General features: G+C 37.9%; 55 protein-coding genes (2 of these 55 running past the window's edge). 25 read left to right on the top strand and 30 right to left on the bottom strand.

Annotated features, from left to right (window positions below):
- Both ASG31_RS03520 and ASG31_RS03515 read left to right on the top strand, forming a co-directional pair.
- Window positions 1-654 carry the 3' portion of an ion channel gene (locus ASG31_RS03520; RefSeq protein WP_056027919.1) on the top strand. The gene continues 321 nt to the left of window position 1, outside the view, so 654 of the gene's 975 nt are visible here — the last part of the coding sequence; its start codon lies beyond the left edge, outside the window; the stop codon is at window positions 652-654.
- Window positions 651-1139, top strand: coding sequence for a YkgJ family cysteine cluster protein (locus ASG31_RS03515; protein ID WP_056027917.1), 489 nt, complete (start codon window positions 651-653; stop codon window positions 1137-1139). The genes ASG31_RS03520 and ASG31_RS03515 overlap by 4 nt, the downstream gene beginning before the upstream one ends.
- 128 nt (window positions 1140-1267) lie before the next feature.
- Here ASG31_RS03515 and ASG31_RS03510 read toward each other — a convergent pair whose 3' ends face one another.
- Window positions 1268-1633, bottom strand: coding sequence for an iron chaperone (locus tag ASG31_RS03510; RefSeq protein ID WP_056027915.1), 366 nt, complete (start codon window positions 1631-1633; stop codon window positions 1268-1270).
- A gap of 133 nt (window positions 1634-1766) precedes the next feature.
- On the opposite strand from ASG31_RS03510, the gene ASG31_RS03505 reads away from it, so the two are divergent.
- Complete coding sequence (locus tag ASG31_RS03505; RefSeq protein ID WP_056027912.1) at window positions 1767-2222, top strand: hypothetical protein; 456 nt, start codon at window positions 1767-1769, stop codon at window positions 2220-2222.
- Window positions 2223-2355: 133 nt separating this feature from the next.
- On the opposite strand, the gene gdhA is transcribed toward ASG31_RS03505, so the two are convergent.
- The 3 genes from gdhA to ASG31_RS03490 form a co-directional block, all read right to left on the bottom strand.
- Window positions 2356-3714: an NADP-specific glutamate dehydrogenase gene (gene gdhA, locus ASG31_RS03500; protein ID WP_056027910.1), complete on the bottom strand. Its 1359-nt coding sequence runs from the start codon at window positions 3712-3714 to the stop codon at window positions 2356-2358.
- 189 nt (window positions 3715-3903) lie between these two features.
- The gene (dprA, locus tag ASG31_RS03495) at window positions 3904-5013 is read right to left on the bottom strand and encodes a DNA-processing protein DprA (RefSeq protein ID WP_056027908.1); all 1110 of its coding nucleotides are present in this window, start codon (window positions 5011-5013) and stop codon (window positions 3904-3906) included.
- Window positions 5014-5043: 30 nt separating this feature from the next.
- Complete coding sequence (locus ASG31_RS03490; protein ID WP_056028100.1) at window positions 5044-5817, bottom strand: rhomboid family intramembrane serine protease; 774 nt, start codon at window positions 5815-5817, stop codon at window positions 5044-5046.
- A gap of 225 nt (window positions 5818-6042) precedes the next feature.
- On the opposite strand from ASG31_RS03490, the gene ASG31_RS03485 reads away from it, so the two are divergent.
- Window positions 6043-6981 (top strand): DUF3078 domain-containing protein, encoded by a 939-nt coding sequence (locus tag ASG31_RS03485; protein WP_056027906.1) that lies wholly within the window; start codon window positions 6043-6045, stop codon window positions 6979-6981.
- 68 nt (window positions 6982-7049) lie between these two features.
- On the opposite strand, the gene sufD is transcribed toward ASG31_RS03485, so the two are convergent.
- From sufD to ASG31_RS03460, 4 genes are all read right to left on the bottom strand, one after another.
- Window positions 7050-8354 (bottom strand): Fe-S cluster assembly protein SufD, encoded by a 1305-nt coding sequence (sufD, locus tag ASG31_RS03480; protein ID WP_082504431.1) that lies wholly within the window; start codon window positions 8352-8354, stop codon window positions 7050-7052.
- Between the two features lie 227 nt (window positions 8355-8581).
- On the bottom strand, window positions 8582-9325 hold the full coding sequence (gene sufC / locus ASG31_RS03470) for a Fe-S cluster assembly ATPase SufC (protein ID WP_056027902.1): 744 nt from the start codon (window positions 9323-9325) through the stop codon (window positions 8582-8584).
- Between the two features lie 67 nt (window positions 9326-9392).
- A complete protein-coding gene (gene sufB, locus ASG31_RS03465; protein ID WP_056027900.1) occupies window positions 9393-10841 on the bottom strand; it encodes a Fe-S cluster assembly protein SufB in 1449 nt (482 codons plus the stop codon).
- A 191-nt stretch (window positions 10842-11032) separates the two neighbouring features.
- A complete protein-coding gene (locus ASG31_RS03460) occupies window positions 11033-11362 on the bottom strand; it encodes a HesB/IscA family protein (RefSeq protein WP_056027898.1) in 330 nt (109 codons plus the stop codon).
- Between the two features lie 145 nt (window positions 11363-11507).
- Here ASG31_RS03460 and ASG31_RS03455 point away from each other — a divergent pair, with 145 nt between their 5' ends.
- The 4 genes from ASG31_RS03455 (at window position 11508) to ASG31_RS03440 (ending at window position 14201) form a co-directional block, all read left to right on the top strand.
- Window positions 11508-12359 (top strand): GLPGLI family protein, encoded by an 852-nt coding sequence (locus ASG31_RS03455; protein WP_056027896.1) that lies wholly within the window; start codon window positions 11508-11510, stop codon window positions 12357-12359.
- 109 nt (window positions 12360-12468) lie between these two features.
- Window positions 12469-13089, top strand: coding sequence for an energy transducer TonB (locus ASG31_RS03450; protein ID WP_231433698.1), 621 nt, complete (start codon window positions 12469-12471; stop codon window positions 13087-13089).
- A gap of 58 nt (window positions 13090-13147) precedes the next feature.
- The gene (locus tag ASG31_RS03445) at window positions 13148-13714 is read left to right on the top strand and encodes a DUF3575 domain-containing protein (RefSeq protein ID WP_056027893.1); all 567 of its coding nucleotides are present in this window, start codon (window positions 13148-13150) and stop codon (window positions 13712-13714) included.
- 55 nt (window positions 13715-13769) lie between these two features.
- Complete coding sequence (locus ASG31_RS03440; RefSeq protein WP_056027891.1) at window positions 13770-14201, top strand: nucleoside deaminase; 432 nt, start codon at window positions 13770-13772, stop codon at window positions 14199-14201.
- A 41-nt stretch (window positions 14202-14242) separates the two neighbouring features.
- On the opposite strand, the gene ASG31_RS03435 is transcribed toward ASG31_RS03440, so the two are convergent.
- Window positions 14243-15001 carry a type III pantothenate kinase gene (locus ASG31_RS03435; protein ID WP_056027889.1) on the bottom strand — a complete coding sequence of 253 codons (759 nt, stop codon included), beginning with the start codon at window positions 14999-15001 and terminating at the stop codon, window positions 14243-14245.
- Between the two features lie 114 nt (window positions 15002-15115).
- Between ASG31_RS03435 and ASG31_RS03430 the strand changes: the two genes are divergently transcribed.
- Together ASG31_RS03430 and ASG31_RS03425 are read left to right on the top strand one after the other, a co-directional pair.
- The gene (locus ASG31_RS03430; RefSeq protein WP_056027887.1) at window positions 15116-15949 is read left to right on the top strand and encodes a M23 family metallopeptidase; all 834 of its coding nucleotides are present in this window, start codon (window positions 15116-15118) and stop codon (window positions 15947-15949) included.
- Between the two features lie 18 nt (window positions 15950-15967).
- Window positions 15968-16612: a hypothetical protein gene (locus ASG31_RS03425; RefSeq protein ID WP_131725489.1), complete on the top strand. Its 645-nt coding sequence runs from the start codon at window positions 15968-15970 to the stop codon at window positions 16610-16612.
- 154 nt (window positions 16613-16766) lie between these two features.
- Here ASG31_RS03425 and ASG31_RS03420 read toward each other — a convergent pair whose 3' ends face one another.
- Complete coding sequence (locus ASG31_RS03420; protein ID WP_056028091.1) at window positions 16767-18608, bottom strand: M1 family metallopeptidase; 1842 nt, start codon at window positions 18606-18608, stop codon at window positions 16767-16769.
- Between the two features lie 34 nt (window positions 18609-18642).
- On the opposite strand from ASG31_RS03420, the gene ASG31_RS03415 reads away from it, so the two are divergent.
- Together ASG31_RS03415 and ASG31_RS03410 are read left to right on the top strand one after the other, a co-directional pair.
- Window positions 18643-19026 carry a GldM family protein gene (locus ASG31_RS03415; protein WP_056027884.1) on the top strand — a complete coding sequence of 128 codons (384 nt, stop codon included), beginning with the start codon at window positions 18643-18645 and terminating at the stop codon, window positions 19024-19026.
- A gap of 17 nt (window positions 19027-19043) precedes the next feature.
- Window positions 19044-19316, top strand: coding sequence for a hypothetical protein (locus tag ASG31_RS03410; protein WP_056027882.1), 273 nt, complete (start codon window positions 19044-19046; stop codon window positions 19314-19316).
- 77 nt (window positions 19317-19393) lie between these two features.
- On the opposite strand, the gene ASG31_RS03405 is transcribed toward ASG31_RS03410, so the two are convergent.
- Window positions 19394-19888 (bottom strand): hypothetical protein, encoded by a 495-nt coding sequence (locus tag ASG31_RS03405; protein WP_056027880.1) that lies wholly within the window; start codon window positions 19886-19888, stop codon window positions 19394-19396.
- 157 nt (window positions 19889-20045) lie between these two features.
- Window positions 20046-21737 carry a DUF6909 family protein gene (locus ASG31_RS03400; protein ID WP_056027878.1) on the bottom strand — a complete coding sequence of 564 codons (1692 nt, stop codon included), beginning with the start codon at window positions 21735-21737 and terminating at the stop codon, window positions 20046-20048.
- 383 nt (window positions 21738-22120) lie between these two features.
- Here ASG31_RS03400 and ASG31_RS03395 point away from each other — a divergent pair, with 383 nt between their 5' ends.
- Window positions 22121-24316: a glutamine synthetase III gene (locus ASG31_RS03395; RefSeq protein WP_056027876.1), complete on the top strand. Its 2196-nt coding sequence runs from the start codon at window positions 22121-22123 to the stop codon at window positions 24314-24316.
- 153 nt (window positions 24317-24469) lie between these two features.
- Here ASG31_RS03395 and ASG31_RS03390 read toward each other — a convergent pair whose 3' ends face one another.
- The 5 genes from ASG31_RS03390 to ASG31_RS03370 all read right to left on the bottom strand — a co-directional run bounded on the left by ASG31_RS03390 (window position 24470) and on the right by ASG31_RS03370 (window position 30249).
- Window positions 24470-25690, bottom strand: coding sequence for an aminotransferase class V-fold PLP-dependent enzyme (locus tag ASG31_RS03390; RefSeq protein ID WP_056027874.1), 1221 nt, complete (start codon window positions 25688-25690; stop codon window positions 24470-24472).
- 158 nt (window positions 25691-25848) lie between these two features.
- Complete coding sequence (locus tag ASG31_RS03385; protein WP_056027872.1) at window positions 25849-26484, bottom strand: 50S ribosomal protein L25/general stress protein Ctc; 636 nt, start codon at window positions 26482-26484, stop codon at window positions 25849-25851.
- A gap of 55 nt (window positions 26485-26539) precedes the next feature.
- Window positions 26540-27478, bottom strand: a complete 939-nt coding sequence (locus ASG31_RS03380; protein WP_056027870.1) for a ribose-phosphate pyrophosphokinase — start codon at window positions 27476-27478, stop codon at window positions 26540-26542.
- An 83-nt stretch (window positions 27479-27561) separates the two neighbouring features.
- On the bottom strand, window positions 27562-29001 hold the full coding sequence (locus ASG31_RS03375) for a G-D-S-L family lipolytic protein (RefSeq protein WP_056027868.1): 1440 nt from the start codon (window positions 28999-29001) through the stop codon (window positions 27562-27564).
- Window positions 29002-29010: 9 nt separating this feature from the next.
- Complete coding sequence (locus ASG31_RS03370; RefSeq protein WP_056027866.1) at window positions 29011-30249, bottom strand: OmpP1/FadL family transporter; 1239 nt, start codon at window positions 30247-30249, stop codon at window positions 29011-29013.
- A 283-nt stretch (window positions 30250-30532) separates the two neighbouring features.
- Here ASG31_RS03370 and ASG31_RS03365 point away from each other — a divergent pair, with 283 nt between their 5' ends.
- The 4 genes from ASG31_RS03365 (at window position 30533) to ASG31_RS03350 (ending at window position 36555) form a co-directional block, all read left to right on the top strand.
- Entirely contained in the window at window positions 30533-32032 is a 1500-nt protein-coding gene (locus tag ASG31_RS03365) for a stage 0 sporulation family protein (protein ID WP_056027864.1), read from the top strand.
- Entirely contained in the window at window positions 32025-32486 is a 462-nt protein-coding gene (locus ASG31_RS03360) for a gliding motility lipoprotein GldH (RefSeq protein ID WP_056027863.1), read from the top strand. Before ASG31_RS03365 ends, ASG31_RS03360 begins: the two co-directional genes overlap by 8 nt.
- Window positions 32487-32492: 6 nt before the next feature.
- Window positions 32493-34868, top strand: a complete 2376-nt coding sequence (locus ASG31_RS03355; RefSeq protein ID WP_056027861.1) for a penicillin-binding protein 1A — start codon at window positions 32493-32495, stop codon at window positions 34866-34868.
- Window positions 34869-35040: 172 nt separating this feature from the next.
- Window positions 35041-36555, top strand: a complete 1515-nt coding sequence (locus ASG31_RS03350; protein ID WP_056027859.1) for a GH3 auxin-responsive promoter family protein — start codon at window positions 35041-35043, stop codon at window positions 36553-36555.
- Between the two features lie 44 nt (window positions 36556-36599).
- On the opposite strand, the gene ASG31_RS03345 is transcribed toward ASG31_RS03350, so the two are convergent.
- The 10 genes from ASG31_RS03345 to ASG31_RS03300 form a co-directional block, all read right to left on the bottom strand.
- A complete protein-coding gene (locus ASG31_RS03345) occupies window positions 36600-36971 on the bottom strand; it encodes a hypothetical protein (protein WP_056028088.1) in 372 nt (123 codons plus the stop codon).
- A 10-nt stretch (window positions 36972-36981) separates the two neighbouring features.
- Window positions 36982-37332 (bottom strand): hypothetical protein, encoded by a 351-nt coding sequence (locus ASG31_RS03340; RefSeq protein WP_056027857.1) that lies wholly within the window; start codon window positions 37330-37332, stop codon window positions 36982-36984.
- Window positions 37333-37376: 44 nt separating this feature from the next.
- Entirely contained in the window at window positions 37377-38369 is a 993-nt protein-coding gene (locus ASG31_RS03335; RefSeq protein WP_056027855.1) for an endonuclease/exonuclease/phosphatase family protein, read from the bottom strand.
- 5 nt (window positions 38370-38374) lie between these two features.
- Entirely contained in the window at window positions 38375-39097 is a 723-nt protein-coding gene (locus tag ASG31_RS03330) for a rhomboid family intramembrane serine protease (protein WP_056027853.1), read from the bottom strand.
- Between the two features lie 4 nt (window positions 39098-39101).
- Window positions 39102-40877, bottom strand: coding sequence for a DNA mismatch repair endonuclease MutL (mutL, locus tag ASG31_RS03325; RefSeq protein WP_056027851.1), 1776 nt, complete (start codon window positions 40875-40877; stop codon window positions 39102-39104).
- 275 nt (window positions 40878-41152) lie between these two features.
- A complete protein-coding gene (locus tag ASG31_RS03320) occupies window positions 41153-42001 on the bottom strand; it encodes a YoaK family protein (RefSeq protein WP_056027849.1) in 849 nt (282 codons plus the stop codon).
- Window positions 42002-42032: 31 nt separating this feature from the next.
- Window positions 42033-42530: a hypothetical protein gene (locus ASG31_RS03315; RefSeq protein ID WP_056027847.1), complete on the bottom strand. Its 498-nt coding sequence runs from the start codon at window positions 42528-42530 to the stop codon at window positions 42033-42035.
- A gap of 132 nt (window positions 42531-42662) precedes the next feature.
- Window positions 42663-44075, bottom strand: a complete 1413-nt coding sequence (locus ASG31_RS03310) for a sensor histidine kinase (RefSeq protein ID WP_056027845.1) — start codon at window positions 44073-44075, stop codon at window positions 42663-42665.
- 3 nt (window positions 44076-44078) lie between these two features.
- Complete coding sequence (locus ASG31_RS03305; RefSeq protein WP_056027843.1) at window positions 44079-44786, bottom strand: response regulator transcription factor; 708 nt, start codon at window positions 44784-44786, stop codon at window positions 44079-44081.
- A gap of 103 nt (window positions 44787-44889) precedes the next feature.
- Entirely contained in the window at window positions 44890-47424 is a 2535-nt protein-coding gene (locus ASG31_RS03300; RefSeq protein ID WP_056027841.1) for an ATP-dependent Clp protease ATP-binding subunit, read from the bottom strand.
- A gap of 151 nt (window positions 47425-47575) precedes the next feature.
- Here ASG31_RS03300 and ASG31_RS03295 point away from each other — a divergent pair, with 151 nt between their 5' ends.
- The 5 genes from ASG31_RS03295 to ASG31_RS03275 are packed head-to-tail and all read left to right on the top strand — an operon-like array spanning window position 47576 to window position 51227.
- Window positions 47576-47800 (top strand): hypothetical protein, encoded by a 225-nt coding sequence (locus ASG31_RS03295; protein ID WP_056027839.1) that lies wholly within the window; start codon window positions 47576-47578, stop codon window positions 47798-47800.
- 1 nt (window position 47801) lies between these two features.
- Window positions 47802-48899, top strand: coding sequence for a glycosyltransferase (locus ASG31_RS03290; RefSeq protein WP_056027837.1), 1098 nt, complete (start codon window positions 47802-47804; stop codon window positions 48897-48899).
- A gap of 32 nt (window positions 48900-48931) precedes the next feature.
- Window positions 48932-49351, top strand: a complete 420-nt coding sequence (locus ASG31_RS03285) for a SufE family protein (RefSeq protein ID WP_056027835.1) — start codon at window positions 48932-48934, stop codon at window positions 49349-49351.
- 2 nt (window positions 49352-49353) lie between these two features.
- Window positions 49354-50325 carry a glycosyltransferase family 9 protein gene (locus ASG31_RS03280; RefSeq protein ID WP_231433700.1) on the top strand — a complete coding sequence of 324 codons (972 nt, stop codon included), beginning with the start codon at window positions 49354-49356 and terminating at the stop codon, window positions 50323-50325.
- Window positions 50322-51227, top strand: coding sequence for a glycosyltransferase family 2 protein (locus tag ASG31_RS03275; RefSeq protein ID WP_231433701.1), 906 nt, complete (start codon window positions 50322-50324; stop codon window positions 51225-51227). The genes ASG31_RS03280 and ASG31_RS03275 overlap by 4 nt, the downstream gene beginning before the upstream one ends.
- Before the next feature lie 4 nt (window positions 51228-51231).
- Here ASG31_RS03275 and ASG31_RS03270 read toward each other — a convergent pair whose 3' ends face one another.
- Window positions 51232-54297, bottom strand: a complete 3066-nt coding sequence (locus ASG31_RS03270; protein WP_056027834.1) for a DNA polymerase III subunit alpha — start codon at window positions 54295-54297, stop codon at window positions 51232-51234.
- 14 nt (window positions 54298-54311) lie between these two features.
- Complete coding sequence (gene dinB, locus ASG31_RS03265; RefSeq protein ID WP_056027832.1) at window positions 54312-55460, bottom strand: DNA polymerase IV; 1149 nt, start codon at window positions 55458-55460, stop codon at window positions 54312-54314.
- A 61-nt stretch (window positions 55461-55521) separates the two neighbouring features.
- Here dinB and ASG31_RS03260 point away from each other — a divergent pair, with 61 nt between their 5' ends.
- The gene (locus ASG31_RS03260; protein WP_056027830.1) at window positions 55522-56298 is read left to right on the top strand and encodes an XRE family transcriptional regulator; all 777 of its coding nucleotides are present in this window, start codon (window positions 55522-55524) and stop codon (window positions 56296-56298) included.
- A gap of 75 nt (window positions 56299-56373) precedes the next feature.
- On the opposite strand, the gene ASG31_RS03255 is transcribed toward ASG31_RS03260, so the two are convergent.
- Complete coding sequence (locus ASG31_RS03255) at window positions 56374-57222, bottom strand: neutral zinc metallopeptidase (protein ID WP_056027828.1); 849 nt, start codon at window positions 57220-57222, stop codon at window positions 56374-56376.
- A gap of 65 nt (window positions 57223-57287) precedes the next feature.
- Here ASG31_RS03255 and ASG31_RS03250 point away from each other — a divergent pair, with 65 nt between their 5' ends.
- Together ASG31_RS03250 and ASG31_RS03245 are read left to right on the top strand one after the other, a co-directional pair.
- The gene (locus ASG31_RS03250) at window positions 57288-57614 is read left to right on the top strand and encodes a hypothetical protein (RefSeq protein ID WP_131725488.1); all 327 of its coding nucleotides are present in this window, start codon (window positions 57288-57290) and stop codon (window positions 57612-57614) included.
- Window positions 57614-57671 carry the 5' portion of a hypothetical protein gene (locus tag ASG31_RS03245; protein WP_056027824.1) on the top strand. It continues 275 nt past the right edge of the window, so 58 of the gene's 333 nt are visible here — the first part of the coding sequence; it begins with the start codon at window positions 57614-57616; its stop codon lies off the right edge, out of view. The genes ASG31_RS03250 and ASG31_RS03245 overlap by 1 nt, the downstream gene beginning before the upstream one ends.

The following is a 57671-nucleotide window of genomic DNA, read 5'->3' as shown; positions in this document are numbered from 1 at the left end:
TCGCAGACCTTTACAACCGTAGGCTATGGGAGAATTGCGCCGGTAGGATTTATGGCCAGTCTGGTTGCAACTTTCGAAGCATTTTTGGGATTGCTGACTTTTGCGATTGCTACAGGTCTGTTTTATGGAAGATTTTCAAGGCCTAGGGCATATCTCAGATTTTCAGACATCGCTGTTATTGCGCCGTTTCAGGACGCCACGGCATTGATGTTTAGGCTGGCACCTTACAAGAATAATGCTTTAACAGATGCTGAAGTGACGCTTTCAACAGCCATCGAAATAAGTGACAATGGCCACACAAAAAGCAATTTTTACAGGCTGGAAACCCAATTGAGTAAAATCAATACATTAGCATTAAACTGGACGGTAGTACATAAAATTAACAGAGACTCACCATTCTACGGATTTTCAGAAGCGGATTTTAAGAATACCAGTATTGAAATTATCGTACATATAAGAGCTTTTGATGAAGTATTTTCTAATACTGTAGTTCAAAGATCATCATACATATCGCAGGAAATTATTTACGGAGCAAAGTTTCTCCCAATGTACTATCCCGATGCAGAAAGAGACTCCACAGTTCTGGATCTGGACAAAATTAATGAATTTCAAAAAACAGAACTCCCTGCTTTTGATGGAGAAAAATCAGAATGAATTTAGAATCTAATAAAAAAAGGGCTTTAGAAAAACAGAAAGAACACAGAAAGTTTCTGGACAGTCTGAAAAAGAAACCACCCAAAAACCTGGATTATACCGTTCAGGAAACGCATGAGGAGGTTTTTGAAAAAGTAGACTGTCTTCAATGTGCCAATTGCTGTAAAACCACGGGCCCGCTTTACACCGAAAAGGATATTGAAAGAATTTCAAAGCACCTTCGCATGAAACAGGCTGATTTTGAATCCAAATTTCTGCGAATTGATGAAGAAGACGATAAAGTACTGCAGAATCTACCCTGCCATTTTCTGAATGAGGATAACACCTGTTCAATCTACGATGTTCGTCCAAAAGCCTGCAGAGAATATCCTCATACAGACCGGAAAAAGATTTATCAGATTAATGATTTGATGATTAAAAATACGGTGATTTGTCCGGCTGCGTTTGAGTTTGTAGAAAAGATGATGATGAAGTTAGGGAAGTAAGTCTGGTGATGGATGATGGATAATTGGATCTAAAACATTATGGTCATCAGATAGCAGTCCTACGGACTGCCCCTTCCTTCTGAGATTCTCTTTTTACAAAGATACGGCTCCTACGGAGCCGCCCTTGCTTATTTCAAAAGATCAATTTCAGATATTTTAAACTTAACCATTCTCTCCACCAAATCCAAAGGCAGAGCCTCATTCAGGGGAAACTGTACCGCACCTTTCGAGAATTTATATTTTCTTTCAATAAAATCCTTCTCAAAAAATTTGATACCGTCTGAAGCAGGGTAAAAACCGATGTGATTTTTATAGGCTGCAAAGTAAACCAACTGCTTCTTTTTATATCTGAATGCCGGCATCTGATAACCGATGTACTCTTCCAAATCAGCAATCTGTTCGTGGATGGTTTTTCTGAGCAACTCCAGTTTAACCTGAACTTCCTTGGGAAAAAGTAGAAAATACTCCTCAAAATTGGTGAAGATGTTTTTCATTGAAAAGTTTTCAGCAAAAATATAAAGAATGAAATTCCAAATAACTAAAACGTAAAAAAAATATTAATGTGATCACTCATCACAGAGTTGTACGCTATTTGTATAGTATTGATTATCACCAAAATATTATATTATGAAAAAATTAATTTTAGCAGCTTTTGCAATGGGAGGTATATTTGCTGTTTCTGCACAGACTGCACCTCAAAAGACAAAGACAGTTCCAAAAACTGTTACGACTCCATCCACAACTCAGAAAGGTTTGACTATTCCCAGAGGAAACCTTAACTCAGATGTAAGAGCGTTGAATAATAATCAATTAAGCGCCGGAAACACTCTGCAGGGAACTATGAATAGCAATCTGGGCAACATGAATAATGGAACCATCAATTCTGCCAACCCAAACGGAACTCTTCCAATGAGTACAGGTATTGTGGATAATAAAGTTTCATCGCCTGGTACGGTCAACATTGGAACCACAGGCAGTCTCAACACAAGCGGAACCGTAAATACAGGGGTTAACAGACCTATGCCGGGATCCGGGACGGTAAATACCACCACTCCGACAACACCTGTAAAAAAGACAAAATAAGACAATTTGTGTCAAAAAAAAAGCATTGAACTGGACATTCAATGCTTTCACTTTCACTATTACTTTTTCCCATTTATAATCCCGGGACAGGCTTTATGAAAAAAGGCCGGGAAAATTTCCCAGCCTTTATTTTTTATACTACACCTTGAGCCAACATTGCTTCAGCTACTTTTACGAAGCCGGCGATGTTTGCACCTTTTACATAGTTTACATATCCGTCTTCCTCTTTACCGTAGTCTCTACAAGCTTTGTGGATTCCGATCATGATTTCTTTCAGTCTTGCGTCAACTTCTTCAGAAGTCCAGTTTAATCTGATGGAGTTTTGCGTCATTTCTAAACCTGAAGTAGCTACACCACCGGCATTTGAAGCTTTCCCCGGAGAGAATAAAACTTTATTGTCGAGGAAATAGTTAATTGCTTCCAGTGTTGAAGGCATGTTTGCCGCTTCAGTTACACAAAGACAACCGTTTTCAACCAGCATTTTAGCATCTTCGAAGTCAAGTTCATTCTGAGTTGCAGAAGGAATGGCCACATCACATTTTACTTCCCAAGGACGTTTCCCGGCATAGAAAACTGCTGATGGATATTTTTTCACATAATCTTCAGCTCTGTTGTTCCCTGAAGCTCTCAACTCAAGAAGGAAATCGATTTTTTCTCCGTCGATACCGTCTTTATCATATACATAACCGTCAGGACCCGAAAGTGTAACCACTTTTCCGCCAAGCTCGTGTACTTTTTTGATTACCCCCCAAGCAACGTTACCGAAACCTGAAACTGAAACAATTTTATCTTTAAAAGTCTGTCCGATAGTCTTCAGCATCTGCTCTGCGAAATAGACCACACCGTAACCAGTAGCTTCAGGACGGATTAATGATCCACCGTAAGCAAGACCTTTCCCTGTAAGAACTCCCGTAAATTCGTTTCTGATCTTCTTGTACATTCCGAAAAGGTATCCGATTTCTCTAGCACCTACACCGATATCACCGGCAGGAACGTCTGTTTCAGGACCTACATGCTTACAAAGCTCAGCCATGAAAGCCTGACAGAATCTCATCACTTCCATATCAGTTTTACCTTGCGGATCGAAGTCTGACCCTCCTTTACCACCTCCCATCGGAAGCGTAGTTAAAGAGTTTTTGAAAACCTGCTCGAAGGCTAAGAATTTAAGAACTGAAAGGTTTACGGTTGGATGGAAACGGATTCCTCCTTTGTAAGGCCCAATTGCAGAGTTCATCTGAATTCTGAAACCTCTGTTTACCTGAATTTCTCCTTTGTCGTCAACCCAAGGAACTCTGAAAATGATAATTCTTTCTGCTTCTGCCATTCTTTCCAGAAGCTTCATTCCAGTGTATTCCTTTCTTGTAAGGATAAACGGAATTACAGTTACAGCCACTTCTTTCACGGCCTGTAAGAATTCCGGTTCATTAGGGTTTTTTGCTTCTATCTTTGCAATAAACTCCTGAATTTTCTGATCAACATTATATTGTTCCATATATTAGGGTTGAAAATTATATCAACAAATTTAATTTTTTTTTCAAGATTTGCAATAGGTTAAATCATATTTATTGAAAATTCAATAATAATACATCATAATATTATTAAATCAATAATTTTTCATTAATTTTTGCCAAATATGAAATGTTATATCTAAAATAATGAAATATTAAGAAATCATTAAATATTAAATAGCCAAAAATTGTCTCCCGGAAAATGATTTTACTTTTCCTAAAAGCTCCAGCTCCAGGATTACCGGTAATAATTTATGAGAAGGCATCTCTGTTTTTTCCGCCAGATCATCTAACGTGACATGAGGATTTTGTTTGATACGGAGATAAATTAATTCCTGACTTTCAGATAATTGAATCGTAATTTTACTCTGCGGGAAAAGCTCTTCAATGATATCTTTAGAATCATTAAATCCCAGCAAGTCAAGCAAATCTTTTAATGTAGAAATTGCAGTTGCTTTATTCTGATAAATCAAATGATTACAACCCTGGCTATATCTGTCTGAAATTCTTCCCGGCAAAGCAAAAACATCCCTGTTGTAAGTATTGGCAAAGGTTGCGGTACTGATCGATCCACCACCAAAAGCTGTTTCTACTACAATTGTTGCCGGAGACATTCCCGCTACCACTCTATTTCTCTGGATGAAATTTTCGCGGTCGGGTTTTCTTGAGGAATTAAATTCCGTTAACAATCCTCCACCTTCTTCAATTATCTTTTCTGATAGCTTCCTGTTTTTCGCCGGATAAAACGTGTGAAAACCATGTGCCAAAACTCCAATCGTCTGAATTTGATGCTTTAAAGACTGCTCGTGAACCTCTTTATCAACACCCAGCGCCAAACCACTCACTGAAATGTATGAATGTGATTTTGTCTCTTCAAAAAAATCTTCTATAAATTTTTTGCCGTAAGAAGTAATATTTCTCGTTCCGACCATGCTCACTGTTTTTAAATTTACGTCAAAATTTCCTTTCTGATAAAGAATTGCCGGTGCATCATCACATTCACTGAGCAAAAACGGAAGCTCTTTTTGATGGCGGAGATTTATTTTAACTGAATTTTTTTCGCAGAAAGCGATTTCCTTTTCGGCAAATTTCAAATGAGCCGAATTTCCTATATCTGAAACCGTTTTTAAGCCCATTCCGCCGGTTTTGCTGAGTTCTTTTTTAGAAAACTTCCAGACATTTTCTGCCGTTCCGAAGCGGCGCACCAATTTCAGAAAGTTGATATCTCCTATAAAATTACACTCCCGCAGCGCAATAGAATACAGTTGCTCTTCTGTGTACATTCATGTTTTATTTATATCAAATATAACCATTTAAGATTTATTTCTTCTCAAATCTTCCAGATGATCCCAAATATCCTCTCTTTTCTGGTACGGAAGTTCTAGGAAGTCATCTGGGTGGTTTTCTTTGTATTCCTGCCAGAGCTTATCATCTTTCTCACTATAATAATCGGGAAACTCCCAAATGTATTTTTTCTTTTTCTCACCAGATTTCTTGAAAGTAAGGGCCAAAACACTTCCTACAATTGCACCTGCTGAGTGTGCCTGCCAGGAAATTTTACTTGGCTCCATCATGGTGCTGAAGAGTTCTTCGGGAAACATTCCCCAAATTAAACTTCCATAATACAGTACAACAAGCAGAGAAATGGTAAGCAGTTTCATATTCCATCTGAATACACCACTGAAAAAAAGGAAAAACGCAAGAACATACACCACTCCACTCGCGCCGATGGTACAGGTGTAAGCATATTCGCCTGTGAAAATATCAACCGGCGGAAGAACCCAGACCAGAAATCCTGTAGCAATCCATCCTATTACAAAAACTTTGCTGGCCACCTCAGGGTAAAACTGATATAAAAGAAACATCAAAATCGCAATCGGGATAGAATTACTTACAATATGATCTGTACTCCCATGAAGAAGCGGGGAGGTAATGATACCCAAAAGACCTTCAGGCAACAACGGAATAACTGCACCGAAGCAACTGTCAAAAAAGCCATTGGCCTGCAGCAGAAAACCGAACCACATCGCAGCCAGCATTATCAAAGGATAAAACAGTGCTTTTTTTGAAACTATATCTTTAATCATACTTCTGTCTCTCAAAAGGAAAGCCATGGATAAATTTCGGAAATTTTGGCTTTTAATTTTACATTTTTAAATATTATCAGGACAGAAAGTTATTAATCTCTGTGCCGTATTATTTTATTTCTCAGACATTAGAAAAAGATTGAAGCAAATGATGAAAATTTTCAAAACAACTCATTCTACCGTCTGTTTATATATTCTTATTTTTGCCGTGAAAAAATACTTTTAATGAACACAAAGAAACTTTTATTCATTTTTCTGATCTTTACCTGTTTTCAAATGAATGCTCAGGTAATCATCAGTGACTCTGCAGCGGTAGATACAATTAAAAAACAAAGATATTGGTCTGTAGACGGCCAGATTGCCGTGATGCTTAATCAGGCAGCTTTTTCTAACTGGGTAGGCGGTGGAGCCAATAACCTGGGCTGGCTGGGAAGTTTAAACGAAAACCTCACCTACGAAAAAGGCAGAAATCTTTGGGAAAACATTTTTATTTTAAACTACGGTCAAAACACCACTCAGGGAATCGGCACCCGCAAAACCCAAGACGTTATCAATCTTTCTACCAACTACGGAAGGCAGTTTTCTAAAAGCTGGTATGTTTCTGCAGGAGCGAGCTTACAAAGCCAGTTTTCTCACGGATACGAAGACGGAAATAATCCTGAAGCTAAAAAAATCTCTTCTTTTATGGCACCCGGATATGTGAATGCCGGTTTAGGAATTACCTACAGACCCGATGACAACCTCACGATAACGTTACGCCCAGCGAATGCCAGATTTACATTTGTTCTGGATAATGAATTGCAGACTGCCGGAACTTATGGCCTTAAAAATAACGGCGAAAGCTTCCTGATGCAGTTTGGTTTCTACGGAAACGCCCTCTACAAAGTGAAGCTTATGGAAAATATTGAGATGATTAATACAGGAACTGTTTTCTCTAATTATCTGGAAGATCCAGACCACATGGTGCTATCCTACAATATGCTTCTGAAAATGAAAATCAATAAACATATTTCTTCCAACATCACTTTAGATTTGCTGTATGACCATAATCAAATTCAGAAAACGCAGCTGAAGCAGACTTTGGGAGTGGGTTTTGCCTACAATATTAATAACGGAGTGAAAAGATCTGACAGAAAAGACAGTCAGTTCTGGCTGAAGAAATAGAATTTTTTTTAAACAAAACGGGCAGTCTCAGTAAAGTGACTGCCCGTTTTTATATAAGATTATTTGAATTAAAATTCCATATTCACTTCAAGTTTTTCGGCAAGAAGTTTAGAGATTTTATCTTTTAAAGGCTCGATGTCAATATTCTCCATCGCATCATTGGCAAAAGCGAATAAAAGCAGTGCCTGAGCTTCTTTCTTAGAAATTCCCCGAGCTCTCAGATAAAATAAGGCGTCTTTATTCAACTGACCTACTGTACAACCGTGAGAACATTTTACATCATCTGCAAAAATTTCAAGCTGTGGTTTTGTATCAATTTTAGCGCCTTCGGTAAGTAGAACGTTGTTGTTTTGCTGATAAGCATTGGTTTTCTGAGCCAGTTTATCCACGAAAACTTTTCCGTTGAAAACTCCATGAGATTTTCCACTGAAAATACCTTTGTAATTCTGATAACTTTCGCAGTTCGGCTGATTGTGATGAACAGCAGTATGATGATCCACCAACTGATCTTTTCCAATAATCGTGATTCCGTTCATAAAAGAATTGATATTTGATCCGTTTTGAATAAAATCTAAATTATTTCTCACCAGTTTACCACCGAAAGAGAATGTATTTACTGTAGTTAAGCTGTCTTTCTCCTGTTTGGCAAAAGTACTGTCTACCAGATATGAAGTATCACTGTCGTTCTGAAGTTTGTGCCAGTCTGCTTTACCGTTCGGATGCGTAAAAATCTCCGTTACCGAATTTGTAAATACAAAACTGCTGTCAAAATTATGATGACTTTCAATGATTTCTACTTTTGCACCTTCTTCTACAATCAATAAATTTCTCGTGTTGTAAAAAGTGTTTTCTTCCTGATTCTGAGAAATGTAAAAAACATGAATCGGCTTTTCGATCACCACATTTTTAGGAACCTTTAAAAAGAAACCATGTTTGCAGTATGCCTGATTTAAATTGGTAAAGGCTAAATCTTTTGCCGCTATTGTATTAAAATACTTATCGAAAACTTCTTTGTGATTCTCATCATTTAACGCATAATTGAATGACAGAAATTCTGCATTTTCGATAGAAATATTTGATAATTCTTTGCGGAGTTTGCCGTTGACGAATGTGATCCAGTCGAAATTTTCTTCACCCAAATGCAGTTCATCGAGCTGTTCTTTGGTAATATTATGACCTTCTTTCGGGAAAAAGTTATAGTCTTTTTCTGTAATCTCTTTGAGACTTGTGTATTTATATTCTTCGTCTTTCTTAGTAGGAAAGCCAATCTGAGAAAATTTTGCTAAAGCCTCCACTCTGGATTCATCTAAAAAACGATGACGGAGTGTACCAAGAAATTCGCTGTGATTGTTTAAAATTTGTTCTGATAACATATTTGAGATTTGAAGTTTGAGATTTGAAATGGTGAATGTTCAATCAACTGACCATCATTTCTTTTAAATTTATCGGCTTTACCATCTGCGATTTGGCAAAAAATAAATCCGTAATTTATTTTAAAATCTCAAAACCTTCATTTTTAAGTTTTATAACTGCTTTACTGTTTAATTTCAAAATTATTTATTGCTCTCACAATATCAAATTTCAAATACCAAATTTCAAATTAATTTAGTAGCCAATCGTATCCTTTTGCTTCTAATTCTAATGCTAAAGATTTGTCACCAGTTTTGATGATTTTTCCGTTGGCTAAAACGTGTACAAAATCAGGCTGAATATAATTGAGCAGTCTTTGGTAGTGGGTAATTAAAAGAACTGCATTTCCTTCACTTTTAAAAGCATTAACTCCGTCTGCAACAATTCTGAGTGCATCGATATCCAATCCAGAATCGGTTTCATCAAGAATAGCCAGCTTAGGATTAAGCATCATCATCTGGAAAATCTCATTTCTCTTTTTCTCACCACCAGAAAAACCTTCGTTCAATGATCTTGAAAGAAAGTCTTTTTTAATTCCCAGTTTTTCAGATTTCTCACGAATCATTGCCAACATTTCTTTTGCAGGCATATCTTCCAATCCGTTTGCTTTTCTGTTTTCGTTCACAGCAGCTTTAATGAAGTTGGTTACAGAAACTCCAGGGATCTCTACCGGGTACTGAAAAGAAAGGAAAACGCCTTTATGAGCTCTTTCTTCAGGAGCATCTTCAATAATATTTTCACCTTGAAAAAAGATTTCTCCTTCCGTTACTTCGTAATCTTCTTTCCCTGCAATGACAGATGAAAGCGTTGATTTACCGGCACCGTTCGGCCCCATAATAGCGTGAACTTCGCCTGGTTTGATTTCAAGATTGATACCTTTTAATATCTGTGCGCCATCTTCAATTCTGGCGTGTAGGTTTTTAATGTTTAACATAGTTTTTTGATATGATAATTTGGTAATGAATTTTTATGAATCCAAAACCTCTTTATTTTTATAATATTTATCCAACAGAACCTTCCAAAGAAATCTCCAGTAATTTCTGAGCTTCAATGGCAAATTCCATTGGTAATTTATTTAAAACTTCCTTGCTGAAACCATTTACAATCAATGCAATTGCTCTTTCGGTATCGATACCTCTCTGGTTGCAGTAAAATATTTGATCTTCACCAATTTTTGACGTTGTAGCCTCGTGCTCTAACTGAGCTGTCGGATCTTTTATTTCAATATATGGGAAAGTATGCGCTCCACATTCGTTACCCATCAATAATGAATCACATTGTGAGAAGTTTCTTGCTCCTTTTGCAGAAGGCATTACTTTTACCAATCCTCTATATGAATTTTGCGATTTTCCTGCCGAAATTCCTTTAGAAATAATTGTTGATTTTGTATTCTTACCAATGTGAATCATCTTTGTACCTGTATCGGCATACTGATGATTGTTTGTCACTGCGATAGAATAGAATTCACCAATTGATCCGTCACCTTTCAGGATACAGGAAGGATATTTCCAGGTTACTGCGGAACCCGTTTCCACCTGAGTCCATGAGATTTTTGCTTTGTATTCGCAAAGACCTCTTTTTGTTACGAAATTGAAAACTCCACCTTTTCCTTCTTCATTTCCCGGATACCAGTTTTGAACGGTAGAATATTTAATTTCAGCATTATCCATCGCAATCAATTCTACAACGGCTGCGTGAAGCTGATTTTCGTCTCTTGACGGTGCTGTACAACCCTCCAGATAAGATACGTAACTTCCTTCATCTGCAATCACAAGTGTTCTTTCAAACTGACCTGTACCTGCCTGATTGATACGGAAATAAGTTGAAAGTTCCATCGGGCATCTTACCCCTTTCGGAATGTAGCAGAAACTTCCGTCAGAAAACACTGCGGAATTCAATGCTGCATAGAAATTGTCTCCTCTCGGAACAACTTTACCTAAATATTTCTTAACTAAATCCGGATGATTTTTAATCGCTTCAGAAATTGAGCAGAAAATAATTCCTTTCTCAGCCAGAGTATCCTGAAAAGTTGTTTTTACAGAGATAGAGTCAATCACGATATCTACAGCAACATTTGAAAGTCTTTTCTGTTCTTCGATGTTGATTCCCAGTTTGGCAAAAGTTGCCAGTAATTCAGGATCTACTTCATCCAGACTTTCCAGCTGTGGATTAGATTTTGGAGCTGCATAATATTTAATCGCCTGAAAATCAGGTTTTTCATACTTAATATTTGCCCATTCAGGCTCGGTCATTTTCAACCAGATTCTGAAAGACTCTAAACGCCATTCTGTCATCCATTCCGGCTCTTCCTTTTTGGCAGAAATAGCACGCACAATGTCTTCGTTCAGACCAGTAGGGAAATCTTCATAATCGAGTATCGTTTCCCAGCCGAATTCGTACTTTTTATTTTCTAAATCAACTCTTAAGTCGTCTTCAGTATATTTACTCATAATTAGTATTCAAAATCCAAAACTTTGAATTTCTGAATTAATTTTAACTGTATTAAATGTAGAAACTTTAAACATTATAAAGTCTCCTGCCTTTTTTTTAAGCTGTTGCTTTTTTTAAAACCAAATCTTTCGGTCTGATTTGTTTACAATTGAGTGTCATCTCAATTTTGAATTTTAAACCTCAATTTTAATTAAAGAGAAAAACTCTCTCCACAACCACAGGTCCTGGATGCATTAGGATTATTAAAAATAAATCCCTTCCCGTTCAAGCCTCCGGAGTATTCCAAAACAGTTCCTGCCAGATAAAGTATTGCTTTTTTCTCCACAACGATTTTAATACCGTTATCTTCAAAAATCTGGTCACTTTCTTCTTTTTTATTGTCGAAACCCAGCACATACTCTAAACCTGAACAACCACCGCTCTTCACTCCAACTCTTATATAATCTTCAGTAGGATCAAAGCCGTCTTCCGTCATGAGTTGAACCGCTTTTACCTTTGCCTGATCGCTTACTTTTATCATTGTTTTTATTTAGAATGATTTTAGGAAGCAAATTTACGACTAATAATCAGTAAATAAAAATCAGTGTTTTTATTTTTAACTATTTTTATCATTGATAGGTTTAACTTTGTCAAATGATTGCTATCAAACCCTCAAATTAAAACGTATGAAAAAAATTCTGTTGGTAACAGCTTGTTTCTTAGTCCAGAATATCAGCGCACAGGTAAACAGATTTGTTTATCAGGTGACAATGAAATCTGATGCGGAAAATAAAAATGATGTAAAAACTGAAAATGCCTACCTCGATATTTCCAGAGAAAAATCCCAGTTCTATTCTGAAAACCGAGTAAAAAGAGACTCTGTGATGCAGGCGATGTTCCAGAGCGGTGGCGCGAGAAATTTTAACCGTGAGCAGATGGAAGGTTTAAGAACCAACATTGACTATTCTATTGAAAAAGACAAAACTTCACAGAAAGTTGTTTTTAAAAATAGAATTGGAAGAGACACATACTCCTATGAAGAAGACCGCCCTATAAGTTGGAAAATGCTTACAGAAACCACAAAAATTGGTGATTACAAAGTTCAGAAAGCTGAAACAGATTTTGCAGGAAGAAAATGGACGGCATGGTTTACCACAGACCTTCCCTATCAGGACGGACCGTATAAATTTGCAGGTCTTCCCGGTCTTATTGTAAAAATTGAAGATGACAAAGGAGAATATTCTTTTGATTTAATGAAGAACTATAAAATTGCAGACTTTCCGGAAAGCAACCGTTTCGGAAATACGATGAAGGTGAAAAGAACAGATTACACCAAGCAGCTTGAGAGATTCAGAAAAGATCCTGAAGCATTTGTGAGCAGCCAGTCTGGCGGCGGTGGCGGCGGAAACATAAGAATAGGCGCGCCGATGTCCCGGGGTGGCGGTGGCAGTCAAAACCCAGCCGATATGAGAAAACGCATGCAGGAAAGAATGAAAGAAGAACTTAAAAGAAACAGCAACCCAATTGAGCTGAACTGATTATACCAAAACCGAGGTTTTTAAAGCTTCGGTTTTTATTTTGACCGAAGATGAAGACTTTCTAAAAAAGCCCTGAAATTTTTAACTATATTTACTTAAAATAACCACTTTGCGATATTTTGTTTTCATATTTACATTACTTTCGGGATTTTGTATTTCTCAGCAGACGGAAGATTTCCGCTCTGTGAAAAATTACTATAACCAACACAGAACAATGCTGAATGGCGAGTTTAAAAAGAAATTCGACAAAGAAACCAACAATCTGATAAAAGCATCCATCAAAAATGATTTTAAGCTTTTTATGCGAAAGATGGACAGTATTGAAAACGTTGCTCTGGTGGGAGCTCTTCTGAAAACCAAAAATCTAGAAGATCTCCGAAAGTTTAAATCTGCAACATCCAGCACATCAGGTGACAAGATTATGGATCAAACACTTGGCAAAGACGCCAACTATCCCGGAGGAATTAACGCTTTAAGACAGGAGGTCGCCAATCTTTTTTACAGCGACGGCGTATATTCTGAAATGAAAGATCTCAGAACGCAGGTAGCTTTTATTGTTGAAAAAGACGGCAGCATTACCAATGTAAAAGCGGAAGGTGATAATTTTACCTTCAACAGACAGGCTGAGATTGCTCTGTACTCAGTTGCAGAAAAGTTTTCTCCCGCCTACATCAACGGAATTCCCGTCCGGTCGCGCTTCAGACTGCCGTTAAATTTAAAATTTGATTAATTTTTCATTAAAAATTTCACCATGTCGTGGGAATGTTTATTTTTGGTGAAAAAAATTAATGAAAAAATTCTTTACATTTTTAACGGTTTTAATATCAGCAATGAACCTGTTTGCACAGGATCTTAATTCTGCTCAGGAATCAGGTTCAGAGAGAAAAAACGATATCGTTTTAGATCCCATTCTTTTGATTGCCGTTCCAATGATAAATGTTTCCTACGAAAGAATTCTTAACAAAGACATGGGCGTTGGTGTGAATGCCATGATTGTTCTGGATAAAGATGTAGACGATTTTAAACAGGTTTCTCCCTATTTCAGATATTATATGGGAAGAAAATATGCCTCGGGCTTTTTCTTTGAAGGTTTTGTTCCGGTGACATTCCAGAAGGATGATTTCTACGGATCTGATTATGATGACATCACCAATACTTACTACTACAGTTACAGAGGAAATAAAACGGTAACAACAGTGGGAATAGGTTTTGGAGTAGGTGGAAAATGGGTAATCAAAGACAGACTGGTGATTGAAGCCAGCGGCGGCATCGCAAGAAGATTCGGAAACGGAGAACGGTATGATGTAGGCGAAGTTACCGGAAAAATCATGGGTGGCATTGGGTACAGATTTTAATTATCTCTCAATAAAATATTTGAAAAGCTTAGTTTTGTACTAAGCTTTTATCTTTATGTTTACCGACGAATATTTTATGAAAATGGCTCTCCAGGAGGCCGAAAGCGCATTAGAAAGAGATGAGGTTCCTATAGGATGCGTCATTGTATCCAACAACAGAGTGATTGCCAGAGCACACAACCTTACTGAAGCTCTGAACGATGTCACTGCTCACGCAGAAATGCAGGCCATCACCTCAGCAGCTCATTTTTTAGGAGGAAAATACCTCACCGACTGCACTTTATACGTCACCGTTGAACCTTGCGTGATGTGTTCAGGAGCTTTGAGCTGGTCTCAGATTTCCAAAGTGGTGATTGGTGCTAGAGATGAGAAACGGGGATTTATCAATAAAAATCTTTCGCTTCATCCGAAGACTGAAATCGTGACAGGTGTTTTAGAAAACGAATGTTCGATCATTGTAAAAGAATTTTTTAAATCTAAGAGGTAGGCTTAGGCAAAGGCGGAAAATCGCACAACCTTAACCTTAACCTAAATATCTTTCCCTAAAAAGTAAAGTCCTTTTAATGTGTGAAGTCTGTCTGCCAAATGGATTTTATCGGTTAATGGTTTGTAAACGTGAGAAACACCGCCGGTTGCAATAACGAAACAATCGTCTTTGACCTCATCATTGATGCGGTCTATAAAACCTTCCACCATACCGAGGAACCCGTAGACCATACCACTCTGCATACAGCTGATGGTATCTAATCCTAAAACAGATTTTGGTTTTTTAAGTTCAATTTCAGGAAGCTGCGCGGTCTGGCTGATAAGTGAATTGAGCGCAGTAACAATTCCCGGGGCTATAATTACACCCAGCGTTTCACCGTTTTCTGCAACACAGCTTGCAGTAAGTGCAGTCCCGAAATCCACAACAATCTTCTTCCTGTCTGGATACATATTATGTGCTGCCACGAGGTTTGCATAAATATCTGTTCCCATCTGTTTAGATTTGGCAATCACTTCCGAAGGCGTTGTGCGGTCTACCATTACCGGCATAATCCCGTGGATCTTACGGATTGCAGAAGATATTTCCCTTGTGAGTTGCGGAACCACAGAACCGATGATAATCTTTTCGATTTTCTCTGGATCAATTTTGTAGGTTTGATACAAAATCAGCATCTGACCGTGCAGTTCGTCAGCTGTGCGGTACGGTTTTGTATTGATTACCCACGAGATATCGCAGTTATCATCATTAAAAAGTCCGAATCTGATGTTGCTGTTTCCAACGTTGATTACGATTGAATTCATTAAATTGATTTTCGGTGGTAAATGTAACAATTTTCATAAAAAGAGGCTTTTAATATTTAAGAAAATGGTTTAATATTGTACAAAACTTTTAAGCACATCCTAATAGATTTAACAATGAAAAAACTTTTATTTCTCATCCTCATCAGCCATTTTACAATACTTTTTTCTCAAAAGAACATCAAAATGTATAACGAAAGAAAAGGCGATTCTCTCACTTTTTACGTTGACAATAATGAAATTTATCCTGTTTCACTGGTTTTTAACGGTCAGCCTGAAGCAGATAATCTGAGAAAACCCGATTTATTTAAAACCACTCATGTGATACCGGGAAAAACAAGCAGATACCGCGTTACTTATTTTGTAGTGAATGACAAAAAGAAAGGCTGGAATCTGAAGAAAATGCCCGGTTATCAGTCTTACACCGGAGACATTACTATCAAGCAATACGACAAAAACTACCAGTACGATCTGCCTTTCGGGAAAGGAAAAGCATTTTTGATTCATCAGGGATATAATGGTACATTTTCTCATCAGAATGAAAATTCATTAGACTTTATTATGCCCGAAGGCACAGAGATTTTAGCAGCCAGAGAAGGTTTGGTGATTGAGATTGTACAGCATAACGACAAAAGCTGTCCTACGAAAAGCTGTGCGGCATTTGGAAATTATATTTCTGTTTTACACTCTGACGGCACCATTGCGCAGTATTTCCATTTGATAAAAAACGGAGCCAAGGTAAAAGTGGGCGACAAGGTCATCAAAAGCCAACCCATCGCCCTAAGCGGAAATACAGGCTGGAGCAGCGGGCCACATCTTCATTTCGTCACATATCTGCCAAGTTCTACAGGCGAGAAACAGAGAATTACAGTGAAAACCCTTTTTAAAACCGAAAGTGGTGACAAGGTGGAATATCTGGAGGAGAAGAAGTCTTATGCGAGGGGGTATTAGTGATAAAGGTTAACTACTATGTCGATTTACACTTATAAAATAACAACATTTAAACAATCACGGATATTACGTTGCCTGTTTTTATTGCCTTTATCTGTTATAATAGCCCTTGTAATTTCAGCCGAAATAAATTCATTACTTATTATAATTCCAATTTTTGCGATTACTTTATTTCTAATGTACTATTATTCTGTTGGAAAACTTCAAATAGTTATAGAGAATGAAAAAATATTAGTTTTTATTTGGAGTAGAAAAAACTTCTTTAATTATAAAAAGCTTCCTTCGGTTCAGATCAAAGATATACGAACGATCGTTTTAGATAACGGAGAGTTTCTGAAAAAAATTAGAACAGAAAATCAAACAATATATATAAACAATTCTAAGATTGATCGAAAAAACATTAAAAAATTAATTCTAAAATTACAAGAAATAACAAAAAATGAAAATCTGAAAATCATTGACAGTTGGGATGAAGTTGCAGAAAAAGGATTAATAAAAATCGCATACAAAATTAATCTTCTTATATTATTATTTTCTACGGTAGTTATTATAATTTTTTCAATCTTAAAAGAATTAAATCCCGCTTCATTTGCTGTTTTTTTATTGATAATACCGCAGATCATATTATATCATAAACAAATGAAAAATAAACTAGACAAATAATTTTTTTTAATGTATTCAGATTATATTCATAAAAGAACTCCGTTTGCTAAGCAAGAATATTTTTTCGTTTTAAAACAAAATCCCCGAAGTAGTTTTCTTCGGGGATTTTTGATGTTGCCCTTTCAGGGCTTCGTAATGCAGCGATATTTCAGAATTATTTCACCTCAACAAAATTATCCGAAGGATTTACATCTGCCATTCTCTGGCTGAAATCTATTCCTAAAACGCTTAGTTGAGACTTGCTGTAAGGCACGGTGATGCTATATTCTTTCTGCGTCCATGGCCAATACGGCATGGTTCTGAAATCTCCGAAGATATCTTTAGCTTTCCACGTACGGGTCATGTTCATCGGGATTTGGTAGGTGATCACCTTTTTATCGGTTGTCATCACAGAAAAATCGATCGGCATAGGAACCTGGCTGTTGTTAACTAAAGTTATCGTTGTAGATTTTGCGTCGTATTTTACGTCTTTAATTCCGTAGTCGATGGTCTTGGTTGTGTTGATCCAGTAATGATGAAACCACTTCAGATCCATCCCCGAAATATTCTGTGCGATGTGGAGGAAATCTCTATCTGTAGGATGTTTCATTGCCCACTGAGCAAAATATTCTTTCATGATTTTAGCCAAATTTTCTTCGCCAACAATGTAACCCAACTGAACCAGATACAATTCACCTTTCACATAACTTGCAAAACTGTACGCCGTACCGTTGTCATGGTGGTCACCCAGCCAAACTGCTGGTTCTTCGATTCCTCTTTTGACAATATTTCTGTAGGCATCAATCTTTGAAGTAAAAGCATTGGGTATATTTTCTTTTGGAGGAAACAGCTCGTGCATTACGATGCTTTCTGCATAGCTGGTGAAACCTTCATCCATCCACGGTCTCAGTGGTTCGTTGGTGGCGAGCATCTGCTGATACCACGAGTGCGAACCTTCGTGAACCATCAGCCCCATTAAATCTTCAACGCTTCCTGCTTCACCTAAAATCATAGTACACATCCCGTATTCCATTCCGCCATCACCACCCTGGATGAATGCGTATGAAGGCCAAGCGTAATTTCCGAACCGGGAATTCATAATCTGGAAATACTTTGTGATGTATGGTTTTGCCTCGCCCCAAACTTTGGTTTTATCGTTTTTCTGATATACGAAAAACACTTTCGGTCCCTGCGGAATTTCGAAACTTTCTACCGAATAATCTTTGTCTGCCGCCCACGCAAAGTCGAGCATATTTTTAGCCGACCATTTCCATGTAGCTTTGTTTTTGTCGGCTTTAATTTTTGCTGACGCGTCGTAACCTTTCACTTCTGTAGGATTCAGAAGAGTTCCGCCTGCTCCAACGACGTAATCTTTGTTGATTTTAATAGTCACATCAAAATCTGAAAACGGAGCATGAAATTCTCTTCCCACGTAATCGAAAGCTGCCCAGCCATCGTAATCGTATTCCGCGATTTTTGGATACCATTGAGACATCGTCATATCAACGCCTTCACGGTTATTTCGCCCAGCTCTTCTAATCTGTTGTGGAATTACAGCGTCCCACTCCATGGTAAAAGTGGTTTTGGAATTGGGTTTTAAAGGTTCATTTAAATACACCTTCATCACGGTTTCCTGAATTTCGAACTTTACATTTTTCCCGTTCTGTTTGATCCAGTGAATATTCTGTGCACCTTCCTGATCTTTAGGAATGGAAGCCAGTCTTGAAACTCCGTCTTTCTGTAATCGTGAATCACCGTTTTTTCCCTGTCCGGCTACCCTTTGATCCATCATTGAATTGGGTTTGAAAGCATTCCAGTACAAATGGAAGTACACGACATTGAGCTCGTCTGGTGAGTTGTTGGAGTAATTTAAAGTCTGATTTCCTTCGTAGGTAAATTTTTCTGCATTGACATCAATATCCATTTTGTACTGGGCAGCCTGCTGGTAATAAGCTTTCTGCTGCGCCTGAAACTGTGAAATGATCAAAGCAAAGAGTATTGCAAACGATTTTTTCATTGAAAATTTTATTTTTTTTAAAGGTAAGTAAATTTTGAAAATTAATATATTTGACTGTAAACAATTCAATATTTTGAAAAAAACAATTTACCTCATTCTCCTTTTGATTATATGTTTGAATTGCTCTTCAACAAAAACATTTACTAAAAAGTCTGATATCAAAGCTATTGTTGAGAATAGACAACTTAACATCTTATACAGAGGCGTACAAAATCATCTTAATATTGATATTCCGCAATCTGACAGCATACAGGTAAGCGGAGCAGGCGTTAAAAAAGACGGAAAAAACCGATATTCCATAGTTCCTACAACTGGTACCACTCTCGAAATACCATTTCAGGGTTTATTAGAGACAGAGTGGTTACCGACAAAAGAAAATTCCGAATCCTTAATATTGAAAGACCGTATGCAAGTATAAATAACCAAACAATACAAATGAAACTAACCAGTGAAGAGCTTGCTGTTTCTAAAATAAAATATTTTATTCCTCAACTGGTTTACGAATTACCAAAAGCAGGAAAGTTCCAGTATCAGATAAATCAAGAAGAACCATTGATTAATTATGGTGAAGAATTTAACCAATCTGCAAAAGATAGAATTTTAAAAACGAAGTCTGGCGATTCTATAGTTATTGATGAGCTTTCATTAAAAAATGAACAACCCAACATAGATTATAAAGAGGTAAATGCTTTAAAAATAATTATTTAATAAGACTAATTGCTATTCAAAGTTTCAAAAACTTTGAATAGGTTCAACTTTTAAACCTCAAAATGCAACTGTACCAATCAGTGAAAAGCATCAGTGTTGTTTGCGTTGAAATGAATTATTTTTTTAATCAGAGTAATCTGTCCTAAATGATAATAGCAATGCTCGATCATCCCGTCCATATTTCTGAGATAAGTTCCGTATTTTTCATCAACAAACTTTTCATGCATTTCAGAATCCGGCATTTGTTCCAGTAACGAGGCAAACTTTTCTGCGTCAGTCCAGAGCTTATTTAAAAGAGATTCCCATTGCTCCTGAGATTCGATTGGCTGAAGATCAAAACTGAATCTGTCTTTGATTTCCAGTTCTCCACCTTCGAAAACGTTGAGAATTCCGGCGATGTAATAATCAATATGAAAAGTGAGCATGGCGATGGTGTTGAGATTGGCAATTTTCGTGTTTGCCTGCTGCCATGTTACATCTGAAAGCTGATCTTTAAAATTGGTATTGGCAATCCATTTTCCATCCAATACAACTTCACGGAATCTTTTGGCTAATTGTGAGGGTGTGCTCATTGTTTTGTTTTTTTAAAGATAACTATTTTTTGAATTTCTTACAGATTGCACGGATTTTCACAGATGATTGCGCATAATAATCTGCGAGATCTGGTGGAAATAAAAATCCTTCAAGGTTTTGGAAACCTTGAAGGATTGATATTCTGTGTTATCAGACTTATTTTTTAGAAGAAACTTCTTTCGCTCCGCTTGTCAGAATCTTTTCCAGAATTCTTAACGTGATGAGATAGGTTGGTTTCACGCCCGTAAGCCCTAAACCACCTGAAGACAGTGTAGAACCCGTTTCTAAAGGATTATCTGATGCGTAATAAGCATAGCAGACAAATAAATCAGGATAGATGTGATGTCTGATTTTTGACGCTACCTGAATTGCCTTTTGATAGTGTGCACCTTCCATTTCCAGTCCGATGGCTTTCCATGAGGTGTTCATAAAATACTGAAGAATATCTCTGTTCTGAAGTGAGGTTCCTAAAACGGTAATCATCGGTCCTTCAAAGGCTTTCAGTTCATCATCTTTAAAATCATCCAGTTTCAAAGCATTTTCAAATGGGTAATTGTCTGCCGTTCCTTCAAAAATATGGGAAGTCGGAATCATGATGTCGCCTTTACCACCGGCGAGAATTCCTGCTTTCCCCATGATTGATACAGATTTTACTTTCATCATATAGACTTCGCCTTTCTGCTCAAATGGTCTCAGCAATTCATCCATTACCTCAAAGGCCTGCTCGCCGAAAGCGTAATCGAAAACCAGAACAACATCGTCGCCGGTAAATTTTGTATCACTGAAAGGCGTGTTTTTCAAATCAATTTTGCTTAAATCGATGATCTGAACGTCGATATTACTGCCACTTCTGTCGTCAATATAAATTAAGCCCTGCTCCTGAGAGTATTTTAACACTTTATCACGAAGATCTTTTTTGTTTGAAATTTCCTGATAAAGTTTGTAGTCAACTTCTTTAGTCTGTTTTTTCTTCAATGCATCGTTTCCGAAGAGCATGTTTTTCACGGAATGCATATTCGCAGAAATAATGTGTAACGGACGCATGTGAAGATCGTTTTCAAATAAAACTTCTTTCACTTTGTGAGCCCATTTTTCACCAAAATAATGATGCCCCACACGTTCTTTTAAGATTGCACTGAAATAAATTTCGCGCTCACGGCTCTGTTTGGCATCTTCCAGACTCACTTTCCCTAAATGGTAAATGATTTTGAATAATCTGTCTGGGTTTTCATCTTCGCCAAACGTATTGTAGGCATTTAAAGTTTCATCAAAAGTTCTTCCTATTAAAGAAGAAAGATGAATCAATGCGACTTCTTTTTCTCTTCTGCTGAATTTTTTCTCGCCTTTTACCACTTCTTCGATAATTTTGAAAGCTCTTGTTGGCTTCCAGTTTTCATCCTGAATAAATGCGAGGTTGCGGATTTTATCGGCTTCTATAAATAAGAACGTTAAATGCGTAAGGATATCATAGATTTCTGAACGTCCCAAAAGAACTTCGATATTCATCTGATGCTCATCGATACGGTAACAGTTTCTTCTTCTTTTTTTAGGAACGATCGGCTCAAAGCTCCCTTTATCAAAGCCTTCGTCTGATGTAAGATGAATGAAAGCGCATTCTTCTATTCCTTCCGGAAGTCTGTCTAAAACATACATCAAACCATCAAGCTCCAACTTGCTTGGAACGCTCATGGTACCGTAAATTTCGGGATTGATCGTCTTCAACAAACTTCTAATGCTTTCTCCGGAAACTCCGCTTGGCTTGAAAAAACCTCTATAAAACAGGTGTCTCATAGAAATGTACAGTCTTTCGATTGCCTCGGTGGTTTCTCTTGCTCTAGAATTTGTCATATATTTAAAATTTTTATAAAAAGTCTCGCAAGTTACGAAAAATAAATTAGTATTTTAAATAGCCTTGTTTCAACTACTTACCAGCTTATTCTAAAAAATTTAGTTTATTTATTAGATGATTTTTAAAATTAAAGCTATTTGAAAAATGCAGAAAGAAAATCGTGATAACTTTTATTCATATTATAATAGCAGTGGAAAATAAAGCCTACATTCGTTATTAGGTATTCTTTTTAGGAATTACATTTCTATCCTTAAGACATCTCTTATGACACAAATTCTTTCTTAAAAATTATTCAAAAATAAAAATAACCCCTAAAAATTTAGGGTGAAAATATTTTTAATTCATTTTTTTCGTAAATTTGCCCCATAAAATTCAACACTATATGTCAACTTTAAGATTCAAAGCGTTAGAAACTTTACCATTCAAGGACTTTAGAAAAGATAACACGGTAGAAATTCCTGCTAAATTATCAGAATTGTTTTGTGAAAATGTATTCTCTGAAAACACTATGAGAGAATATTTAACAAAAGAGGCATTCCAGTCTATCATGGATGCTATTAAAAAAGGAAGCAAAATCCAGAGACTCATCGCAGATCAGGTAGCGGTTGCTATGAAAGACTGGGCAATGAGCAAAGGAGTTACTCACTACACACACTGGTTTCAGCCATTGACAGGCAGCACTGCAGAAAAACACGATTCATTTTTTACTCCAATTGAAGGCGGTAGAGCGATCGAAAGATTCAGCGGAAACTTATTGATCCAGCAGGAGCCGGATGCATCTTCTTTCCCGAACGGTGGTATCAGAAATACTTTTGAAGCAAGAGGTTATACTGCCTGGGACCCAACTTCTCCGGCATTTATCATGGGAACCACTTTATGTATTCCTTCCATCTTTATCTCTTATACAGGAGAAACTTTAGATTACAAAGCACCTTTATTGAGAGCTCTGCACGCGGTAGACGAAGCTGCAACTGACGTAATGCAGTACTTTGATAAAAACGTAACGAAAGTAACGCCCACTTTAGGTTGGGAGCAAGAATATTTTTTGGTTGATTCTGCATTGTATCAATCCCGTCCGGATCTGGTTTTGACAGGTAAAACTTTGTTGGGACACTCTCCTGCAAAAGGACAGCAGCTGGATGACCACTATTTTGGCTCAATCCCTACGAGAGTCATGAATTTCATGAAAGAACTGGAGGTTGAATGTATGAAACTTGGAATTCCGGTTACTACAAGACACAACGAGGTGGCTCCAAACCAGTTTGAGCTTGCTCCGATGTTTGAAGAAGTAAACGTTGCCGTTGATCACAACTCTCTTTTGATGGATGTGATGGCAAGAACAGCTCACAGACACCATTTCCATATTTTATTCCACGAAAAACCTTTTGCAGGTGTAAACGGAAGCGGAAAACATAACAATTGGTCTCTTGCAACAGACACAGGTGAAAACCTTTTGAGCCCGGGAAAAAATCCTAAGAAAAATTTACAGTTCTTAACATTCTTTGTTAATACTATTAAAGCGGTACACGAATATGCAGATCTTTTGAGAGCAAGTATTGCTTCTGCAAGTAATGACCACAGATTGGGTGCGAATGAAGCTCCACCGGCAATTATTTCTGTATTTATCGGAAGCCAGCTGTTCAGAGTTTTGGAAGAACTTGAAAAAGTAACGGAAGGAAAACTTTCACCGGACGAAAAAACAGATTTAAAACTAAATGTAGTTGGAAAAATCCCTGAAATCCTGTTGGATAATACGGATAGAAACAGAACTTCTCCTTTTGCATTTACAGGAAATAAATTCGAGATCAGAGCGGTAGGTTCTTCTGCAAACTGCGCAGAATCTATGACGGTAATGAACACGATTGCTGCAAAACAGCTGAGCGATTTTAAAAAAGAAGTGGACGCCTTAATTGAAACCGGACTTAAAAAAGACGAAGCTATTTTCAACGTTTTAAGAGAATACATCAAGCAGTGTAAAAACATTATGTTTGAGGGCGACGGATATTCTGACGACTGGGCTCTTGAAGCTGAAAAAAGAGGCCTGAACAACTGGAAAACAACTCCGGAAGCACTGAAGCAGGAAATGAACCAGAAATTCCTGGACCTTTATGAAGAAATCGGAATCTTCAACCACAGAGAAGTGGAAGCGAGAAACGAGATCAAATTAGAAAAATACTCAACCGTTATTGATATTGAAGCGAGAGTTTTGAGCGATATCGCAAGAAACCACATCATTCCTTCAGCTTTGAATTACCAGAACAGACTGATTGAAAACGTAAAGGGTCTGAAAGATATTTTTGGTGAAAAAGAATTCAAAACGCTAGCGAAAGAACAGATCAGTTTAATTACGCAGATTTCTGAAAACATTTCTAAAATCAAACTGGGTGTAGAAGATCTAATGAAAGCAAGAGAAGCTGCAAAAGCAACGTCTGAAAGCCAAAAACAGGCAGAATTGTACTGCACAAGCGTAATCCCATTGTTTGACCCCATCAGAGAAGCATCTGATGACCTTGAAATGATGGTGGATGATGAGCTTTGGCCAATGACAAAATATAGAGAAATGTTATTTACAAGATAACATCTGTAAAGTTCCATATTAGTGAAAATTCCCCGTCTCCTGAGGCGGGGAATTTATTTTTACAGAACTTGTACTTTCCAGATTTAAAAAACCCTGCCAGCGTTTGAAACGCTGACAGGGTTGATTTTAGATACCTAAATTATCTTCTGAAAATTAAGCCAACATTCTCTGCGCTTTTTTCACACCTTCCACTAACAGGTCAATTTCTTCAAAAGTATTGTAAACCGCAAAACTGGCGCGTACCGTTCCGGCAATATTAAAGAAATCCATAATCGGTTGGGTACAGTGATGACCCGTTCTTACCGCAATTCCCATTTTATCGAGGATCATTCCCACATCAGAAGAAATTCCGATTCCTTTTAAATTAAAGGAGACAACACCCGTTCTGTGTGCATTTTCTCCGTAAACCTTTAAACCGTCAATTTCGAGAAGTTGCTTTTGAGCGTAGTCCAACAAAGCATTCTCATGATTCTGAATATTTTGGCGACCCACTTTATTCATAAAATCCACCGCAGCTCCCAGCGCAATATTTCCACCGACATTAGGTGTTCCTGCCTCATATTTAAAAGGCAAACCTGCATACGTTGTTTTGTCAAACGAACAGATGGCGATCATCTCACCACCTCCGTGGAAAGGCGGCAAATTTTCAAGGACTTCCTGTTTTCCGTATAAAATTCCGGTTCCCATTGGGGCATACATTTTATGACCTGAAAAGACGAAGAAATCGCAATCCATTTTCTGAACATCAATAGTAAAATGGGGAGCTGACTGCGCCCCATCAATTACGATATATGCATCTGAATTAGCTCTTGTTTTGGCAATAATTTCCTCAATAGGATTTACAATTCCTAAAGCATTGGAAACCTGATTAACAGAAACGACCTTTGTTTTTTCACTTAAAAACTGATCAAGATAATGCAACTGCAGAATTCCGTTTTCGTCCATAGGAATTACTCTCAATTTCGCCCCTGTTCTTTCGCACAGCAACTGCCAGGGAACAATATTCGAGTGATGTTCCAGATAAGAAATGATGATCTCGTCGTCCTGTTTTAATTTTGATGTTAAAATATAGGAGATAAGATTTAAGCCTTCCGTAGTTCCTTTGGTGAAGATAACTTCAAAATCATGTTCAGCATTGATGAATTTCTGGATTTTTCTTCTGGAAAGTTCCATTTCTTCGGTTGCCAGCTGGCTTAACGTATGAATTCCTCTATGAACGTTAGCATTTATTTCTTTGTAATATTTTTCCCAGACTTCTAAAACAGAATTCGGCTTCTGAGATGTAGCTGCATTGTCTAAGTAAACCAACGGCTTACCGTTCACCTGCTGATTTAATATAGAAAACTGACTTCGGATTTCCTGAATATCAAACATTTATTAAAATTTTAATTAAAAGATTCTTTATTTAGAACCCCTCAAATTTACGGCTTTTTTATGAAAAGATCTGATGCTTACAGCCATAATAGATGTAATCTAAAAACAAAAAAACCTGCCAAAAATGACAGGTTAATTTATTTAGGATAAGAAAATTCTTATTCTGCTGCTTCAGTTGCAGGAGCTTCTCCTTCATTTGCAACTTCTTCATCCTCATCATCATCCTGAGCTGCTGCACCACCTTTCGCTGCATTTCTAGACATTTTAACAGCTACTACAACTGCATTGTCTGGGTGCATGAAAGTGTAACCTTCAGCTTTGATAGATCCTACATAAAGTTTGTTACCAATTTTAAGCGAAGTAATATCTACAACTACCTCATCCGGCAAGTTTGCAGGAAGAGCTTTTACTTTCAGTTTTCTGAAAGTCTGACGTAGAACACCACCAGCTACAACACCTTTAGAACGACCAGTGATTCTTACAGGAACCTCCATGATAACTGGCTTATCGTCAGCTAATCTGTAGAAGTCTGCGTGAATAATCTTGTCTGTAATTGGGTGGAACTGAATATCCTGAAGAACCGCCGGAACAGTTTGTCCGTCAACCTCAATAGATACCGTGTGTGCTTCAGGAGTATACACTAAACCTTTGAATGCTCTCTCTTCTGCAGAGAAGTTCAATGGCTCGCCACCTCCGTAAACAACACAAGGAACTAATTCAGCATCACGTAAAGCTTTTGTCGACTTTTTGCCCACGCTTTCTCTTTTTGTACCTTGAATTGTAATAGATTTCATTATAAATAATTTAAAAAAATTGTTTCGTTTTAATCTGCAAACGCTTAATTATCAGTTAAATAACAAATTTACTGCTGATAGATTGATGCTCATGCACCATCTTCATAACATCTGCGAATAATGGGGCGCAAGATAGCACTTTTATTTTAGATGACAAATTAGTTTTTACAGGAATTGAGTCAGTTACAATTACCTCCTGCAATTTTGAGTTCTCAATATTATCATAAGCCTTTCCTGAAAGCACACCATGAGTAGCCATTGCTCTCACAGATTTTGCACCTTTTTCCATTAAAATATCAGCAGCTTTGCAAAGTGTACCTGCTGTATCAATCATATCATCGATAAGAATAACGTTTTTACCTTCCACATCTCCAATCAGGAACATCTCTTCTACAACGTTTGCTTTTTTTCTTTCTTTATAAGCAATTACTACGTCTGCACCGAGGTGACCTGCATAGTTTTTTGCTCTTTTTGCACCACCCATATCCGGAGAAGCAATCGTAAGATTATCAAGATTAAGATTTTTGATATAGTCTACAAATATTGTAGAAGCGTACAGATGATCAACAGGAATCTCAAAAAACCCCTGAATCTGGTCAGCATGCAAGTCCATCGTCATAATTCTTGTTGCGCCGGCTGCTGTTAAAAGATTTGCAACGAGTTTAGCTCCGATTGGTGCTCTCGGCTTGTCTTTTCTGTCCTGTCTTGCCAAACCAAAGTATGGAAGTACAACAGTAATGCTTTTTGCAGAAGCTCTTTTTGCAGCATCAATCATCAGTAATAATTCTAAAAGATTATCTGCCGGCGGAAATGTAGATCCAATTAAGAATACTCTTCCTCCTCTTACAGATTCGTCTAAAATGGGCTCAAATTCCCCGTCACTAAACTCCTGAATGATGATTTTCCCTAATTCTTTCCCATAATGCTGGGCAATGTTTTCTGCCAGTGTTTTACTGGTTCTTGTAGAAAATAGATAACTTAACTGATCGGCCATTTTTACTTTTTAGATTTTGCAAATTTAAAAAAAAACCACAAGAATCAATCTTGCGGTTTCTAAGTTTTTATACTTTCTGAATATTAAGGGAATGTGACACCTGAATATTTATTCACATCTACCTGTGGTAAAGTAGATCTGTATTTTTTGTTAATAGACTTGATAAATTCGTTTGCAACGATAGCATATCCTCTACCTGTAAGGTGAACTCCATCCAGAGAGAATGCACCACCAGTTACAAACGTTGCTGTATATTTTACACCATTCCATGATATTCCTGATTTAGCATTAAGCTCAATCATCTTTTCATTCATGTCTACAAATGCTAAGCCTTTAGAATCTGCCACACTTCTGATGGTGGTGTTGTATGCAGCAGTTGCTGTTAACACTTTCGCAGCTTCAGCTTCTGTTAACACCAGTTTATCCTCTAAAGGCACAGAAGTACCGCCACCAGCCTGTGGAGTAAGTACCGCACTTGCTGTAAGAAGGATAAAATCTTTTGAGGTAGTCTGTCTGTATTTTGGTAATCCCGGCACAGTTGCCAAATCTTTATCTGTAATCACAGCTCCATTTGAAACAGCACCTGCCACAAATTTGATGAGCCTTTTCTGATATTCTGCATCATTGATTGCCCCTAACGCTTTTGCCTGAGCAAGACCTGCATTGTATGTTGCATATCCGCTGTTCAACTGAGACACCTGAGCGTCTGTGAGATTGGTAAGCGGCATTGCAGGCACTCTTGTAAAGAATGGCACATTGGTAACATTAGGAATATTAGCCACTACCCCTTTTCTTGTGGTTCCTGCAGGAAAAACAATTCCTGCCAAAGCACTATAAGTGCTGTTGAAACCTACACCTACACCTCCGTCTACCGGTGTAATTGGGTTTGAACCGTCACCGCCTGTCGTTGCGTAACCTAATACGTCGTTATTTCCTATCCACAAAGAAACGAAAGTCGGATTTTGTGCTAATGCATCACCCACTACAGATGATGAAGCAGGGTTAGCTGCAAATCTCACAAAGTAAGGATTGGCAGTACCTAATGCTAAGTTTGCAGGATTTCCATAACCAGGAAAGAGCAAGTGAGAAACTTTTGCCCCTGGAACACCCATATTTTGGTAAGGTCCACCCGATGCGATATTATCCAGCGCTGCAGCAGGTGAGTTTGCCACCGGACTTAACGATCCGTTTACTAATTTCAGCTCCAGTTTTCCCGGAAAGCCTGGTAAATTATTAAACCCTCCGATATTATTGGGCATCAAAGGTTGCTTGAACTCTCCTCCACCCGCAAGTTTCATCTGCATAGCAATCATGCTGGGGAAAGATTCATTTTGTCCGCCAGAATATAAAGTTCCGTCACGGTAACCCGAAGTAAGCGAGTTTCCAAGAGAAATAAATTTGGTGAAATCTGCTTCCCCTTTCGTTACCACTACATCTTTTACATCGGTATCAAAATCTGTATTACAGCTTACTGTGAAAAGCAGTGCAGAAACAGCAAGTGTAGATATTATTATTTTTTTCATAAATTAATTTTAAAAAGCATTATAAGATAAACCTAAACCGAAATAAAATGCCTTAGCTTTTGCCTGACCGTAGAAACCTAATGTTTTATTTTTCACGTCTCTGCTTTGTGGCATTACATAACCACCCGCTAAATCAACCCCGAATTTATTCATTTTAAATCCTAAACCTCCTGTGAATACATAAGAATTAAACGAAGGCGTTTCAGGTATAAAATGCTCATCAGAATAAGGGGATTCATCGTAATACGCTCCCAAACGCCCAAAAATCATGTTTGTGAAAGCATATTCTGTCCCTAATCTTACAGTTTTAGAATTTCTGAAGTTCTTCGGTGCCACCAAAACTGTAGGATCTGCCTGATTTCCAATTGGCGCGTTGGCAAAATCCAGAGTCAGCTGGCTGTATCGCTCCCACCCATGATAGTTAAAGTCTGCAGAAATCAACCATTTTGGTGTTACTTTATAGGTTAAACCCATAGTATATTCCGCTACGAGAGGTAATGTTGCTGTGAAGCCGTCCTGTCCGGCAGAATTTAGGCCTAAAAGTGTATTCACTGTTGATTGTGCAGGAACTGTGAATGTAGCCGTTCCTTTTTTGGCTTTCATATCAACAGGAGAACGGTAAGCGATACTCACATCTAATTTTGGGTCTGGTCTGAAATAAAAACCAAAACCAAAGCCGTGACCGCTTGCCTTATCATCATTAATATTAACTGTTCCACCAAACTGAGTAACTGCTTTGTCCCAGTTTACCTGTCCTTTGGCATAAATATAACTTGCTCCGAAAGCTAACCAGTCTGCCATTTTATATGAAACCATTGGCTGAAAGTAGAATGCTTTCAACTCTAGCTTCTGCACCATTTCTCTACCTTCCCAATCGTAAGGATACTGAATTGTACTTCCAAAAGGCGTAGAAAAACTGAAACCTATAGATAATTTCTCAATGGGTTTGAATGCAATTGCAGCATAGATAGGCGTTCCCAAAGGATTATCTGTCTCCGTACTTGTTAATGTATTAAGATTCTGGAAAGTAACCGTATTGCTTGCACCAAACCCTCCTGCTACTATACTGAGTTTAGAAGGTATGAAAGACATCCCAGCCGGGTTAAAGAAAGTAACACTTGCATCTTCTGCATGTGCACTGGTATGCGCCATTGCCAATTGTCTTACTCCCTGCAAAGAAACCCTGAAGCCTCCTGCATAAGATAAAACCCCAGCCAGTAAGGCAGTTGATATCAATATTTTTTTCATAGGGTATTGTTATATTATAAAGTCAAATATAAAATTATTTTGTCAACGTCTGTTAATAAAAGTATAATTTTTAAACATTCTGTTAAAAGAAAACTATGTTTAAAATAACATCTGCGAATTTTTAAAACCTAAGTGTTTACTATAAAGAACTTTAGAAACAAAAATTAAACTGAATTAAAAACCCGTTTAAGGTTAAACATTTAACATCCATAATAATTCTTATTTTTGGAATTATGTAAAAATAAAAATCGATAAATTTGCAAATTAAATTAATATACAATATATGAGTTGTGGATGTAAAACGTCCGGCGATTCTACTCACTCGTGCGGGCCTAAAAAGACCGCCAGTGGCTGCGAAAGTGTAAATACCTGTGGTAATAGTTATAAATTAAGTGTTTTTGACTGGTTGTCTAACGTACAAAATCCCACATCAGAAAGATGTGATTACGTGGAAGTTAGATTTAAGAATGAAAGGAAAGCATTTTTTAAAAATGTAAACAATCTTCCTTTACACATTGGTAGCGTAGTAACAGTAGAATCCAGCCCGGGGCATGATGTAGGCGTAGTAAGCCTATCTGGCGAATTGGTAAAGATTCAGATGAAAAAAAAGAGAGCTCACGAGGATGTTGCTCTTAAAATATACAGACTGGCCAACCAGAAAGACCTTGAAGTATGGCAGGAAGCCAGAAAAAAAGAAGAACCCATAAAGGTTGAAGCCAGAAAAATCTCTCACAGACTGGGTCTTGAGATGAAAATTACTGATGTGGAATATCAGGGTGACGCTTCTAAAGTTACTTTTTATTACACGGCAGAAAGCAGAGTAGATTTCAGACTTTTAATTAAAGAGTATGCCTCTACCTTCCGTACAAAGATTGATATGAAGCAGATTGGCTTCCGTCAGGAAGCTGCAAAAGTGGGAGGAATCGGGTCTTGTGGCAGAGAACTGTGCTGTTCAACATGGCTCACTGATTTCAGATCTGTAAACACCAATGTTGCGAGATACCAGCAGTTGAGTATCAACCCTCAAAAACTCGCCGGACAATGTGGAAAATTAAAATGCTGTCTTAATTACGAACTCGACAGCTACCTGGACGCCTTAAGCCATTTTCCATCTTCTTCAACGACGTTGGATACTGAAAAAGGAAGGGCCTTCTGTATCAAAATTGATGTTTTCAAAAAGAAAATGTGGTTTGCATACGTTGATAATTCGATGGCATGGTATGATTTCGATATCGATCTAGTAAAAAAACTGATCGCGCAAAACAAAAAAGGTGAAAAAGCACCTCCTTTGGAAGATCTCAAGGTGCCAGATCTTGTTGCCACTTCTGTAGATCTTATTCAGGAAAACAGTGTAGACCGTTTTGAGAAGAAAAACAGAAACAACAGAAACCGCAATCAAAATCAGGGACAAAACAGGAATAATGGACAGAGAAACAAACCTGCCGGCGAAAGAACTGATCGTCCTGAAAGAGCTGCCAGACCTGAAAAAACGGAACGCCCAGCTGGTGAGAAAAACACCGACAGAAACGCCGGAAGAAATCAGCAGAACAGGAATCAGAACAGCCAAAATCCTAATCAAAACAATTCAAGGCCTCAAAAAAATCAGCAGCCAAAAGTTCAGGGTGAAAAAACGGAGCGCCCGGAAAGAGTGGAAAATGGAGAAAATACGGTAAATTCTGATAAGCCAAAGCCTCAGAATCCCAACCAGAACCAGAACAAAAAGAATTTTAAAAAGAAATTTCCTCCTAAAAAAGACAATTATAACAACAACAATAATGCATAAATTTTTAGGTTTATTAGTTTTTGCCCTGTTCATCAGCTGTGGTTCTTCATCAGAAGACATCACGATGAATCCCGTTAACGGAAAATGGAACAGAAAAACAGTGCAGAAATATAATCTCAGCATTTCTGATTCTCAAAATCCTAAAAATATTATATTTGTTGTAAGAAACAACGACAGTTATCCGTACAGCAACATCAGGTTTATTGTTGATTTTAAGGATCTTCAGACCAAAAAAAGTGAAGTTGACACTTTAAATTACATCCTCGCAAAGCCAAACGGCGAATGGCTGGGAACCGGTTTTGGAGATACAAAAGAGACGTTGTTTCTGTATAAAGTAAAATACAGATTTCCAAAAAACGGAAAGTATGAGATCAATGTAAAGCAGGCCATGAGAAATGATAATCTGCAGGGCATTGAAGATTTAGGAATAAAAGTAGAAACGGCAAAACCGTAATCATACATGGAAGAAAATAAAAACAATTCCGGAAGCAGAGGGAAAACTTTCCCGCTTCCGCCTAAAAAAAAGAAAGATACCGGCTGGAAAAGATGGGTAAAATTCGTCTGGGTTGGTTTCTTAGCTGTAGTTTTGGGAATTTCAGGTTTATTCTTTGCAGTTTCCCAAGGATTTTTGGGAGAAATGCCAGACGTAAAAGAGCTTGAAGATCCGGATATTTTTGTTGCCTCAGAAATCATCTCCTCAGACGGCCAGGTTTTAGGTAAATTTGAAAAAGAAAAAACACAGCCCATTACTTATCAGGAGCTTCCTCCCTATCTTATCTATGCCCTTCAGGCAAAAGAAGACGAGCGTTTTTCTGAACATTCAGGAATTGATCTGCAGTCTGTTGCAAGAGCTGTGGTTTATGGTGGAAAAAGAGGTGGTGGATCTACCATTACCCAGCAGCTGGCAAAATTACTTTTTACCGGAACTGCTGCCAAAAACAAAGTGGAGAGAGGGATTCAGAAACTTAAAGAATGGGTGGTTGCCGTAAGTTTAGAAAAAAGATATACCAAGCAGGAAATTATTGAGCTTTACTTCAATAAATTTGATTTCCTTTTCAACGCAAACGGTGTTGAGATGGCTTCTAAAATTTATTTCAATAAAAAGACCTCACAGCTTACCCTTCCTGAAGCTGCTACTTTTGTAGCTATGCTGGAAAATCCAAGAAAAAACAATCCTTATAGATATCCTGAAAAAGCGAAAGAAAGACGAAATGTTGTACTTGAGCAGATGCTAAAAACGGGATATATTGACAACGCAACGTACCAGAAAGCCAGCGAAGCTCCTGTAGTTGTAGATTACCACCCTATAAAAGACGTTACAGAGGGTTATTCTGCTTATTTTAAACATTATCTGAAAAAAGAAACGGACAGATATCTTGATGAGTACGAAAAAGAGACCGGGAAAAAATTAAACCTTTACAAAGACGGTTTAAAGATTTATGTTACTCTGGATTCTAAAATGCAGAAGTACGCAGAAGAGTCAATAAAAGAACATTTGACGGATCTTCAGAAAAGATTTGATGCCGAACAGAACAGAAGAAAAAACAGACCTTTTTACTATCTCAATGATAAGCAGGTAAACGATGTGATGATGCAGGCGGTAAGAAGAACCGGAAGATATAAATTGATGAAAGCCGACAACATGCCGGAAGATTCTATCATGATGGAATTCCACAAGCCTATTAAAATGTCTAGATTTACATGGACTGGCGAGGAAGAGGTTGAAATGTCACCCTGGGATTCTATCAGATGGCATAAGCAGATTGCACAGGCGGGCTTAATGTCTATGGTTCCGGGAACGGGTGAAATCAAAGCTTGGGTTGGGGGCATCGACTGGCAGCACTTCCAGTACGATCACATTAAACAGGGTAAAAGACAGGTAGGATCTACCTTTAAGCCATTCGTGTATGCTACAGCTATTATGAAATTAGGGATGACACCTTGTTCCACAGTTTCAAACGCAACATTTACAAAAGGAAGCTACAGCGTACCGGGAAGAGGTGGAATGCTTACTTTAAAAGATGCACTGGCACATTCTCAAAACCCTGTTGCACTTCGTCTGGCCGAAATGGCGGGTACTCAAAGCGTTATTCAGACAGCAAGGGATCTGGGAGTAACTCAGGATATTTCTACGAGTTTACCGATGGCGTTGGGTTCATCTGATATTACGATTTATGAAATGGTAGGTGCTTACAGTACGTTTGCCAACTACGGAAACTACAACAAACCGGAGATGATCTGGAGAATTGAAGATTCTAATAACAGAGTAATTAAAGAAATCAATGCAGAACCTAAAGAAGTAATGAATCCTAATTACGCTTACACCATGATTGAATTGATGAAAGGTGTGGCACAGTACGGAACAGCTTCCGGAGAATTGGGAAGAAAAGGAATTTCTAAAGCCGTAGAAATTGCAGGTAAAACGGGAACAACACAGAATAACTCAGACGGTTGGTTTATGGGAATTACCCCGAAATTAGCCACCGGAGCCTGGGTAGGCTGGGAAGACAGAGCAACTCACTTCTTCGGCACAGGTGAAGGTCAGGGTGCTAAAATGGCATTGCCAATCTGGGCGATTTTTATGAAGAAAGTATGGGCAGATAAATCCCTTAAGATTTCACCGGATGATAAATTCGTAAAACCTTCAGAATGGAAAGACGGATGTAGCAACCTCAAAGGGTTAAGCTCCGGCTACGGTGATGAAGGCGGTTTACAGACCATTGACGAAATTAAAAATCCGAAACCGGCTGAGCCAAGCACAAAACAGCCCGGCAGAAAAGAAGAAAATGTAAATGACAATCTGAATAAGTCTGAAGAAATTGACTTTAATAAATAAAAATACTCAATTCAATATAGAGACCTTCCTTATCGGGAGGTCTTTTTTTATGTTGCTTAAAGCAGAGGCAGCACGGAAAATCTGCCGGGATCTGCGCAAGTGTTTTTTTTGATAGCGGTTTTTTTATACCCAAATATTTCCTGCATTTCAAAGAATTGTTATATTTGTTGTAATGGCAACGAAAGCACTTTTCAACACGGTGGTCAACTGGTTTATCAAACAGAGGATAGACCAGATCCAGCATTTCATCGATCATCCGATAGATACTCAGAAAGGGATTCTCTTTTCGCAGCTTTTTCATGCGGAAGACACCGAGTACGGGAAAAAGTATGGCTTCAACTCCATTTCCAGCTATCAGGATTTTAAAAATAAAGTTCCTGTGGTTTGTTATGAAGATTTTGAACCTTACATTGAAAAGGCAAGACAGGGACAGAAAGACGTCAGCTGGCCAGGATACATCAAGCATTTTGCGAAATCTTCCGGAACGACGAATGCGAAAAGCAAATTCATCCCGATTTCTGCAGAAAGTCTGGAATACTGCCACATGAAAGCCGGTAAAGACATGGTCTCGATTTACGCCAACAATCATCCGGAAAACCAGCTTTTCACCAATAAAAATCTGCGTCTTGGCGGAAGTTCTGAACTGTACGCAGATTTCAATACCAAATTTGGTGATCTTTCAGCCATAATTATCGATAATTTGCCTTTTTGGGTAGAAATTACAACCATTCCCAACAAAAAAGTTTCGCTGATGTCTGAATGGGAATCAAAACTTCAGGCAATAGTTTCTCAGGTTAAAAATGAGGATGTTGGAAGTATTCTTGGGGTTCCAAGTTGGATGATGGTGCTTCTGCAAAGGGTTTTAAAGGAAACTGATGCAGAAAGTATTTCTCAGCTTTGGCCCAATCTCGAAGTATTTTTCCATGGCGGAATCAGTTTTAAACCTTACCGTGATCAGTATCAGGGAATCATCGGCAAAAAAATAAATTACTACGAAATATACAATGCTTCTGAAGGCTTTTTCGGAATTCAGGACAGATCAGACAGCGACGAAATGCTGCTGATGCTCGATTACGGAATTTTCTATGAATTCATCCCAATGGATCAGTTTCATCTTTCCAACCCGAAAGTTGTGTGTCTGGAAGAAGTTGAAAAAGGGAAAAATTATGCAATGGTCATCACCACAAATGGTGGTCTTTGGCGTTATCTGATTGGTGATACGGTGGTTTTTACTTCCACAGATCCTTTCAGAATAAAAATTACGGGACGTACGAAACATTATATTAATGCTTTCGGTGAAGAACTGATGATCAACAATGTGGATGCCGCTTTGGCAAAAGCTTGTGAATACACGCAGGCAAGTATCGCAGAGTTTACCGGAGCACCGGTTTTTATGAAAGAAAACGAAAGCGGTGCCCACGAATGGATTTTTGAATTTACCAAACCTCCTGAAAATTTAGACGCCTTTGTAGATTCTTTCGATCAGCATCTGAAATCTGTAAACTCCGATTATGAGGCCAAAAGATACAATAACATTACCCTTAAAAGACCGGTTGTTCATATCGCAAAACCTAATCTTTTTTATCTCTGGCTGGAGTCTAAAGGGAAACTTGGCGGACAGAACAAGGTTCCGCGTCTCAGCAACGACCGTGAATACATCGATATCCTTTTGGAACTGAACAAATAAAGAAAACCGCAAAATATGCGGTTTTTTCTGTTGATATCGTTTTACTATCTGTTCAGATCCTCTTTCAGTTTCTTTGCACCTTCCTCGATTTTTCCGGCACCTTTTGCAGCGGCGTCTTTGATATCTTTACCCGCTTCATTCAATTCCTGCTTAGTCTTTTTAGCAGTTTCGTCAATTTTTTGCTTAGCAGCGTCAGCTTTGCTGTCAATTTCACCTGTAGCTTTATCAATCTTGCTGTTGATATCGTTTTTCGTTTTGTTCACATCCGAACTGTCCACAATTCCTGAAGTGGTTTCTGTAACTGTAGTGGTGGTTGTAGAGCCATCAGCATTTTCAACGGTTTCTGTCTTCGATGTGGATTTTGTGCAGGCTGTCATCAATCCTAAAACAGCAATTGCGAGAATGATTTTTTTCATAATTAAATAATTAAAGGTTTTTTTTTTCAGTTTTGGGTTTATTATCTGTAATTTCAGAAGATTTTTTCTTTTCATCTTCTGCTTTCTTTTTGTTTTCTTTCTCCAGCTCGTCAGCAATTTTTTTCTCCTGCTCCTGAAGTTTTCTCGCTTCTTTCAGAGAATCCTGATACCGCTCTGATGACATTCGTATCTGTCTCACAACGTCTACCGAAGTTGCTCCGGGTGAAAAAGAATCTATTGCCGTAGTGTCATAGCTTGCTTTGCTTTCATCAGCACCTGTGGCAGAAGACGCCTGCCCACTTTTGCTGCAGGAGAGTCCAGTGATGAGCATAAACACCATGCCAAAGATAAAATTTTTCATAAATAATATTTTTTGAAAAGCAATTTATTTGCCATAATTTCAGATTAGTTTGAAATTTTAAAGGTAGCTGAAACAGGATAGTGGTCCGAGATTTTAACCGAGTGATCCACATTATAAGATACAGGGACGATAGATTCTGATGTGAAAACATAATCCAGACGTAAAGGATATTTGTAATCATGAAAACTCGTGGCGCTACCCTTCCCCACTTTTACAAAGGCATCCTGCAGGTCTCTGCCTAAATGATAATATTCATACGAATTGGGAACCGCATTAAAATCGCCAGTCATAATTACAGGATAGGGTGAGTTATCAATATATTTCCGAATCATCGTGATCTGATCCTGGTGCATTTTAAATGTAGGAATAAGTTTTCTGATAATATTTTTAATCTTGTTTTCGTCCTCCGCGCTGTTACCGTTCAGTTTTACCATGCTTTTTTCAAACTTAAAAGGCTGAAGATAAATATTGAAAAGTCTCACGGTTTTATTATTGATTTTAAGATCTGTATAATCTGCGAAAGCATTAAAATCTTCGCTGTACATTCCTTCAAAAATTTCTTTGTAACCTACAATTTCGTATTTTGAATACAGAGAGCTTAGAGGTCTTTCTTTTGCCTTTTTTAATCCCGTAAACTGATAGGGAAGATTGCCGTCTTCCTGAAGAAGAATAATATCTGCCCCTTTATCATTCATATAGTCTTCAATTTCTTCTCTGCCGAACGTTCCGCTTTTAGTATTGAGAGTAATAATTTTTAAGCTTTCCTTTTCTTTTGAAGTACTGTAATTAACCCACCTCTGAGCTGCAGAAAAGAAGAACAGCCCGAAAAGCATAAAAACAAAAGCCCTTTTTTTCCACATAAAAATCCAGAGAACAGTAAGTAAACCGTAAATAGAAATAAGAACGGGAAAAGCCAAAGACAGTATATTAAACCACGGAAAAATTCTTGGAGGAACATACGCATTGAGTAAAACACCAAACAGCAGCAGTAAAATACCGAGATGACCGATCAGCAGAGCAAGTCTTACAATTTTCATAGTTTTTAATTGAAACGGTAAAGGTGTTTTTTCCAGATTTTAGCTAAAATAAAACCTACGATGGCACCTCCAACGTGTGCCAGATGGGCGATGCCGCCTACATTCCCTGTTACACCAAGAGCAATCGAACCAATAATTACTACCGGTAAAACGTATTTAACCTTCATTGGAATGGGAATAAACATAATGCCGATTTTTGCATCGGGATATAACGTTGCAAATGCGGCAATTACCCCAAAAATCGCTCCAGAAGCACCCACCATACGACCGAATATGATAGGACCTAATTTGTCTTCTACCAAAGCTTTTACAGCAGGAGAAACCTGAATGTTTGCAAAACTTTCCGGATCTGATATATAACCACTGACATTAAAACCAAGGCCATTTAATTGCGAATAGGCTTGTTGATATCCAACAAAATTCCATAAATTAAAAAGGAAAAACGCTCCTAAACCACTTAAGAAATAAAGAATTAAATATTTTTTATCTCCTAAACTCTGCTCCAAAATTGGCCCGAAACTGAACAGTGTAAACATATTGAAAAGTATATGCATGGGGCTCCCGTGCATAAACATGTGAGTAATAATCTGCCATGATTTAAAATCTGGCGACAACGGGAAATAAGCTGCCAAATAATAATCAAGCTGAGGAATTATAAGCGCTGCAACATAGAACACAATATTCAGAATAATCAGATTTCGGGTAATTGGCGGTATACTGTTAAACATTTACTTAAAATTTATTTTTAAAATCATTAAACGGGACTTCGTAAAAACAGCGCTTTCCACTCGGTAAATATTCCGGGAAACCCAATGCTGTAAAGTCTTTGATTAGCTGTTCTGCATCTTTTTTATAGATAAAATCAAAACGGGACTTAGACTGCATTTTAGACCATTGATTCTGGTAAAACTGCATAAATTCTTCCTCGGTCTTGTACTCCAGCACTTCAAAGAGATTCTCCAGAAATTTCATCACATGAGTTTCTTTCAAACCTTCCGGCACGCTGTCTATTCTAAGTACGCTCTCGTGTGCAATTTTCATGTCAAAACCAAGTTCCGGAAGATATTTTTTTATCGATCTGTATTTATTTTTTTCGATTTCGTTCATGTGATATTCCAGCGAGAACAGAAGAGCATGGCTTGCAGAATTTATTTTTCTTTCAGATTTCGTATTTTCTGAAACCACCAACCGGTGCATTCTGCCCAAATCGAGCATCAGGGTTCTGTCCCCTTTATTAAAAAGCCAGTATCCATTAGGAAGTCTCATGAGGTCTTCATCAAAATCTTCATCTTCAAAAAGGTTGATTTTAGAAGGTTCTGCAGAAATATTCTGATGGTACATTTCCGCAAGATTCTGCATTTCCGCTTTAGTCACCTGTTTTTCTTCAGCAAAAGGGTTGTAATCGCGGTCTACCGTAATTTCGGGCATTTTTACAGAAACATTTCCCTTACTCGGAAAACTTTTCTGCATCATCTGGTCAAAGTGCGGATCTCTTTCAAAATCCAGACTCGGGGCGATGTTGTAAATTCCTAAAGATCTTTTAATAGTGGAACGGATTAAAGCAAAAATAAGATGCTCATCTTCAAATTTCACCTCTGTTTTTTGAGGATGGATATTCACATCAATTTTCTCGGGATCAATTTCCAGAAACAAGAAAAATGTTGGGATAAATCCTGGCAAAAGTAGTCCGTCAAAAGCTTCCTGAACGGCCTTATTAAAATACGCACTTTTAAAAAACCTTCCGTTGACGAAGAGAAACTGTTCGCCTCTGGTCTTTTTTGCGCCCTCAGGTTTTGCTACAAAACCGTGAAGTTTACACCAGATAATATCTTCTTTGATGGGTATAAGCTGCGGCTGAAGTTTTCGCCCGAAAATATCAACAATTCTCTGCATCTGGCTGCTTTTTCTTAACCTGAAAATCGCCTCATCATCCTGAAAAAATGAGAATTCAATGTTTTCATGAGCTAATGCAACCCTTTGGAATTCATCAATCACATGACGGAATTCTACATTGTTGTTTTTAAGAAATTTCCTTCGGGCAGGAACGTTGTAAAACAGATTTTTAACAGAGAAATTAGAACCTTCAGAAGTCTGAGCCGGCTCCTGAAACTGAAATGTTCCGCCTTCGATGTAAATGTTGGTTCCCAAAGCAGCGTCTTTCAACTTAGTTTTCAGTTCCACCTGTGCAACTGCAGCAATAGAAGCCAAAGCTTCGCCACGAAATCCTTTTGTAGCAATTTTAAAAATATCTTCGGTGCCACGGATTTTTGATGTGGCGTGTCTTTCAAAAGCCATTCGGGCATCAGTTTCAGACATTCCTTTGCCGTCATCCACCACCTGAATAAGATTTTTCCCGGCTTCACGTATGATAAGCTCTATCTTTGAAGCCCCGGCGTCGATAGAATTTTCCAGCAGTTCTTTTACAATGGAGGCAGGCCGCTGTACGACTTCCCCTGCTGCAATCTGATTGGCTACATGATCCGGTAAAAGCTGAATGATATCTGACATAATAATGAATGAACTTACAAAAATAAGCATTCAAAGTAAGAATGTAATTATTAAAACTTCGAATTAAAATTTAATTATTAACATATCAACAACATCGCCATTTGTGGTAGCACGGAAGATTATGCGAGTTAAATCTTTGTTAAAAATGATTTCTGCCGGGAGAGGCTTTTTTAATTTAAACTGAAAATTTCCTAAAAAAACTCCCGCCTTCAAAAATGAGAGCAGGAGTTCCAAACTAAGTATATACAATTAATGTGTTTTCGAAACTTTTAGTATCAATTTTTTTCCAGAATAAGCTGAGACTTCTCTTTTCTTCTGATGGGTTTTTCTACGGCTGCGCTTCCGTGTAATGTATCGTAAAGCTCAGACATCACATTGGGACTTTTATAGATTTTTGAATATCTGTAATTGGTGTAAAAATGTCTTAAATTGATTTTATAAAAATCATAACCAATTACAATTGAGAGACATGCGCTGATCACGTAAAACACTCTGAATTCTAAAATATAATACGTTAATCCCGAAAAAACAGCTCCACACACATAGGCTAGCATAATGCTTGAAAGCAGTTTTGCTTTTGCCACCATTTCAGGGTTTTTTCTGAACCTTTTCTGGGTAAACATTGAAACCAGAATTCCCAAATCTGTGGTTGTACCTGTGAGATGGGTGGTTTTTACAGAAAAATTTGAAATACTTGCAGTTAAGCCGTTCTGCAAACCTGTTGCAAACAGCATAATTCCCACTAAAACTTCTGCTTCCTCAAGTGTTTTCTGATAATACAGCTGTCCGTAGATCCCTACTGCCATGAGGCATATAATTTCCAGAATCAACGGGATAGAATGTGCGAGATACTGGCTTTTTTTATGCAGATTGATCACCGAAAGATTCGAAACAAAACTTCCGAAGAAGAACATGAATATCCAAACACCCACGATCAGTACCTGAGACCAGTTCCCTTTACTTATTTCCGCAGCAAAAACGGCATAGTGACCCGTAACATTGGACGTAAATGAGAGAAAGATAAGCAGAGAGGCAATGTTTATAGTCCCTGCAACGAAGGCAGTCAGCGTCCCCAACTGTATATTCTCCTTTAGTGTGCGGCTGTTACTATAATTCCTTAACATTTTAATTCTTTTTTTAAAATTAATCTTCTTCTTACACTTCTGCAAAGACTTCTGCAATCTTGCCTTTCTCCGGCATAAAGTCTGGCGAAATTATTTTCACCTCCTTGGCGTCCAGTATTTTTGTTCTCTTCAGGTAAGGAACGATATCAAACTTTCCGTTGTGATTATTTTCTTTTAAAGAACCAGAATAGTACGCTTCATCCACTCCAGTTGTTTTCAGGAACTGATCGAATGTTCTCTGGAAACTTCCGGTGAAAATATCGCAGGTAATTTTGCTTACCAAATCGGGATATTTATTTTTTATGATGCTTAACGCGTCTGAAAATTCTGCAGATTTGATTTTACTCAAAATTTTACCTTTGGTGTTGAATAAAAGATCTCTGATAGAATCTCCCGCGTCATACCCGGAAACCAAAAGAATTTTATACTGTTCGTTGCTGTGCGAAGAATTTTTTTCTCTTAAAACCTTCTTCATTATATTGAGAGATTCAAGCGAAAAATCTGTTGCTATCAAAATGGTCTTGCTCATAATCTGTAGTTTTAAAAAGTAAAATACTTATTTACTCTACAAAAGTATGTTCACCAAATTAGAAGCCTTTTGGAAAGGAATTAAAAAGCAGTTAAAAAGGATTAGAATGTGATTAGAATTTAAAAAAAGCTTTTAAACAGGGTTTTCTTCGTTCTTTAAAGTACTGTAAAGTGTAGGAAACCTCATCTGAACAGTTGTTCCCTGATTTTCAAATGAACTCACAATCAATTCGCCATTGTGCATCCTTACAATGTTTCTTGCTAACGGTAATCCGATGCCGTAGCCTTCATAGTTTTTGGTGTTTGAAGCACGGAAGAAAGGATCGTATATTTTATGCATTTCAGACTCGGGAATCCCGATGCCGATGTCTTTAATGATAAGGTATACATCTGTATCTGTAGCTCCCAGCGACACTTTTACCTGTTGGAAATTAGAGTACTTGCAGCCGTTGTTGATAATATTGGTCACCGCAAGATGAAGCAGCTGCTCGTTGCCCATAATTTTCAGTTTTTTTGGGTTATCAGGAAGCATACTGATATCCAGATAGATATTGTTCCGGGAATCCATCCTTCTGAGGGTCTCTATGGCGTCCCAAATCAGTTGATCGATTCTCACTCTGTCGATTTTCTGGATTTTACCATCAAATCCCGTCTGTGCAATGAGGAGAAGAGCTTTTATTTTTTTATCTAATTTTTCTGCTTCGTCAAGAATAATTTCTAAAGTTTCTTTGTATTCCTGGGCACTTCTGTTAATCGATAAAGCCACATCGGCCTCACCCATAATCGAAGTGAGCGGTGTTCTGAGCTCGTGAGAAACGTTTCCGATAAGGTGATTTTGGGTCTCAAAAGAGGTTTCGAGCCTGGTGAGCATCGTGTTGAAAGTATCCACCAATTCATTCAGTTCTTTATTATCCGCCTGAGGCTCAAGTCTTAAATGGAGATTTTCAGAACTAATTTCTTTTACTTTTCCGGTGATTTTTAAGATTGGCTTAAATAAAGTTTTAGAAAGATAGAACGAAAAAATCATGCTGAAGAACAGCGAGAGAACCATACAGGTAATTAATGTTTTCTTTAAAAATCCGAGATAATAAACTACGTAATGGTTTTTTGCAGAGGCGATTGCAATGTAACTTCTATTGTTGTATTTAAAACTCTGCCCGATGTAATAAAACTCATTGTCGTTGTAGTTGGCCTCCCCTTTCCGGATAATATTTTTAAAAAAAGTGTCTGGAATATGTACTTCTGAAGAGATTTTTTTAAAATTTGAATCTTCGGGAACAGAGAATACGTAATCTCTTTCCATCGGAAGTTCTTCGTCATTAAGGCTGTTCAGAATGTGATTTTCCGGAATATCGAGCTGTTTTTTGCTCTTCTCAATCTGTACAATCGTGGTTGTTCTGATTTTTAAAAGTTCGTAAAATCTCTGATGCGAAAAATTAACGATTGAATAATACACCAAACCGCCAAACAGCAAAATGATGGTGGCAAAAACAACCATCAGCAGAATCATTGTTTTAGTTTGATTATTAATTACTCTGTTCAGCATTTCTCAGGCTTTTTTTAAAACATATCCCATCCCGATTACCGTGTGAATCAATTTGTTGTCTTCGAGAGTGTCTACCTTTTTGCGCAGATAATTTACATAGACATCCACTACATTAGTTCCCATTTCATAATTGACGCCCCATACGGCATCCAGAATTTCTGCGCGGGAAATTACTTTTTCGGGATTGCTCAGAAAATAGAGCAGTAGCTTAAATTCTGTAGAAGTGAGTGTAACTTCCTGCCCCGCACGCACCACTTTTTTGGTATAATCATTTAAGCTGAGGTCTGAAAACTGGTAAATATGTCCACTCTGAACGTCTTCATCTTCAAAATCGGACGAAGAAACGCCATTACTGCGTCTCAACAGAGATTTTACTCTCGCCACCAGCTCGATGAACTTAAAAGGTTTCACCAGATAATCGTCTCCACCGCTTTCCAGGCCCAGAACGATATTTTCAGATGTTCCCAAGGCCGTTAAAAAAAGTATAGGAACATTTTTATTGGTTTTTCTGATTTCTTTACAGACTTCCAACCCGTTCATTTCCGGAAGCATAATATCTAAAATCACAAGATCGAAATCATTTTCTTTCACAAGCTTGGTGCCGGTGAGGCCGTCAAATGCCACCGAAATTTCGTATCCGTTTTCCTGAAGTCCTTTTTTAATGAAAGAAACTACGCTGGTTTCGTCTTCAATCAGAATTATCTTTTTCATACTGGTTTCTGTTTCACAAAAGTAGGAAAATCATTTCAGTGTATTGCTGTAAAAGAAAAAAGCACCGGGTTTTCCGGTGCTTTGCTTATTATTTTTAAAAATGTTAAGACTGAGAAGATTTTTCTGCAGACTTTTTGGATTTTGGAGTTTTTCCCGCCAGGCCATCTTTCGCATCGTTGACTTCCAAAACTACTGTTTCCCCTTCAGATAACTGTTTGTTTACGAGCATTTCTGCCAATAAATCTTCAATATATTTCTGTATGGCTCTCTTCAGTGGTCTTGCACCAAAGTCTTTATCCCAACCTTTTTCAGAGATGAAATCTTTAGCTTCAGCAGTTAATTCTACTTTGTACCCAAGTTTTTCTAATCTTCCGTAAAGTTTGTTTAGTTCAAGATCAATAATTCTCTTGATGTCTTCTTTTTCAAGCGAGTTGAAGATCACAATATCATCAATTCTATTCAGGAATTCCGGTGAAAATGCCTTTTTCAGGGCGCTTTCAATAGTACTTCTTGCTCTGGAATCTGTATTGGTCTTTTTAGCATTAGTTCCAAAACCTACACCGTCTCCAAAATCTTTAAGATCTCTCGTTCCGATGTTTGAAGTAAGGATAATAATTGTGTTTCTAAAGTCAATTTTCCTTCCTAAACTGTCTGTAACGTGACCTTCATCCAAAATCTGAAGCAAAATATTGAATACATCCGGATGTGCTTTTTCAATCTCATCCAGAAGTACTACTGCATAAGGTTTTCTTCTTACCGCTTCAGTTAACTGCCCACCTTCTTCGTAACCCACGTATCCCGGAGGAGCACCTACCAGTCTTGAAACTGCAAATTTCTCCATATACTCACTCATATCGATTCTGATTAAAGATTCATCAGACTCAAAGAGTTCTCTTGCCATTACTTTTGCCAGTTCGGTTTTACCAACACCTGTGGTCCCGAGGAAGATAAATGTTCCAATAGGCCTGTTCGGATCTTTAAGACCAGCCCTGTTTCTCTGGATGGCTTTCACCACTTTTTTCACGGCGTCTTCCTGGCCAATTACCTTTCCGTTCAGGTGGCTGTCCATTCCTGCAAGCTTATCCAGCTCATTTTTACCAACTTTGGTTACAGGCACGCCGCTCATCATAGAAACTACTTCGGCAACGTTCTCTTCAGAAACAGTCTCTTTCCGTTCTTTTACATCTTTATCCCATTGATCCTGAGCAGAATTAAGTTCCATCTGAAGTCTTTCTTCCTCATCTTTCAGTTTACGCGCTTCAAGATAATCCTGAGCTTTCACTGCCTTCTGCTTTAAATCTTTGATGTCTTCAATTTTCTTTTCAAAATCGATGATTTCGGTAGGAACTTTCATGTTTTTAATGTACACTCTGGATCCCGCTTCGTCCATAGCATCAATTGCTTTATCCGGCAAAAACCGGTCTGTGATGTATCTTGATGTAAGATTTACACAGGCAAGAATAGCTTCATCTGTATAGACCACATTGTGATGGTCTTCATATTTATCTTTAATCTGATTCAGAATCTGAACGGTCTCTTCAATAGAAGTAGGCTCCACCATTACTTTCTGGAATCTTCTTTCTAAAGCACCATCTTTCTCGATGTACTGACGGTATTCGTCAAGCGTTGTTGCCCCGATGCATTGAATTTCCCCCCTTGCCAAAGCAGGTTTAAACATATTTGAAGCATCAAGACTTCCTGTAGAACTCCCTGCGCCAACAATCGTGTGCAGCTCATCGATGAATAAAATCACATCTCTGTTTTTCTCAAGTTCAGTCATGATTGCTTTCATTCTCTCCTCAAACTGACCACGGTATTTTGTTCCCGCTACCAAACTCGCCAAATCCAGAGTAATTACACGTTTTCCGTACAATACTCTTGAAACCTTTTTCTGCTGAATTCTCAGAGCGAGGCCTTCTGCAATTGCAGATTTACCTACACCCGGCTCACCAATCAAAAGCGGATTGTTCTTTTTTCTTCTTGATAAAATCTGAGAAACCCTTTCAATCTCTTTTTCACGACCAATTACCGGATCTAATTTCCCGTCTCTCGCCAGAGAAGTTAAATCTCTTCCGAAATTATCCAAAGTAGGAGTTTTGCTTTTAGCAGAACCGAGATTTCCTGTAGGTTTTCTCATCTGCTCGAAGTCTTCTCTTTCTTCGTCGTCATCGTAAGCACTCATCTGTGGCGCTTCACCAGAGTTTTTAAGCATGGTCTGATATTCTTTAGACACTCCCTCATAATCTACATCATAAGCGCCCAAAATATTGGAAGTGGGATCTTCGTATTTATAAAGAATACCTAAAAGCAGGTGTACTGTATTGATTTCATTGCTTTTATATTGTCTGCATTCCAGCTCGGCACGCTTTACCGCATGATCAGCCATTTTTGTAAACGAAATATTGAGAACCTCCTCAGAAATAGGATTGATGCCTGCAGCATTTAATGTTTCAATTTTTCTTCTTATCTGTGTTAAATCCACATTAAGGTTTGTAAGGATTTCTTTTGCAGAGTTCTCTGTTTTTAATATCCCCAAAAGGAGATGTTCTGTATTAAGAAATTCACTTTTCAGCCTTCTTGCTTCGCTCTTGCTTTGTTTGAACACCTGGCTCAAACCTTGTGAAAACTTGTAATCCATAATATAACTCGTTAGAATAAATGCACCATTGCCATTTATTCAATATCTAAGGTACAAATATTTTACCAAAAAACAATGTCTGACTTTATGGCAGAAATTTGTTTTTTATCTTCCTGAAAATGACTAAGTTTGTGTCTCTTTAAAATTTCTCATGAGCCCGGAATCTGCATCATACATAGGCTATGCCGCATCTTTTTTTATTGTTTTAAGTTTTATTCTGAAAGATCTTACAAAAATCAGAATTGTAAATCTGGTGGGCTGCATCTGCTTTGTAGTTTATGGAATCTTCAGCGGGATGCTGTGGCCGGTAATAATACCGAATGCCATTATCTGCTTTGTTCAGATTTATTATTTGATTAGCGGAAAGAAGAAATAGGATGAAAAAGAAAATCATCATTTCGGCTTTCAGCAACTTATATACTGATCAGAGGATTGAAAAAATATGCAATACACTGTACGAAAATGGCTACAAGGTTGAATTGATTGGAAATGACTGGAATGGTGCCGAAAAAATGAAAAGGCCCTACCCTTTTTTCAGGATTTCTCTAATTTCCAGAAGCCTGAAGACGGCTTATTTTGAATTTAACTGGAAACTGTATCATCATCTGAAGAAAAATGCAGATACAAATTCGGTTTTATATGCCAATGACCTTGACGCTTTACTTCCGAATTATCTGATTTCAAAAAAACTGAACATTCCACTTATTTTTGACAGCCATGAGATTTTCTCAGAAATGCCCGCGATCCAAGGCAAATTGTCTCAAAAATTGTGGCGTTATCTGGAAAAAAAACTGGTTCCGAAAATAAAACTGATGATTACAGCAAGCGCAAGCTACGCCGAATGGTTCAGAAGGAAATATGGGGTAAACCCTGTTGTTTTGCAAAATGCACCGGAGAAAATCAGTTTTAAGATCACAATTCCTCAAAACAAACCTCAGATTCTTTTGTATCAGGGCGCAATCAATCCGTTCCGCGGAATTGATAAAGCTATTATGGCAATGCACCATTTAGAAAATGTCATCTTTAAAATTGCGGGTGACGGCCCGAGGAAGAAGGAATACCAGGAACTTGTTATTAAAGAAAATCTGCAGAATAAAGTTCAGTTTTTAGGCAAACTTCATCCGGAAGATCTTAGAAAAATTACTTTAACGGCAGATTGTGGGATGAGCATCGAAGAAAACGGTGGCGAAAGCTATTTTTATTCTCTGCCCAATAAAGTTTTAGACTGCATTCAGGCTCAAGTACCTCTGATAATGTCTGGCTTGCCGGAAATGAAAAATATTAAAAATCAGTTTGATGTAGGTGAATTGATTGCAGATCATCAACCGGAAAGCATCGCCGGCGCAGTAAGGATGGTTTTAGATAAGGGAAGAAATAATTATCAGCCTGAACTTAAAAAAGCAGCAGAAATTCTCTGCTGGGAAAACGAAGAAATTAAACTGATAAATGTAGTGGAAAACGCGCTTCGTTCCTAAATTTAGTATCTTTGCACAAAGAAAGTATAGAAATGACCATTAAAGAAAAACAGCAGGAAATCATTGATGAATTTGCTTTTCTGGATGATTGGGAGCAAAAATATGAATACATCATCGACCTCGGAAAAGAACTGAAAGGTCTTCCTGACGATAAAAAAACCGATGACAACATCATTAAAGGCTGCCAGAGTAAAGTATGGATTGATGCAGAGTTTAAAGACAGAAAACTTTTCTTTAATGCCGATTCAGACGGGATTTTGCCGAAAGGAATTGTTTCTCTTCTGGTGAGTATTTACAGCGGTCATTCTACTCAGGAAATTTTAGATTCAGATTTTGAATTTATCTCAGAGATCGGTCTTCAGGAATTTCTGTCGCCATCGCGTGCCAATGGTTTGATGGCCATGACCAAACAGATTAAATTTTATGCAGTTGCTTATCAGTTGAAATCTTAGTTGTGACCAGAATTTTAGCATACCGTTTTTCTGCTTTTGGTGATGTTGCCATGACGGTTCCTGTTTTCAGAGAATTTCTTGAGCAGAATCCTGAGGTGGAAATTGTAATGGTTTCCAGAAGTAATTTTGAGAGTTTATTTTCTGATATTCAGAATGTTATGTTCAAAGGTGTAGACCTTGATGATTATAAAGGTTTTTTCGGATTAAGACGGTTGGCCAATGAACTTCAGCAGGAGTATAAGCCCGATTTTGTAGCCAATCTGCACGATGTAATCCGCACAAAAGTACTCGATAAAATCTACAAGCGAAGAGGCTTGAAAGTATTTAAAATCAATAAAGGAAAAGAAGAAAAAGAACGCCTCACCGACGTCTGGAATCTCAATAAAAAACAACTGAAACAAACCGTTGAAAGATATGCAGATGTCTTCAGGGAAATGGGTTTCAAAATAGAACTTTCTCACAGGTTAAGACCATTAACCCAGGAAAAATCAGGGATAGGGTTTGCCCCTTTTGCCCAGCATCAGGGAAAAATGATGCCCCTTGAAAAATCTTTTGAGCTGGTGAAAATTCTGTCTCAGAAACATAAAATATATTTTTTCGGAGGTGGCCCCGGGGAAACCGAAACCTTAAAATCCTGGGAAGAGCAAATCCCAAATACTGAAAGTCTCGCAGGAAAACTCAGTCTTTCTGAAGAACTGAAAAAAATTTCCGCGCTTGAATTAATGATTTCTATGGATTCTGCAAATATGCATTTGGCGAGCGTTGTGGGAACCCGCTGTATATCAATCTGGGGATCCACAGATCCACTGGCTGGGTTTTTAGGATTCGGACAGAGTAAAGATGATGTGGTGCAGGTTTCAGAGCTCACCTGCAGGCCGTGTTCTGTTTTTGGTGACAAAGAATGTTTCAGAGGTGACTGGGCTTGTCTGGAGGAGCTCAGAGTAACGAAGATTATCGAAAAGATTGAGAAATGATAAAACTTTCGGTCTGTATACCAGTTTATAATTTTGACGTTCGTGACCTGGTTTACGGATTGAAAAAGGAAATCGAAAGCCAAAATCTTTCTGCCGAAATCATTTTAATTGACGATTTTTCCGACAGCCTTTTTTTTAGTTTAAATTCAGAAATTCAGAATATTGCAAGCGATTATATTCTGCTTGATGAAAATAATGGAAGATCAAAAATCAGAAATCTTTTTTTGAATTATGCTCAGGGGGAATATCTTCTTTTTTTAGACTGTGACGGGAAACTGATTGATAAAAATTTCCTCAAAAATTATCTGGATTTTCTTTCTGAAAACCCCGTCAGCGACGTTTTATATGGTGGAAGAAAAGTTCCCGCAGAAACTCCTGATCAGAAACATCTTTTACGCTGGAAATTTGCTGTGGAAAGAGAAAATCTTTCAGTTGAGAAAAGAAAATCTCATCCCTATTTAAGTTTTCAGACCAATAATTTTGTGATCAGAAAGAATGTTTTAGATAAAATCCCTTTTAATATTTCTTACAGCAATTATGGGTATGAAGACCTGCTTTTTGCGATGGATTTGAAATCTGAAAATATCCTTATTCATCATATTGAAAATCCGGTTCTGAATAACGACGTTGAAACTAACGAAAGATATTTGGAAAAAGTAAAAGAGTCTGTTTCCAGCGTGGCATCAATGTTAAAAAAAACAGCCGTAAGAAACAGAATATCAGACATTAAACTCGTAAAAGCATTTGAAAAATTAAATTTTTTTCCCTTACACTATCTCATCGTTTTCCTTTTTATAATTTCTGAAAAGTTTTTAGAAAAGAGTTTGCTGAAAGGCTGCAAAAATCTCAGGTATTTGGATTTATTTAAGCTCGGACTGCTTTTTAAACTGATGAAATCTTAAAGTTTTATTTAAACTTATTTCTCGGTAAACCAATCTCATGCTCCTGCGGATAAGGTTTTCTTGAAGTCATACTCACATCTTCCTTTACCTGCTGATGAATGTCATAACGCTTTTTGCTGTCGTAGGCATATCTGGGATCAGGAATCATCGGCATTTTTGCCATTTTGTGAATGGTTATCGTAGGAAAATGATAATCTACTTCCACCGTTCCGAGCAAAAGGTAACAGCCACCACCCTGAAAATTGTATTCTCTGAGACTGTCGGGGAAATGTGCGGTATCAAAATAATCTCCATTCACATCAATCCAGGTTCCAAAAAACATCGTTCCTTTTTTGGTGGGAACGTGTTTTCTTGAGATCAGGTAAGCAAGCATTTTGACCTGTTTTTTGTGATGTTTTAAAAGATCTTTCACGAAAACCGAGCCTCTGTATTTGGTTTCAAGCAAATCAAAAGGCGTGGAAGAGACAGGAAATCCTATAATTTCAAGCTCATCAAATGCATCTTCAAAAGGATCTCTTTTCAGTTCGGGAAGTCTGTATTCCTGTGGAGGTTCTTCAATCAACATCAGGCCTCTGTTTTCAGGTTTAAAATTAATGAGCAGTAATCTGGCTTCCACCAAAAGTTCGTTTTTCCCTTTTCCCGTAAACCGAAATGCACCAATGAAAATAAGGGTCTGCACAGATTCTATCCCAATCGCAATTCTGCGGATGAAGTCTTCTAAAGATTTATAATTCCCATTCTGTCGGCGTTCCGAAACGATTTCGTGAGCGACTTTGGTTTCCAGATTCTGGAGTAACATTAAACCTAAATAAATGTTTTTTTCATGTAAACTGGTTTCAAAATCACTTGAATTTACGCAGGGTGGTTGAATATTTCCACCGGACATTTTGGCTTCGTGGATGTAGACTTCAGTACGGTAAAATCCACCCTGATTATTGATCACAGAAACCATAAATTCTAATGGATAATACACTTTTAGGTATAAACTCTGATAACTTTCTACTGCATAAGAAGCGGAATGTGCCTTGCAGAAAGAATATCCGGCAAACGATTCAATTTGTCGATAGGCTTCAGTCGTAAGTTCAATGGAATGACCTTTAGCTATACAGGATTTGAAGAAATGCGTTTTTACTTTCTGGAGTGCAGACAGCGATCTTCCCTTCCCACTCATCGCTCTTCGCAGAATATCGCCATCACCTAAGCTCAATCCGCCAAAATATTGGGCAATTTTTAGAACATCCTCCTGATATACCATAATTCCGTATGTGTCGCTGAGATGTTTTTCAAAAATAGGATGGAAATATTCAAACTGATCGGGATGATTGTGCCGGAAGATATACTCCCGCATCATTCCGCTTTGTGCAACGCCGGGACGGATAATAGATGATGCTGCAACCAGTGTGATATAATCTTCACATTTTAATCTTCGCAAAAGTCCACGCATGGCGGGAGATTCTATATAAAAACAGCCAATCGTTTTCCCGACAGCTAAATATTCATTGCATACCGGTTCATTTTTTGAAAGTGTCGTATCCCGAATATCAACATCAATCCCCTGTGTTTCTTTAATGAGTTTTACCGTGTCATTAATCGTTCCCAGACCTCTTTGGGAAAGGATATCAAATTTTTCCAAACCAATATCTTCCGCTACGTACATGTCAAACTGAACGATTGGGAATCCTTTTGGCGGCATTTCCAAAGCAGAATAAGTGGTGATTGGCTCATCAGAAATCAGAATCCCACAGGCGTGCATACTTCGTTGATTGGGGAATTTCTCCAACAGTTTTCCATATTGATGAACTAGTTTCACAACGGAATTCATCTCGTGCGTTTCCATTGATTTACCTGCTAAATTGTCCAATTCTTCTTTTGGTAAACCGAAAGCTTTTCCAACCTCACGAAAAATTGATTTGTATTTGAATTCCACGTTGGTTCCACAGAAAGCCACGTATTCTTTACCATACTTTTTAAAAATATATTCGAGCATTGCATCACGATCCTGCCAACTCCAGTCGAGGTCGAAATCGGGAGGTGCTGTACGGTTAAGATTTAAAAACCTTTCAAAATATAAATCCAGTTCCAAAGGGCAAATGTCTGTAATTCCAAGGCAATAACTTACAATTGAATTGGCTCCACTTCCTCTTCCCACATGCATAAAACCCATTTCATTGCTGTGTTGAACAATGTCCCAGGTGATAAGAAAATAGGCTGAGAAATTAAGATCTCCAATGACTTTAAGTTCTTTTTCAACTCTTTTTTTTGCGGTTTCATCATCACCATATCGCTTTTTCAGACCCTCAAAAGCGAGCTTATTTAAAAGTACTGTATCTTCTTCGCGGGATTTTAAATAATATTTTTTATTCTTATTTTCGGTACTTCCGCGTTCTTTATAGGTAAAATCAAAACGGCATTCTGCTAAAATTTCTGTTGTGTTATTAATGATTTCAGGATAGTGTACGAATGATTTTATTAAATTTAATTCGGTAGTAAAATATTCAGATTTCCTGCAGACATCATCTTCATTGAGTTTCGAAAGAATTGTATTGCTGTCAATCGCCCGCAAAATTCTGTGCAGATTATACTCTTTTTTGGTGCTGAAAGTTACAGGATGCAGAACCACCATTTTATGGGTTTTATCTTTAAATTCCGGACGGATCAAAAGGTTTAACTCTTCTTCTCTGATGCCTATAAATTCATTTTCTTTTAAGCTTTCCGGAATGTTATTTAATGGATAAATGACAAAAACGTGATTAAATTCCGGAGCTGTTTCAGAAAGTTCAACGCCGTAACAATTATGAGCGGTCAGCATTTTATTTACTTCTCCAATCCCGCTGAATTCTTTGGCGATGGCGATGTACAAAAGTCTGTTCTCTTTTCTTACTTCAATTCCGGCAATGGGTTTTATCCCTACTTTCTCGCATTCTTTTTTGAAATCATAAATGGCTGTAACGGTATTAATATCCGTGATCACCAGCTCTTTAATTCCCAAATCATCCGCTTGCCTTACCAATTCTGAAATTGACAAAGTTCCGTAGCGCAGGCTGTGATAAGAATGACAGTTGAGAAACATTTTTTTAAATTTAATTATTTTCCAAAGTCGAAACCGGATGCTCTGCCCACGGCATCAGCCCCGAAACGGTTTTTGATATAATCCATTGATTGATAAAGATTCATCTGCTCTTCGGTGTCTTCAAAAAGATTCATCTGATGATTTCCGTGAACGAGATCTGTAAACCGTAATCCGATAAGGCGAATTCTCATTCTCCGCATGTAGAGTTTGTTGAAAAGTTCCAGCGCAACCCGCGATAAAGTATGATCTGCAGAGGTGTAGGCCACGCGCATCTGCTTGGTTTCTGTATCAAAATTGGCATAACGGATTTTTACCATCACCGTTGAGGTGATCCATTTTTCCTGTCTGAGCTGAAATGCGAGTTTTTCTGCCATTCCGCTGAGGATTCTCTTAAGTTCTGCTACATCAATTGTATCTGTTGCAAAAGTTCTTTCTGTGGAAACAGATTTCCTTTCAGAGTAAGGAACCACGGGATTTTCATCAATACCATTGGCTTTTTTCCAAAGTTCTTTTCCGTTTTTCCCAATCATTTGCTGGAGGACTAAAACGGGCATTTCTGACAAGGTATGAATGGTCCGGATGCCAATTCGTGACAAAAGCTGAAATGTTTTATCGCCGACCATTGGGATTTTCTTTACCGAAAGAGGATTTAAAAAAGATTTCACTTCCATTTCTTTAATCTCCAGTCTTCCGACGGGTTTAGATTCTCCGGTTCCTATTTTAGACACAGTTTTATTGGTTGAAAGGGCAAAACTGATGGGAAGCCCGGCTTCTTTGTTGACTGCTTCTGCAATTTCTTTAGTCCATTGGTAGCAGCCGTAGAATTTATCCATCCCAGAGAGATCAAGATAAAATTCATCAATACTTGCTTTTTCCATGACGGGAACTCTTTCCTGAATAATTTCCGTAACCTTATGCGATAGATTTGAGTACAGTTCATAATCTCCTTTAATAATCTTCGCATTGGGGCAAAGTCTCAGAGCCATGCGGATCGGCATTGCAGAGCGTACACCAAATTTTCTGGCTTCATAAGAGCAGGAGGCAACAACGCCACGGTCGCCACCTCCGATAATCAAAGGAATTCCGTCGAGCTTGGAGTTGCCCAATCTTTCGCATGACACGAAAAACGTATCCATATCCATATGTACAATTGCACGATTCATGGCGTAAAATTAGTTACGTTTTTAAACAAAAAGCGTATATTTGTTGTTACAAATTATAACAATGTCAATTTTTTCAGATAACATCAGGGTTTTGAGAGGTAAAAAAATGATAACCCAACAGGAGTTGGCAGAAACATTAATTATTACCAGATCGCGGTATGTTTCTTACGAAGACGGTCGTTCTGAGCCGCCGTATGAGGTTTTAATTAAAATTTCAAAATACTTTCACATCAGTATTGATCTGTTGCTTACTGTAGATATCCGAAAATATCCTTTGGAAGAAATGCTGAAACTTCCCGACAACCGTATCGTGCTTCCGGTGGTGGTGGATAAAATAGGAAACGGCAGCATTGAAATTATTCCTCAAAAGGCTTCAATGGGCTATCTGAACGGATACAGCGATCCTGAATATATTGAAAGTCTGCAAAGGATTTCCTTACCGTTTCTTACTAACGGAAAGTACAGGGCTTTTCCTGCAGACGGGGATTCTATGCCTCCTTTCAGAGATGGTTCTTACATTATCGGAAAGTATGTGGAAAATTTAGAAGATTTAAAATCTGACCGAAGCTATGTTTTTGTGACGCTTAACAATGGAATTACTTACAAAAGGTTTAAGACTAAAAATGAAACATCATTATCAGTGTGTGCAGACAATGCTTTCTATGAAGCTTATGATATTCCGTTTGATGAAATTGTGGAGATTTGGCAATATGCGTCGGGGATATTTCCTGAGGAGTTTGAGCCTTTTTCCGGCGACTCAAAAAATATTCAGATGATGTTTTCGGAACTAAGAAAAGATATTAAAAAACTGGATGATAAATTTTCTGAGCTGAAATAAGATTTAAAAATTAAACATAAAAAACCTGCAGAACATAAAATTCCACAGGTTATTATTTAATCAAAGTTCTAAAAGTTATCTTACTTGCTGGAAAGTGTTTCCCTGTCTGATGTCTCCGGAATTGTAACCTTTCATAAACCATTCTTTACGCTGTGCAGATGAACCATGTGTAAAGCTCTCCTGATTCACATATCCCTGAGATCTTTTCTGGATATTATCATCACCCACCGCTTCTGCGGCTTCCACGGCTGATTCCAGATCGCCCGGTTCTAAGAAACTTTCTCTCTCATTAGAATATCTTGCCCAGAGACCGGCATAGAAATCTGCCTGAAGTTCTGTGGCTACAGACATTCTGTTGAGGTCAGATTCAGAATATTTACCGCTTTGTCTGGCATTATGGGTTTCATTTAAAACTCCCAAAAGATTTTGTACGTGGTGTCCCATTTCGTGAGCCATAACGTAGGCAATGGTAAATTCTGTAACCCTGGCTCCGAATTTTGACTGAAGTTCTTTAAAGAAACTCATATCCATATAAACCGACTGGTCTGCTGGGCAGTAAAAAGGTCCCATGGCAGCCTGTGCCGTTCCACAGCCGGATGAAGTTGCACTCTCAAACAGCACTACTTTTGCAGGTTTATACTGCATATTGTTTTCGGCGAAAATTTCCGTCCAGGTTTGCTCGTTCTCTTTGGTAATCATCTGAATGAAGCTCCTTACGTTAAGTTCTTCTTTTGTAAGTTCTCTTTGCTCAGTTTGCTGAGGAGATCCGCCTCCCGAAGAAAGAATCGCAGAAGGATCGCCTCCCAGAAAGAAAACAATTGCCGCAATAATGATGGTTCCCAAACCTCCACCCACGGCCATTCCGCCGCCGCCCAGGCCTCTTCTGTCATCTACATTATCACTTCTGTCGTTCGTCCATTTCATATCTGTTATTTTTTAGGTAAATTTAAAATTTTAAATAATATTTTTGTAGAAAAATTATGCCTAAAGTGAGAAAATTTAAATTCTGCCTTCTGTTTTTTGGTTTAATGGGAGTAATTTCCTGTAATGAAACATCAGAAAAGGAGGATGAGGTACAAAGTGTAGACAAAAAAGCAGCTGTAGAAACAGAACTTTCTGTACAGCACATTGATTCTGCAGATGTTTTGATTACCAAACATAAAATCTGGAAAGACAATAAACTTTTCAAAGAAATTATCAAAAGAGATACAATTCCTGCTTTGGGCGATTCTCTGCAAATGGTGGAGGATGCCAACGGAAATGAGCACAATACCAAAGTGAAGAAAGATTACGAATTTTATATCACGGTACAGTAATGAAAAAATCGAAATCTATAAAGTTGCTTTTCGTGACAGGAATTCTGGCTGCCTGTT

Origin of the sequence: Chryseobacterium sp. Leaf404, from assembly GCF_001424145.1 — a bacterium.
Lineage (GTDB): Bacteria > Bacteroidota > Bacteroidia > Flavobacteriales > Weeksellaceae > Chryseobacterium.
The sequence above is the reverse complement of the archived record's forward strand: the minus strand, read 5'-3'. Positions and strand labels throughout refer to the sequence as shown.

Bases quoted from the DNA above. Each gene is read 5' to 3' on its own strand.
- ASG31_RS03515 (WP_056027917.1), top strand. From the start codon at position 651: ATGAATTTAGAATCTAATAAAAAAAGGGCTTTAGAAAAACAGAAAGAA.
- ASG31_RS03510 (WP_056027915.1), bottom strand. From the start codon at position 1,633: ATGAAAAACATCTTCACCAATTTTGAGGAGTATTTTCTACTTTTTCCC.
- ASG31_RS03505 (WP_056027912.1), top strand. From the start codon at position 1,767: ATGAAAAAATTAATTTTAGCAGCTTTTGCAATGGGAGGTATATTTGCT.
- gdhA (WP_056027910.1), bottom strand. From the start codon at position 3,714: ATGGAACAATATAATGTTGATCAGAAAATTCAGGAGTTTATTGCAAAG.
- dprA (WP_056027908.1), bottom strand. From the start codon at position 5,013: ATGTACACAGAAGAGCAACTGTATTCTATTGCGCTGCGGGAGTGTAAT.
- ASG31_RS03490 (WP_056028100.1), bottom strand. From the start codon at position 5,817: ATGATTAAAGATATAGTTTCAAAAAAAGCACTGTTTTATCCTTTGATA.
- ASG31_RS03485 (WP_056027906.1), top strand. From the start codon at position 6,043: ATGAACACAAAGAAACTTTTATTCATTTTTCTGATCTTTACCTGTTTT.
- sufD (WP_082504431.1), bottom strand. From the start codon at position 8,354: ATGTTATCAGAACAAATTTTAAACAATCACAGCGAATTTCTTGGTACA.
- sufC (WP_056027902.1), bottom strand. From the start codon at position 9,325: ATGTTAAACATTAAAAACCTACACGCCAGAATTGAAGATGGCGCACAG.
- sufB (WP_056027900.1), bottom strand. From the start codon at position 10,841: ATGAGTAAATATACTGAAGACGACTTAAGAGTTGATTTAGAAAATAAA.
- ASG31_RS03460 (WP_056027898.1), bottom strand. From the start codon at position 11,362: ATGATAAAAGTAAGCGATCAGGCAAAGGTAAAAGCGGTTCAACTCATG.
- ASG31_RS03455 (WP_056027896.1), top strand. From the start codon at position 11,508: ATGAAAAAAATTCTGTTGGTAACAGCTTGTTTCTTAGTCCAGAATATC.
- ASG31_RS03445 (WP_056027893.1), top strand. From the start codon at position 13,148: ATGAAAAAATTCTTTACATTTTTAACGGTTTTAATATCAGCAATGAAC.
- ASG31_RS03440 (WP_056027891.1), top strand. From the start codon at position 13,770: ATGTTTACCGACGAATATTTTATGAAAATGGCTCTCCAGGAGGCCGAA.
- ASG31_RS03435 (WP_056027889.1), bottom strand. From the start codon at position 15,001: ATGAATTCAATCGTAATCAACGTTGGAAACAGCAACATCAGATTCGGA.
- ASG31_RS03430 (WP_056027887.1), top strand. From the start codon at position 15,116: ATGAAAAAACTTTTATTTCTCATCCTCATCAGCCATTTTACAATACTT.
- ASG31_RS03425 (WP_131725489.1), top strand. From the start codon at position 15,968: ATGTCGATTTACACTTATAAAATAACAACATTTAAACAATCACGGATA.
- ASG31_RS03420 (WP_056028091.1), bottom strand. From the start codon at position 18,608: ATGAAAAAATCGTTTGCAATACTCTTTGCTTTGATCATTTCACAGTTT.
- ASG31_RS03410 (WP_056027882.1), top strand. From the start codon at position 19,044: ATGAAACTAACCAGTGAAGAGCTTGCTGTTTCTAAAATAAAATATTTT.
- ASG31_RS03405 (WP_056027880.1), bottom strand. From the start codon at position 19,888: ATGAGCACACCCTCACAATTAGCCAAAAGATTCCGTGAAGTTGTATTG.
- ASG31_RS03400 (WP_056027878.1), bottom strand. From the start codon at position 21,737: ATGACAAATTCTAGAGCAAGAGAAACCACCGAGGCAATCGAAAGACTG.
- ASG31_RS03395 (WP_056027876.1), top strand. From the start codon at position 22,121: ATGTCAACTTTAAGATTCAAAGCGTTAGAAACTTTACCATTCAAGGAC.
- ASG31_RS03390 (WP_056027874.1), bottom strand. From the start codon at position 25,690: ATGTTTGATATTCAGGAAATCCGAAGTCAGTTTTCTATATTAAATCAG.
- ASG31_RS03385 (WP_056027872.1), bottom strand. From the start codon at position 26,484: ATGAAATCTATTACAATTCAAGGTACAAAAAGAGAAAGCGTGGGCAAA.
- ASG31_RS03380 (WP_056027870.1), bottom strand. From the start codon at position 27,478: ATGGCCGATCAGTTAAGTTATCTATTTTCTACAAGAACCAGTAAAACA.
- ASG31_RS03375 (WP_056027868.1), bottom strand. From the start codon at position 29,001: ATGAAAAAAATAATAATATCTACACTTGCTGTTTCTGCACTGCTTTTC.
- ASG31_RS03370 (WP_056027866.1), bottom strand. From the start codon at position 30,249: ATGAAAAAAATATTGATATCAACTGCCTTACTGGCTGGGGTTTTATCT.
- ASG31_RS03365 (WP_056027864.1), top strand. From the start codon at position 30,533: ATGAGTTGTGGATGTAAAACGTCCGGCGATTCTACTCACTCGTGCGGG.
- ASG31_RS03360 (WP_056027863.1), top strand. From the start codon at position 32,025: ATGCATAAATTTTTAGGTTTATTAGTTTTTGCCCTGTTCATCAGCTGT.
- ASG31_RS03355 (WP_056027861.1), top strand. From the start codon at position 32,493: ATGGAAGAAAATAAAAACAATTCCGGAAGCAGAGGGAAAACTTTCCCG.
- ASG31_RS03350 (WP_056027859.1), top strand. From the start codon at position 35,041: ATGGCAACGAAAGCACTTTTCAACACGGTGGTCAACTGGTTTATCAAA.
- ASG31_RS03345 (WP_056028088.1), bottom strand. From the start codon at position 36,971: ATGAAAAAAATCATTCTCGCAATTGCTGTTTTAGGATTGATGACAGCC.
- ASG31_RS03340 (WP_056027857.1), bottom strand. From the start codon at position 37,332: ATGAAAAATTTTATCTTTGGCATGGTGTTTATGCTCATCACTGGACTC.
- ASG31_RS03335 (WP_056027855.1), bottom strand. From the start codon at position 38,369: ATGAAAATTGTAAGACTTGCTCTGCTGATCGGTCATCTCGGTATTTTA.
- ASG31_RS03330 (WP_056027853.1), bottom strand. From the start codon at position 39,097: ATGTTTAACAGTATACCGCCAATTACCCGAAATCTGATTATTCTGAAT.
- mutL (WP_056027851.1), bottom strand. From the start codon at position 40,877: ATGTCAGATATCATTCAGCTTTTACCGGATCATGTAGCCAATCAGATT.
- ASG31_RS03320 (WP_056027849.1), bottom strand. From the start codon at position 42,001: ATGTTAAGGAATTATAGTAACAGCCGCACACTAAAGGAGAATATACAG.
- ASG31_RS03315 (WP_056027847.1), bottom strand. From the start codon at position 42,530: ATGAGCAAGACCATTTTGATAGCAACAGATTTTTCGCTTGAATCTCTC.
- ASG31_RS03310 (WP_056027845.1), bottom strand. From the start codon at position 44,075: ATGCTGAACAGAGTAATTAATAATCAAACTAAAACAATGATTCTGCTG.
- ASG31_RS03305 (WP_056027843.1), bottom strand. From the start codon at position 44,786: ATGAAAAAGATAATTCTGATTGAAGACGAAACCAGCGTAGTTTCTTTC.
- ASG31_RS03300 (WP_056027841.1), bottom strand. From the start codon at position 47,424: ATGGATTACAAGTTTTCACAAGGTTTGAGCCAGGTGTTCAAACAAAGC.
- ASG31_RS03295 (WP_056027839.1), top strand. From the start codon at position 47,576: ATGAGCCCGGAATCTGCATCATACATAGGCTATGCCGCATCTTTTTTT.
- ASG31_RS03290 (WP_056027837.1), top strand. From the start codon at position 47,802: ATGAAAAAGAAAATCATCATTTCGGCTTTCAGCAACTTATATACTGAT.
- ASG31_RS03285 (WP_056027835.1), top strand. From the start codon at position 48,932: ATGACCATTAAAGAAAAACAGCAGGAAATCATTGATGAATTTGCTTTT.
- ASG31_RS03275 (WP_231433701.1), top strand. From the start codon at position 50,322: ATGATAAAACTTTCGGTCTGTATACCAGTTTATAATTTTGACGTTCGT.
- ASG31_RS03270 (WP_056027834.1), bottom strand. From the start codon at position 54,297: ATGTTTCTCAACTGTCATTCTTATCACAGCCTGCGCTACGGAACTTTG.
- dinB (WP_056027832.1), bottom strand. From the start codon at position 55,460: ATGAATCGTGCAATTGTACATATGGATATGGATACGTTTTTCGTGTCA.
- ASG31_RS03260 (WP_056027830.1), top strand. From the start codon at position 55,522: ATGTCAATTTTTTCAGATAACATCAGGGTTTTGAGAGGTAAAAAAATG.
- ASG31_RS03255 (WP_056027828.1), bottom strand. From the start codon at position 57,222: ATGAAATGGACGAACGACAGAAGTGATAATGTAGATGACAGAAGAGGC.